A 54,828-nucleotide genomic window follows, 5' to 3' on the forward strand; every position below is an offset into this window, starting at 1 on the left:
GCGCCGGCTCGCCCCCGGCGACCCGTTCCGCCTCGACACCCCGCGCTGGTTCGGGGCACCGTAACCCCGTTACCGGTCTCAGGAGTTGGGCAGACCGCCGGTCGCCAGGGTCTGGTTCTTGTACGCCTTCACGCCGGTGATCTCGGCGCCGAACCACTCCGGCGCCGAGAACGCCGCCGCCTCGGCCTCCGAGCCGAACTCGACCTCGACGGTGCGCAGTCCGGCCAACTCCCCCTGGTAGACGTCCGCGTAGACCGTGACGCCGGACGCGTCGAAGGTGTAGCGCTCCTTGACCAGCCGCGCGCCCTCGGTGGCCGGCCAGAGTTCGGTGAACTCCTGTTCCCCCAGCTCGCGTTCCACCTCGATCCGCACCGGGGAACCGGCGCCGGACGCCTTGCGCTTGACGCCGAGGACGCAGCTGCCGCCGATCCGCCGCAGCCGCACCTCCGTCCCGTCGTCCTTGATCGCGATGTACCCCTGCTCGATGTGCTGCCGCACCGCCGTCTCCGGCGGCTCGAAGGCCTCCAGCAGGAACTTGCGCTCGATCTCGAGCGGCACGCCGCACCACCCCTTCCCCGGTCACGCCCCACGGGCAGACGGACGAACGGACGGTCAGAACGACCGCCCCTCCCCACGGTACGGCCCCTGCGGCCCCGACGGGTCCGGACGGTCGCGCCGGTCCGCGCAGAGCGAGGAGCTGAGCCGGTTCAGGACCCCGGCGAGCTCGGCGTACCGCTGCTCGTCCCAGTCCCCCAGCAGTTCGGCGAGCTGGGTGCGCCGGGCGGCGACCAGCCGCAGCGCCGCCTCCTCCCCCGGTTCGGTGAGCCGCAGCGGCAGCCCGCCGGCCCTCGCCGCCAGCCCCCGGCCCTCCACCTCCCGGACGGCCTCCTCGATCACCGAGACCGGGACGATCCGCCGCTCGGCCAGTTCGGCCGGCTCGACCGAGCCGTGCTGGTGCATCTGGAGGAGCAGCCAGCTGGAGGCGGGCCGCAGGTCCAGCCCGGCGGTCTCGGTGATCCGCCGGAAGAGGTCGCGCCGGGCCTCGCGGCTGTTCAGCACCGAGAGGGCGCGGGCGATCTCGTCCAGCGAGGTGCGCTCGACCGGGTTGAACCCGATGGACTCGCTGAGGTCCGGAGCGGTGACGGTGGAGCGCAGCTTCTGTTCGCGCAGGAACAGCGACAGCACGAAGGCGACCACCGCGACCGGCACCGCGTACAGGAACACCCGGGTGATCGACTCGGCGTACGCGTGGTAGACGCCCGGCTGGACGGCGGCCGGCAGCCGGGGGATGACCCGCGGGTCGGAGGTGATGACCTCCGGTCGGAAGCCGGGCGGCAGCGGCACCCCCGCCAGGGCGTCGGCGAGCCGGCTGCGCAGTCCGCTCGCGAAGACCGTCCCGAAGATGGAGACGCCGAAGGAGGCCCCGATGGAGCGGAAGAAGGTGGCGCCCGCGGTGGCCACGCCGAGGTCCTCGTAGCCGACCGAGTTCTGCACGATCAGCACCAGCACCTGCATCACCAGTCCCAGCCCGAGGCCGAAGACCAGGAAGTAGAAGCTCATCTCGGCGGTGCTGCTGTGCTCGTCCAGCCGGGAGAGCAGCAGCAGCCCGATGGTCGTCACGGCCGTCCCGGCGATCGGGAAGATCCGGTAGTGGCCGGTGCGGGCGACGATCTGGCCGGAGCCGATCGAGGTGAGCAGCATGCCGAGCACCATCGGCAGCATGTGGATGCCGGACATGGTGGGCGAGACCTGCTGGACCACCTGGAGGAAGGTCGGCAGGTAGGTCAGCGCGCCGAACATCGCGAAGCCGACCACGAAGGAGATCACCGCGACCAGGCTGAACGTCCGCGAGCGGAACAGCCGCAGCGGCAGCACCGGCTCCACGGCCGTCCGCTCGACCTGGACGAAGGCGAGCAGCAGCACCAGCCCGAGCACGCCGAGGCCGACGACCTGCCAGGACGTCCAGGCCCAGGTGGTCCCGCCGAGCGAGGTCATCAGCACCAGGCAGGTGGCGACGGCGGCGATCAGGACGGTGCCCAGGTAGTCGATCCGGTGCTCGCGCCGGACCTCCATCCCGTGCAGCACCGCGGCGATCACCACCAGGGCGACGATGCCGATCGGGAGGTTGATGTAGAACACCCAGCGCCAGCTGAGGTGGTCGACGAACACCCCGCCGAGCAGCGGGCCGAGCACGCTGGTGACGCCGAAGACGGCGCCGAAGAGGCCCTGGTAGCGGCCGCGGTCCCGGGGCGCGACGAGGTCGCCGACGATCGCCTGGGAGAGCACCATCAGCCCGCCGCCGCCCAGGCCCTGGAGGGCGCGGAAGGCGATCAGCTCGCCCATGTTCTGGGCGATCCCGCACAGCACCGAGCCGAGCAGGAAGATCACGATGGAGGCCTGGAAGAAGCGCTTCCGGCCGTACATGTCGCCGAGCTTGCCCCACAGCGGGGTCGCGGCGGTGGAGGCCAGCAGGTAGGCGGTGACCACCCAGGAGAGGTGGTCGAGGCCGCCGAGGTCGCTGACGATGGTCGGCAGCGCGGTGGAGACGATGGTCTGGTCGAGGGCCGCGAGCAGCATCGCCAGCAGCAGGGCGCCGATCGGCACCCAGAGGTTGGGGACGGTGACCGCCGGCGGGCCGGGCTCACCCGCCGGGCTCCGGCCGGACGCGGTGCGCGGCTCCGTCATCGGGTCCCCGCGGGCGTCACGGCGTCCGCGCGGGGCGTCACGGCGTCTCCCCGGGCATCACGGCGTCTCCGTGGGCATGGCGTCTCCATGGGGTCCCGGGCCCGTCGGCCGGGCCGTGCGGATGATCACTCCCAGCTCACCGCGCTGGTCGGTTTCGTCCCGGTATGTTCCACCAGGTTGAGCCGAGCGTAAGCGCCGGGGACAACCGCCGCGCTCCGGGCGTTCTCGGAGGAGCCAACCCGCACCAACCGGCACAACACCCCCGCCGGGGGACGGACGCCCCTGTCCCCCCTTCGGACGGTCCTGCATAATCAGGCCCGATCGTGCGCCCGGATCCGCCGGGAACACGCGCCGAACGCGCACCGGACGATCGACCGACTGAACGAACGACGACTGACCGACGACCGACCGACCGCGAAGTCGACGCGAAACCGAGGAGGACCGGCCGATGCCGGACCAGCACTGCCCGACGTGCGGCACCGCACGCTCCACCGGGTGCGGCTGCGTCCCGGACCCGAGCCTCACCGAGACCGCCGTCCTGCCGCACGTCGAGGGCCCGCCGCTGGTCCGCCCGTACGTTCCGCAGACCGCCGACCAGGTAGCCGACGAGAGTCACCCGAACGCGCCGGTGGTGGACCCGTTCGCGACCACGGTGCTGCCACCGGTCCCCCCGGGGCAGTCCGCCCCCGGGCAGCCGGCCGCTCCCCCGCTCGGACCGGACGCGGACGCGTACGCCACCACGGTGCTGCCGCCCGTCGCCCCGGGACAGGACCCCTTCGGGTCGGCGCAGGCCCCCTTCGGGTCGGGACAGGCCCCGGCCGGCCCCGGGCAGGACCCGTTCGGCCCCGCCGCCGACGGCTACCCCGGCGCCTACCCCGAGGCCCACCCCGGCGGCCACGGGGACGCGTACGCCACCACCGTGCTGCCGCCGGTCCCGCCCGCCGGGCCGGGCGGGAACGAGATCGGCCTCTTCGCCTTCGGGCAGGCACCCGGCGCCGGGCAGGGCCCGGACGTCGCCCGGGCCCCGGACGTGCCCGGGCCCGAGGGCGGCGGCCGGGCCGCCAGACGGGCGGCCGAGCAGGCCGAGCGGCGCCCGCTCGCCCAGCGCAAAGGGCTGCTCGCCGGGATCGGCGCCGCCCTGGTCGCGCTCACCATCGGCGTCGCGTACGCGGTGACGCCCTCCGCCGAACCGCCGGCCAAGCAGGCGCAGCCGCTGCCGACGAGCACCCTGGCGCCCGCCCCGGTCGACCCGCCCACCCTGGCGACACCCGTTCCGACCACGGCGGCGCCGACCAGCGAGGCGCCCAGCCCGACGCCCACCGCCACCCGCAAGCCGAGCCCGACGAAGACGGTCACCCCGCCGCCGACGGCCGCACCGACCACCGAGGCCCCGGCCGCTCCCCCCGCCCCGGCCCCCACGCCGACCGTTCCCCCGGCCCCCTCCCCGACCCCGACGCCCACCACCGCCCCGACCCCGCGCGTGCTGCAGTCCGGGATGAGCGGGCCCGACGTGACCGCCCTCCAGCAGAAGCTCGCCGTCGTCGTCTGCTGGGCGAGCGTGCCGGTGACCGGGGTGTACGACGACACCACCGTGAACACCGTCGGCTACGTCCAGTGGATGTGGGCCGTCAAGGGGGACAAGCGGGGCGTCTTCGGCCCCAACACCCGTGCCGCCCTGGACGCCCACAACAGCTGCTGAGGCCGACAGGCGACACGCGGCGGACGGCGGACGACGGACGGATCAGCCGGTGATCGCCCCGAAGATGCTGATGCCCGCCAGCACCACCATGATCGCCGCCGCCACCCGGATGATCAGCTTCATCGGCACGTACTTGAGCAGCTTCTGGCCGCCCACGATGGCGATCCCGCCGACCGCGCACAGCGCCAGCCAGGAGCCGAGGCCGACGGCCAGCGGGTCGGCGTACTTGGCGGCCAGGTTGGCGGTCATGATCTGGGTCAGGTCGCCGAACTCGGCGATCGCGACCACCACGAAGCTGGCCCCGGCCACCTTCCAGAAGCTGTTCGAGGACGGCTCCTTGGCCGCGTGCTCGTCCTCGTCCTCGCCGCCGTGGAACAGCAGCATCGCCGCGCCGACCAGGAACAGCAGGCCGGTGACGCCCTCCACCCAGCGGTGCGGCAGCAGCGAGAGCAGGTGCCCGGCGGCGAGCGCGAGGCCCACCTGGAGGGCGAAGGCGGCGGCGATGCCCGCGAAGACGTAGCTCGCGCGGTACTTGGTGCCGAGCACCAGGCTGGCCAGCGCGGTCTTGTCCGGCAGTTCGGCCAGGAAGATGATGCCGAAGGTCAACGCGGCAACGGTGAGACTCATCAGGGGTTTTCCTCGGTCGGAGGCTGCCCGGCCGCCGCGGCTCCGTCAGGGGACGCTTCGGCCCGACAGCACTGGTTCATGGTCACAGCACTGCGGCCGAAGGTCTCGCCGGCACCGTTCATCGAGCGGTACCCCGGGCGCCGGGCCCCTGGGGGCCAGTATGTCGACGGTCCGGTGGAGGGCTACTCCCCTTCAACGGCCCCAAGCGTACCCGACGGCGTCAACCGACCCCTCTCGGAAGACCGACGAGGGCCACGACGACCCACGGTGACCTACGACGGGCCGACGGGGACCGCCCCGCCTACCGGCCGCCCCCGTCCGGCTCGACCGCGACCAGCCCGCGCCCGACCAGTTCCAGCACCACCACGATCGCCACCGATTCCACCGCCAGCAACCCGATCAGCACGAACAGCTGCACCGCCCCCGCCTGGACCGGCGAGGACCCGCCCAGCAGCATCCCGACGAACGCCCCGGGCAGGGTGACCAGGCCGACCGTCCGGGTCTGGTCCAGCGCCGGGACGAGCGAGGTCGCCGCCGCCGTCCGGCAGATCTCCAGCCGGGCGTCGCGCTCCTCGAAGCCGAGCGCCAGCGCGGCCTCCACCTCGCCGCGCCGCAGCCGCAGCTCGTCCAGGGCCCGCCGCCCGGCCAGCGAGGTCGCGCTGAGCGCGCCGCCGATCAGGATGCCCGCGACCGGGATGACGGACAGGCCCTCGGCCGGCAGCAGTCCGACGCCCAGCAGCAGGGCGAGCACCGGCAGCACCCCGGCACCGATCGGGGCGGCCGCCCAGACCCAGCCCGGGCCCGGGGTCATCCGCCGACCGGCGGTGCGCACCGCGACCGAGAACATCACCAGCACGAACAGCGCCGACCACCAGAGCGAACCGACCACCCAGCTGATCACCGCGGCGACGGCCGCCAGCTGCACCACCGCGCGCAGCCCGGCCCGCAGGACGGCGTGCCCGTGGCCGAGCAGGCCCCGCCCGGCCACCGCGACGGCGGCCAGCAGCAGCACGGCGGTGACCACCCCGAGCACCGGGGTGACCGGCAGCAGCTGGCCGCCCGACGCCGCCAGCGGAACCGGCACCGGCATCAGATCCAGCTGGTGAACCACATCCGGTCCTGCCAGGACGACATCGGGATCACCTCCGCCGTGTACAGCGGGTAGAAGAAGGCGAAGCAGCCGACGATCGCGAGCACGACCGCCCCGGCCCCGATCGCCCCGATCCGGCGGCGCTCGGGGCTGCACCCGGCCGGGCCGAGGATCGCCCCGAGCATCTGGGCGACGGCCAGGCAGAGGAACGGCACCAGCACGACCATGTAGAAGGAGAAGATCGTCCGCTCCTGGTAGCGGAACCAGGGCAGGTAGATCGCGGCGACCGCGCACAGCACCGCGCCCGAGCGCCAGTCCCGCCGGAAGAACCAGCGCCACAGCAGGTAGACCAGCGCGAAGCAGGCCGCCCACCACAGGAACGGCGTCCCGAGGCCCAGGATCTGCGCCGCGCAGCCGCCCGAGGAGGTGCAGCCGTGCTGCCCGTACGGGATCTGCTCCCAGTACATCGAGACCGGACGGCCGTCGACCAGCCAGGCGAAGGGGTTGGACTGGTAGGTGTGCGGGGTGCTCAGGCCGGTGTTGAAGTCGTACATCTGCGCGTGGTAGTGCCACAGGCTGCGCAGCGGCGCGGGCACCCAGCCCATCGGGACCTGCGGCAGCGGGATGCCGAGGACGCTGTCCGGGGAGAGCCCGGCGCGCCCGTCGGCCCAGTGCCGGTCGTAGCCGCCCCCGCCGTTGGCGCCGCTGCCTCCGGTGGCCAGCCAGCCGCTCCAGGCTCCGACGTACACCACCACGGCGGAGCCGACCATGGCGAGGAAGGCGGGGACGGCGTCCAGGCGCAGCATGGAGCGCCAAGGGCGGCGGGCGCCGGCCCCGCGGCGGCCGGACTGGTCCCACAGGACGGTCAGGATGCCGAAGGCGGCGAGGATCGGGGCGCCGTTCCACTTGACCGCGCAGGCGGCGCCGACGAACACCCCGGCGGCGATCCGCCAGGGGCGCCAGCCGAGCCGGACGGCGTCGGCGTCGGCCACCCCGGCGAGCCTGGCGCGGACGTGGTCGCGGTCGACCAGCAGGCTGCCGAAGGACGCGAGCACGAAGAACATCTGGATGCCGTCGAGCAGGCCGACCCGGCTCATCACCAGCTGGAGGCCGTCCACCGCCATCAGCAGCGCGGCGGTGCAGCCGACCAGGGTGGAGCCGAAGAGGCGGCGGCCGATCCGGGCGAGCATCAGCACGGCGAGGGTGCCGAGCAGGGCGGTCATGAACCGCCAGCCGAAGGGGTTGAGCCCGAACAGCTGCTCGCCGGTCGCCATCACCCACTTGCCGAGCGGCGGGTGCGCGACGAACTCGGGCGCGGAGCCCAGCGGGATCGACTGCGGGACGGAGAGGATGTCGGCGTTGGCGTGGTCCGGCCAGGTGCCCTCGTAGCCCTGCTGGAGCAGCGACCAGGCGTCCTTGGGGTAGTACGTCTCGTCGAAGACGAAGGCGTTGGGGTGGCCGAGGTTCCAGAACCGCAGCAGGCCGGCGAAGAGCGCGACGGCGATCGGTCCGAGCCAGCCGGAGCGGTCGGCCGCCCAGCGGACCAGGCCCCCGCGCGGGGCCGGGGCCGGGGCGGCGGAGGTCGGGGCCGCCGGTGGGTGCGTGAGCGCCGCTTGCGTCATAGCCTCGCCGATTTCGCCTGTCTGCTCTGCCCGGGGCCTGGCTCCGCCCGGGTCGCGCCGCGCCCGCCGGGGCCGGGCGGTCAACAGCCACTGACACTATGTGGCGGTGCCCGCGAAGCCAAGCGCGACGGGCGCCGACCAGGTGACCTGGTCGGCGCCCGTGACGAACACCCGTGCGGGCCGTTCCGCTACGCGGCGGTCTGCAGTTCCCGGACCGGGACGGCGTGGACCACGGCCGGGGCCGCGTTGTCCTGCTCCGGCGTGAGGTACGGGCGCAGCCTCAGCGCCAGGACGACGATCAGCACCGTGGAGCCCGCCATGGCCGCCAGGTAGAGCGGCCAGGCGCCGGAGCCGACCAGCAGCACGCCGACGGCGGGGCCGACCGCGATCGCGATCTGCTTCACCAGGGAGTACCCGGCGTTGTAGGTGCCGAGCAGCCGGGCCGGGGCGAGGTCCGCGACGATCGGGCCCATGGTGGGCGCGAGCAGCGACTCGCCGACGCCGAAGAGGGCGTAGATCGAGACGATGGCGACCGTGGCGGCCATGGTCTCCGTCCGGATCAGGCCGGCCACCAGGGCCATCGCCCAGGCACCGAGCCAGACCACGCCGGCCGCGGCCATCGCGGTGGTGCGGCGGCGGCGCGCGGTGATCCGCACCATGAACATCTGCAGCACCACGATGGTCAGCGCGTTGGCGCCGATCGCGAAGCCCAGGGTGGAGGGCGCGGTGCCGACGGTGGAGGTCGCGAAGGCCGCGACACCGGACTCGAACTGACCGTAGCAGGTGAAGAAGATCAGCCCGGCGAGCAGGCAGAGCCGCAGCATCGCCTTGTCGGCGACCAGCGCGCGCAGGCCGGTCGGGCCGTCGGCCTTCTCGTGGACGGCGGTCAGCTGGACCTTGGATATCCGAGCGGTGCCGGTGACCAGGGCGAGGCCGAGGAACGTCGCCGCCTCGATGGTGAACAGCCGGGTGAGGCTGGCCGGGTCGGACACGTTCACGATCTGCCCGCCGACCAGCGCACCGATGCCCATGCCCAGGTTGACCAGGGTGAACTGGAGCGCGAAGGCACGCGAGCGGGTGGCGGCCGTGGAGCAGCGGACGATCATGGTGGCGAGCGCCGGCTGGCAGGTGGTGACACCCGCGCCGAACAGGAAGGCGGAGACCAGCAGGGCCGGGGTGCCGGTGGCGTGGCCGAAGGCGAACGCGCCGGTGGCGGCGAGCGCCGTACCGGCCAGCAGCACCGGGCGGGGGCCGTACTTGTCGATGCCGCGGCCGATGAACGGGAGGACGGCGAGGGCCGCCAGCGCGAAGAGGGTGAACACCATCCAGGCGACCATCGATCCCAGCCCGCGCACCTGGTCCACGTACACGAACATGTACGGCATCGTGAACCCGCTGCCGAACGCACTGAGCGCGTTGCCGATCTGGACGCGGCGCAGCGGGCCGCCCGCTCCACGCCGCTGCCTCTGCTGCTTCACCGTGCCGGTCACCGTGCACATCCCTTCCTGGTTTCAACTGGATACTCTTAAGTCCAGAAGATTTCAGAGCTAAAGTTTGACGAGATAAAGTCTTAGCACCAGAAGAGTGCGGAGTCAAAGGCTTAAGGAGTGCACGCTCGTGCGACACTGGTCCGCATGACTACGGACAAGCCGCGGCCGGCCGCTGACAAGCCCGCCCCGGCCACCCCCCTGGAGTTCGGCATCGCCGAGCAAGTGGCCCTCTACCAGCGGGAGTTCCCCACGGTCGACCCCCAGGTGGAGACCATCGTGCAGACCCTCAACCGGGTCTCCCGGCGGATGGGCGTGGCGTACGACCGCCAGCTGACTGTGCTCGGAATCACCTCCGCCGAGTGGGAGGTGCTCAAGGCCCTGGTGGTCGCCGGCAGCCCGTACCAGCTGGGGCCGGGCGAGCTGGCCAAGCGGCTCGGGCTCACCCCAGCGGCGATGACGCACCGGATCGACCGGATGGTGGCCGACGGCCTGGTCACCCGGGAGCGGGACGAGAACAACCGGGTGCGGGTGATCATCGAGCTGACCGAGACCGGTCGGGACAAGTGGCTGGAGTCGATGCGGATGGCGGCGGTGTTCGAGGAGGAGCTGCTCCAGGACGTCGCGGGCGAGGACCGCGCCGCGCTCTCCGCGATGCTGGGCCGGATGCTGCGGCGGATCGAGGAGAGCCGGCCGGACGCCCCCGGCCGCACCCCCGGCCAGGCGTAGCCCGGCACTGGGAACACAAAGGAGCCCGGGGCCGGGAACGCGGAGGATCCCGGCCCGCCGGATAGTCGTTAGCTTCCAACCCTTCGATATGAGAATCTGCCTGGCTCTGGAACGATCCTGATGCTCCGTTACCGATTGGGCTCCACCATGCAGATCAAGCGCACCTCCGCCCTGCTCGCCGCCGTCGTCGCGGCCGGACTGGGGCTCACCGCCTGCAACAGCGACGGTTCGCCCACCGCCGCCCCGAGCACCGCCGCGAGCACCCCCGCGGCGGCCGCTCCGACGACCCCGGCCGCCGCCTCCTCCGCCCCGGTGTCCGCGCCCTCCGCCCCGGCGACCGGTGCCCCGACCGCCGCTCCGTCCGCTCCGGCGGCGGGCGGGACCGCGCCCGCCACCGCGGTCCAGAACGGCAAGACCAGGCCCGCCGACCTTCCCGCCGACATCCCGCTCCCCACCGGGAAGATCACCACGGTCAACGGCGCGACCGGCGGCTACCTCATCACCTGCGAGGCCGCCGACGGCGACCTCGCCGCGTACCAGGCGGCGCTCAAGGCCGCCGGCTTCGAGGTGTCCCCGGTGGGCGACGGTTCGGTCCTCGCCGAGAAGGGCGAGAGCAACCTGCTGATCACCAGCTCGTCGACCACGATCACGGTCACCTACGCCAAGATCTGAGCGGCCCGACACAGCGGGCGGCCCCGGACGAGGTCATTCCTCGTCCGGGGCCGCCCGCGTTCGGTGCGAGGGTCCGTCAGGCCCCTCGGTCAGTCGGTGGTGCGGGTCTCAGCAGGGGCCGTTGTCGGTCCAGACGCCCCACTGGCCGCTCTGGCTCGGGTCGTCGCCCTTGGTCCACCACTTGTTGGTGTAGTAGTGGCCCTTCCACGAGACCTTGGTGCCGCCGGCCGCGTAGGTGGTGTTCGCGTCCCAGCTCGGGGCGGCCGGGCAGGAGGCCGGCGTGGTCGGGGTGCCGGTCGGGGTCCCGGTCGGCGTGCCCGTGGGGGTCCCGGTCGGGGTGCCGGTCGGCGTGCCGGTGGGGGTGCCGGTCGAGGTCGGGGTCGGCGTGCCGGTCGGCGGGGCCGGGCAGGCGGACGCGGAGCCGTTGGTGGCGCTCACCATCTTGTCGAACAGGGCGGTCTTGGTGCCCAGGTCGTACAGCGAGAAGGCGAAGGCGCCGCCGAGGCCGTTGCAGTGCGCGTAGTCGAGCTTGGCCTGGATCGACTTGGCGTCCTCACCGCTCCAGAAGGTGTTGCCGTCGTAGAAGTACGTGGCCTGGGCCGCGTCGTCCCAGAAGGTCTTGGACGGGTTGTCGACGAAGCCCGCGAGCTCCTTGAACATCTGGATGCCGGGGACGTTGCCGGACATCGCCGCGCCGGCCGCCGGCTGGGTGGCGGGCTGGTACAGGCCGTGCTTGCCGTTGTCCTTCACGCCGGTCCAGCCGCGGTAGTAGAACGGCACACCCATGTTGATCTTGTTGGCGGGGAAGCCGCCGGGGATGCCGTACTCCTTGTCGCCGACCGTCCACGCCTTGATGGCGTTGTCGATGGAGTACTTGCCGTTGCCCGGCTTGGCCGGGGTCGACGGGTCGTCCGGGGTCGAGTAGAGCGCGGCCTGGTGGTTGGTCGGCCCCTGGGCGTCCCAGCCGCCGTGCATGTCGTAGGTCATGACGTCGAGGAAGGTCAGGTACTGAGCGATCTTGTCGGTCTCGACGTTCATGATCTTGTCCTGGCCGGCGCCGACCGCCGCCGCCAGGGCGTAGGTCTTCTTGTCGGCCGCGCCCTGCGCGTCCAGCTGGGTGCGGAACTCCTTCAGCAGCGCGGTGAAGTTCTGCTTGTCCGCAGGGCTGGAGATGTTGCCGGTGTGGCCGCCGCCGCCCGGGTACTCCCAGTCGATGTCGATGCCGTCGAAGACGCCGGCCGCCGAGCCCGGGCCGCCGAAGCCGGCGTCGGCGGGCAGGTTGCCCTTGATGAACATGTCGATGCAGGACGACACCAGGTGCTTGCGCGAGGCGTCCGTGGCGGAGGCCGGCGAGAAGTACTTGGAGTAGGTCCAACCGCCCAGCGAGAGCAGGACCTTGAGGTTCGGGTTCTTCGCCTTCAGCTTCTTCAGCTGGTTGAAGTTGCCCGCGATCGGCTGGTTCCAGACGTCGCCGACGCCGTCGACCGAGATGTCCGCGCCGAAGCTCTTCTGGTAGTCGGCGAACGCGTCGGCGGCGCCGTCACCCGCGTTGGGGTTGTTGTCGTTCGTGTCCGCGGCCTTGGTGGCCTCGAAACACCCCAGGTCGGTCGGGTGGATGTTGGCGAAGTCGTAGATCAGGTAGTCCAGCTTCCCGGCGACGCCGGTGTCCTGGATCGTCTTGGGGTAGTACGCGTTCGCGTAGACCGACCACTGGTCGTAGTAGGCGACCTTGATGCCGCCGCTGGTGGCGGGCGCGCCGGTGGAGTTGGTGGTGGCGGCGTTGGCCGCGGCACCGCCGGTCAGCGCGAGACCGGCGCCGAGCAGCAGGGAGGCGGTGGTGCCGGCCGCGATGGCGGCCAGGCTCTTGGGACGGCGTCGGCGGCCGCCCTGCGGAGCCGGGGTCCCGGCCCTTTCAATGCGTGAGCGCAGCATGGGTGCGTGACTCCTGGTTGTGGGGGTACCCGCCGTCCCGGGGGCGCGCGTCCGGGGTGGGGCCGGACGACCGGGACATGACAGGCATGGGTGGGGAATCGAGCGGATCAGACCATGACGGACTACCGGGATGTGCCGAACCGGCGCCGGCAGCACGAGGCCGCCGACGCCGGTTCAGGGGCTCCCTGCACCTGGGCAATAAAAATGGACTAGACCAACTCGCCCGTCAAGGGGTGCTGTTGGGCCTTGAGCCCCGCTTAAGGTTCCGCACCCGCGCTGAGCTGGGCGGCCGGGTCCAGACTCAATAGCGGACGGCGTTGGCCACCTCGGCCTTGACCGTGCCGGACAGGTCCCGGTTGGCGTGCCCGGTGGCCTGGGCGCTCTGCCCGGCGGCCACGTCCTGGACGGTCACCGCGGTCGCGTCCAGCACCTTGCCGGACTCGTCGGTGAAGTCCAGCTGGATCACGTACCGGTACGACTGCTGCCCGTGGTTGGTGACGGTCAGCGACACCTGCGGCTTGCCGTCCGAACCGGTGCTCACCGCCCCGACCGCGACGTCCCCCTTGGCGTCCAGCCCGCCCTTGATCCCGGCGACGGCCGAGGAGGCCGCCGACACCGCCGCCGAGGCCTGCGCCTCCGCCGAGGCGATCGCCGCACCCGCCCCGCCGGCCACCGAGGCCAGCGCCGAGGCGGCGGAGGCGGCGGCGCTCGCACCCCGCTCCACCGCGGCCGCCGCCCCGGAGGCCACACTGCTCGCACTCTGGCCGGAGGAGCAGCCCGCGAGCACCGCCGCTCCGACCACCGCGGCGACCAACACCCCTGCCACCGCCCGCCGTTGGCGGCGCAGCGGCGGTGCGTCCAGGTCCTGGGCGGTGGCCCTCGGCGGGGTACAGGCCCTCGCGCGGGTGAGCGGCTGGCGGTCCATGCGGTCCCTCGTTTCCGGTCGGCGCCGGGCTGCCCGGCACACCTCCCGGCCCACCCTCCGAGGGCGGGCGGGCCTCCGCCAGCAGGGCTGCTGCCTCCGGGTGAACCGGCCTGCGGGACCCGCCTCCGCGAGGGGCCCTACGAGAGCCCCGAGCCCTCCTGCTCGTCCGCCTCCACCGCGGCCCGCTCCTCGCGCAGCCGCACCTGGTGCCGGCGCCGGGCGACCGCGCCGTACGCCCCGGCGGCGCTCGCCACGAAGGCCACCAGCCCGACCCACGGCCGGTCGAAGACGTGGCCGGTCAGGTGGTCCAGCGAGTACCGGCCGGCACCGGCCAGGCCGATCGCCAGCCCGGTCGCGCCGAGGAAGGCCGGGTACTCGTAGCCGCCGGACATCGCGAAGAAGCCGGCCGGGGCGTGCACCGACACCGCTCCCGCCATCGTCCCGGCCACCACCGCGCCGGCCGCCGGGGTGGCCAGCCCGGCCACCAGCAGCGCCCCGCCGCCCGCCTCGCCGAGGCCGGCCGCGAGCGCGCTCTCCCGGGCCGGGTGGAAGCCCATGTGCTCCATGGCCTGGGTGGTGCCCTCCAGGCCGCCGCCCCCGAACCAGCCGAACAGCTTCTGGGTGCCGTGCGCGATCAGCACCCCGCCGACCGCGCCGCGCAGGGCCAGCAGGCCCAGGTCCTTACGGTTCAGGCACATGTCGCATCCTCGCTTCCGCGGCGGGCTGGTCCCGCTCGCTGGCAGTCCTGCCTCCATAGCAACCGAGAGCGCCCGTCCCTTCGAGCCGGGACCGCCATCCGGGCGAATTCGCCCCTGACCAGGAATGGAACGGCCGCCGGGGAGATTCACGCCACGCCCGGCCGCGGGGCGTGGCGCCCCGGCCGCCCGGGGCCGCGCGGTCATGCTGGGCCCATGTTCGTCTTCAACCTGGGCAGCGCCTTCATCACCTTCTTCGCCGTGGTCGGTCCGCCGAAGACCCTGCTGGCCTTCGCCCGGCTGGCCGGGACCAGGAGCAACCTGGAGCTGCGGCGGCTGGCGGCGCTGAGCACGGCCATCTCGGCGGTGATCGGCCTGGTGCTCGGCTTCGGGGCCGACGAGCTGACCACCCTGTTCCACATCAGCGACCAGTCGCTGCAGCTCGCGGGCGGGGCGATCTTCTTCGTCTACGCCGTCGCGCTGGTCTTCGGCGTCCACCTCGGCTCGGACGGCGAGGAGGACGAGCACCTCGCGAACCCGCTGGTGGACGGAATCCGCGAACTGCTGCTGCCGTACATCGCCAGCCCGCTCGCCATCACGGCCGTCCTGGTCGCCTCGCTCAACCAGGACAACTGGGGCTGGAAGGCCGCCGTCTCCGGGGCGTACGTGGCCGTCGCGGTGATCAACTACCTCTGCGTGGCGGTGCTCGCCCCGCTGATGCGGCGCACCCACCGCACCTCGCTGGAGGTGCTGTCCCGGCTGCTCGGGCTGCTGCTTGCGGCGGTCGGCGTCGAGCTGTTCCTGGAGGGCCTGGCCGGGCTCGGGGTGCACCTGCCGACGGGGCACTGAACCCGGCCAGACCCTCAGCCCCCTCCCCCGGCTGAGCCCCGGCTCAGCCCGCCGCGAGCCGGGCCAGCACCCCACCGATCCGCTCGCGCACCAGCGGGTCGGCGACCAGCCCGTCCGGGCCCACCGCGCCGCGCTCCAGCGGCAGCCGGACGCAGGCCTCGTCCAGCACCGCCGCACCGGTGTAGCCGAGGACGGTGCGCAGGGTGGCCTCGGCCCCCAGGCCGCGGCCCGGGCCGGCGGCGTTGATCCAGCCGGTGGGCTTGTCCGAGATCTCGACCCCGCCGACCGTCCAGTCCAGCAGGTTCTTGAACGCGCCCGGCAGCGTCCCGGCGTACTCGGGGGTGCAGACCAGCAGCGCGTCGGCCGCCCCGATCGCGGCCCGCAGCCCGGCCACCGGCTCCGGCAGCGGGTCGGTGTCGTGGTCCGGGTTGAAGTGCGGCAGCCCGGCCAGGCCCTCGTAGTAGGCGGCCCGCAGGCCCGGGGTGGCGGCCGCCACCGCGGCCGCGGTGCGCAGCACGGTCTCGTTGGTGGAACCGGCCCGCAGGCTCCCGGGCAGCAGCAGGATGTGGCGCTCGTTCGGCATGCCGGGCAACCTACCCCTTGACGTCCGCGTCAGGGCCAGCCGGCCGCGGTGCCGCGGCCCGACCGCGACCCGGCGGCGCTCAGTGCGGCACCACCGGCCGCCAGGGCACCGGGCTGGAGAGGATCATCGAGCTGGACGGCTGGCCGTAGCCGCCGAGCCGGTCGCACACCGCCTCGAACTCGGCCATCGTCGACACCGCGACCAGCAGCACGCAGCACGCCCCGCCGGTGACCCGGTGCAGCTGGACCACCTCCGGCCAGGTCGGCACCTCCGGGTCGCGCAGCACGCAGCGCGGGCCGTAGCACTGGATCTGGACCAGCGCGGTGATCGGCAGCCCGGCCCGGGTGAGGTCCACGTGGGCGTGGTAGCCGCTGATCACCCCCTCGGACTCCAGCCGGCGGACCCGTTCGGCCACCGCGGGTGCGGACAGGCTCACCCGGCGGGAGAGTTCGTTGTACGAGAGCCGGGCGTCGGCCTGGAGCTCGGCGAGCAGACGGCGGTCGACGGCGTCCAAGGCGGCCTCCCGGGTGGTCGGGATCAAGGGATTTCCATTCGTAAAGCGAATCGGCGGAACGCCTCGCGAACGACAGCTCCGAAGGCGGTTGTGATGCCCGTCGACCATTCAAGCGGGGGGCACCGCCGCCGCACAATGGGCACCCGGTGGAACCCGGCAGTCCGGCCGGTCCACCGGACCGGGTGACGCGGCCCGGAGGATCTGGAGGGATCGGGATGGGGCACGACACGGTGGAGACGCCCAACCTGTCGTTCGGCCGGGGCGGAGCGCCCGGCCGGGGCACCCCGTACGCCGAGTACGTACGCCTGGAGGAGCTGCACGGCCTGCAGCACCCGCGCAGCAAGGAGCCGGCCGAGCTGTCGTTCATCGTCACCACCCAGGTGATGGAGCTGCTGTTCGACCTGCTGCGGCACGAGTGGACGCTCGCCCGGCAGGCGCTGCGCGAGGACGACCTGGCCGCCGCCCTGGCCGCGCTGCGCCGGGGCACCCACGTCCAGGACGTGCTGGTGGAGTCCTGGGACCTGCTGGCCACCATGACCCCGCACGAGTTCAACTCCTTCCGCTCGCTGTTCGGCGAGGCCTCCGGCTTCCAGTCCGCCGCCTTCCTGCGGCTGGAGTTCCTGCTCGGCAACAAGAACGCCGCGCTGCTGGCGATGTACGACGGGATGCCCGACACCCGGGCCGAGCTGACCGAGGCGCTGCGCTCCCCCGGCCTGTACGACGAGGCGCTGGCGCTGCTGGCGCGCCGCGGCCTGGCCCCGCACCCGGCCCCCTCCGAGCAGCGCTACCAGCCGTCCGCGGAGGTCGAGGCGGCCTGGCGGCGGGTGTACACCGAGCCGGAGCTCGCCGCGCTCCGGCCGCTCGGCGAGGCCCTGCTGGACGTGGCCGAGCGGGTCACCCGGTGGCGCCAGCGCCACCTCTCGGCGGTCAAGCGGACCATGGGCGGCAAGCCCGGCTCGGGCGGCTCCAGCGGGCTGACCTGGCTGCGCAAGTCGGCCGAGCAGGACGTCTTCCCGGAGCTGTGGACGATCCGGGACGGGCTGTGACGGGCACAACGGGTACGGAACGGGACGGGCAGAGTATGACAAGGGAGGGACGGGCAATGACCACGCGCGAGGACTGCGCGGCGCTGGACGCCGCCGACCCGCTGGCGGCGTTCCGCAAGGAGTTCGCCCTGCCGGACGGGGTGGTCTACCTGGACGGCAACTCGCTGGGCGCGCTGCCGGTGCGCACGCCCGAGCGGGTGCGCCGGGTGGTCGAGGAGGAGTGGGGCCGGGAGCTGATCCGCAGCTGGAACGACGCCGGCTGGTTCGAGCAGCCGTACCGGCTGGGGCGGCGGATCGCGCCGCTGGTCGGCGCCGCTCCGGCGGAGGTGGTCGTCTGCGACACCACCTCGGTCAACCTGTTCAAGGTGCTGTCGGCCGCGCTGCGGCTGCGCCCGGGCCGGCGCACGGTGCTCGGCGACGCCGAGGCCTTCCCGACCGACCTGTACATCGCCGAGGGCGTGACCGGCCTGGTCGAGGGCGCGCGCAGCGCGCTGATCCGCCCCGAGGAGCTGGACCGGCACCTGGACGGGGACGTCGCCGCGGTCGTCCTCTCGCACGTCGACTACCGCACCGGCGAGCTGCTGGACATGCCCGGGATCACCGCCCGGGTGCACGCCGCGGGCGCCCTGATGATCTGGGACGTGTGCCACTCCGTGGGCGCGCTGCCGGTCGGACTCGACGCCGCCGGCGCCGACTTCGCGATCGGCTGCACCTACAAGTACCTGAACGGCGGCCCCGGCTCGCCGGCCTTCCTGTACGTCGCCGAGCGGCACCTGGCGGCCGGCCCGCTCCAACCGCTCAGCGGCTGGTTCGGCCACGCCCGGCCGTTCGCCTTCGAGCCCGGGTACGAGCCGAAGCCGGGCATCGGCCGGTTCCTGACTAGCTCGCCCTCGCTGCTCGGCCAGGCCGCCCTCGGCGCCTCGCTGGACATCTGGGAGCGGGTCGACCTGGCGGAGGTGCGGACGAAGAGCCTGGCGCTGACCGACCTGTTCGTCTCGCTGACCGAGGGCCTGGACGGCGTCGAGGTGGCGACCCCGCGCGAGCACGCCCGGCGCGGCAGCCAGGTCGCGCTGCGGCACGCCGACGGCTACCCGGTGGTGCAGGCGCTGATCGAGCGCGGGGTGATCGGCGACTTCCGCGCGCCGGACCTGATGCGCTTCGGCTTCACGCCGCTCTACCTGTCGTACACCGAGGTCTGGGACGCGGCCCGGCAGTTGGCCGAGGTGCTGGAGAGCGGCGAGTGGCGGGCGGAGCGCTTCTCCCGCCGGGGCGAGGTGACGTAGCCGGCCGGGAGGGCCGGCCCCCCGGAGCGGCGGCACGACCCGGGGGCCGCCGTGACGCAGCTCATGCCCGGGCCGAGTTCGACCTCCGTCGTCCTTGGGGATGCTCAAGGCTGACGGAACGTCACACCCTGGGGAGGCGTGCGTGAACCTCGAACTCGGCCCGCTCAAGCCCGAACCGGCCCCGCTGCTGCTGGGCCTGGCACTGCTCTTCCTGCTGATGTGGGCGCTCGGCCGCCGTCTGCTCCCGCGGATCGAACGGGTGCAGTCCGAACGCTGGGAGGCCACCGAGGGCCGCGCCGAACGCGCCGAGGCCCTGCTCGCCGAGGCCGAAGCCACCCGGGAGGCCCGGCTGCTGGAGCTGGCCGAGGCACGGCACGAGGCGGCCAGGATCCGGGAGGAGTACGCCGAGCGCGGCGCGGCGGCGATGGTCGCGGCCCGCGCGGAGGGCATCCGCGCCCGGGACGAACTGCTCACCACCGGCCGCGCCCGGATCGCCGCCGACCGGGCCGAGGCGGCCCGCGTGCTGCGGCAGGACGTCGGCGAGCTGGCCGTCGCCCTGGCCGGCCGGGTGATCGGCGAACCGGTGCACGCCGTCGCCGCGCGACGTCGCACGGTGGAGCGCTTCTTCGAGGCGAACTAGCCTCGCCGGAACGTCAGTTCGTCAGCTCATGGACCAGCCCGCGGTAGACCGCGAAGGCCGGCTTGGGCGTGTAGTCGTCGCGCAGCAGGCCGAAGCGCGGGAACAGTCCGGCACCCGCGCTGTCCGCGTCGCGCAGCGCGAAGAACGCGTAACCGGTGACGTGGAGTTCGGCGGCGAGCCCGGCGACCGTCCGGACCACCTCCGCCACCACCTCGGCCTGCCGCGCCTCGCTCCGCCCGGGGCCGGTGGGCCAGCCGTTCTCGCAGATCCGCAGCGGGACGTCCGGCCCGATCCCGGCCCGGGGCAGCGCGTCCCGGCGGAAGCCGGTGAGCACCGCCCGTACCGCGTCGGCGAGTTGGGACGGCGGGACGGGACGGAAGACGTCCGGGAAGAAGTCCAGGCCGACGTAGTCCAGGGCGCGGTGGAAGCGCTCGTCGGCGAGCGTCCCGAGCTCGGCCCAGAAGGTGTCCGCGGGGTCGAAGGAGGGCACCGCGTTGAAGCCGACGGCCAGCCGGTCGAATCCGTGGGCCAGCGCCTCCTCCTTGGCCGCGACCACGCCCTCGACCAGCGCCCGGCGGACGTTCGGGATGCTGCCGTCCACGGGCGGGAGGTCCAGGTTGGGCTCCTCGCAGATCTGGAGCAGGGCGAGGCGGTGCCCCTCGGTCCGGACCGTCCGCCGGACGAAGTCCAGCCAGCCCGCCAACTCCCCGCTCCGCTCCCGGTACTGGACCACCAGGTCGAGCCGGCGGCCCTCGACGGCGTACCGTTCGGGCCGCTCGGGGGTGTGCTCGCCGCCCGGGTACGAGCGGTAGGCGCGGACCAGGAACTCCCCTGCACCGCCCTGGAGTTCGCGCAGGGCGGCGGTGATCCGGGCCGGGTCGTCGGGGCGGGTGGGGGTGATCACACCGGTGTCGTCGCCCGCCAGCCCGCCGGGATAGATGCCGAAGGTGAAGGTCATGCCGCCACCGTAGCGGATATTTTTGGTGTCACTGCAAGTTTTCAGTGACACCATGATTGGCGGATAGGATCCGGCCATGGGACTTCGCGAACTCAAGAAGCAGCAGACCCGGGAGCTGCTCTCCGACACCGCCATGGGCCTGTTCGCCGAGCGCGGCTTCGACCGGGTCACGGTGGTCGAGGTGGCCCGGGCCGCCGGGGTCTCGCCGAACACGGTCTTCAACTACTTCCCGACCAAGGAGGACCTGTTCTTCGACCGCCAGGAGGAGGTGGTCGCGCACCTGGCCGAGGTGGTCCGGCACCGCCCCCCGGGCAGCTCAGCCGTGGACGCCGTCCGGGCCGACCTGCTGGCGGCCTTCGCGAGCGGCGAGCCGACGGTCGGGCTGAACCCGGGGATCGCGGCGTTCTGGCGGATCGTCGAGGACAGCGCCGCCCTGCGGGCCCGACTGCTGGAGCTCGGCGAACGGGCCGAGGCGGCGCTGGCGGCCGCCCTGGCCGAGGAGTCGGGCGCCGCACCGGAGGACCCGCTCCCCCGGGTCGTGGCCGGAGCCGTCGCGGGGGCCCACCGGGCGGTGCTCGGCGAGATCCGGCGGGCCATGGTGGCCGGGGAGCCGGCCGAGGCGGTACGGACCCGGGTCGAGGCGGCAGTGCGGCACGCCTTCGGCCTGCTCGCCTCGGGCCTCGCCCGCTACCCGGCCGAGCAGTAGGCGGGCGGACCGGGGGAACGCCTGCGGCGCCGGGGACGGGAACGGCGCAGGCCGCCCGGTCGGGGTCGACTCGGGCGGCCTGCGCCGCTGTCCGGCTGGTCAGTTCGTCAGTTCGTCAGCTGTGGCGGCCGCGGCGGCGGGCGGCCAGTACGGCCAGACCGCCGAGGCCGAGCAGGCCGACGCCCGCCAGGCCGAAGACCACCGGGGCGTTGCCCGCACCGGTGGAGGGCAGCTCACCGCCACCGGGGTGCTGGCTGGTCGGCGCCTTGGTCGGGTGGTGGCTGGTCGGGCCCGGCCCGGCGCTCGACGTCGTCGCACTGGCCGACGGCGAGGTCGGCACCGGAGAGGTCGGCGCGGGGGACGTCGGGCTCGGCGAGGTCGGGGACGGGGACGTCGGCGACGGGGACGTGGGAGACGGCGAGGTCGGGGACGGAGACGTCGGACTCGGCGAGGTCGGCGAGGGGGACGGCGTCGGCGAGGTCGGCGACGGGCTGGGCGTCACGGCGCAGTCCGGCAGGTCGCCGTCGAACGGGTAGCTGTGGATCTCGTAGCCGCCGGTACCGGTGTGGACCAGGTTGCCCGCCAGGTACACCCGGCCGTTCATGCCCGGCTGGGCGATGGTCGTGGTGCCGCCCGGGTTGCCGGCCATGACCGAGCCCTGGAACTGGGCGCTGCCGAGGATCTGCGCCGAGGTCGCGGTCGGGAAGTTGTACATCAGCTTCGAGCGCATGTCGGTGGTCTGGTCCCCGGCCAGGCCGGTGCCGGTGTAGGTGTTGATGATCGGACTGTCCCCGAGCATGTTCACCACGACGGTGGCGCCGGCCGGGATGTTGTTGAAGACCAGGCCGATCTGCCCGCCGGACGGCGAGGCGAGGTTCTGGGTGACGTTGAAGACCTGCTTCATGCTGGTCCCGTCGCCGGTGAAGGTCGCCTGGCTCGGGGAGATGTCGACGGTGCCGGTCGCGGTGGCCCGGCCGACGCAGTCGGAGACCTCCTCGATCTGGGTCAGCACCGACTGGTAGGGCGCGGCCGCGTTCGGGTCCTGGATCGACTCGCCGGTGGGGTCGATGTTCACGGTGCCGGTGACGGAGCCCGCGTGGCGCAGGTTGCCGAAGGCCGGGCCGTGCGAGTCGCTGCCGCCGATCAGGATCGCGTTGCCGGTCAGCACGTCGACGTTGCCGCCGGTGGTCACGAAGTCGCTGCCGTTCGGCGGCACCACGCGCGAGCCGACGCCGACGACGCCCATGTTGTAGATGCCGCCGCCGTTCTTGTCGACGGTCAGGTTCCCCAGCGTGACGATCTTGCCCTCGGCCTCCGCGGCGCGGCCGGTCACCGTGTAGTCGCCGCCGGTGAAGACGTTGATGGTGGCGTCGCGGCCGGGGAAGTCGCCGTTGTTGGGCGGCGGCCAGGTGGCGGGGCAGTCGGGCCCCGAGCAGGCGCCCAGCGGCGGGGCCAGCGGAGCGGCGGAACCGACCGTCAGCACCGCGGCCAGCGGCAGCGCGGTGAGGGCGGTCGCCACCGCCACCCGGACGGCCCGGCGCCGCCGTGTGGCCGGTGTTCTCACGGCGGTCGTTCTGTGATCCGGCGAACCGGTGGCCTGACCCATCGACAATTCCTCCGTGCATGAGAAAAGGACAGGCCGGGACGACCTGCCATGTTCCGTGCCATCTGCTGGCGATCTCACAGATCCGGGACATCCAACCCCAAAACGGACCATCCGCACTTTACAGACCCTCAGATCGGATCCGAAATTCATCCGTACGGAGCAGCGCTTCCTCGGGCGGGCGCCGACGGACGGCAAGGCCCTAGGTTGGAGGCATGACCACCGAGGCCCAGGAACAGAGCGCGCCGCTCGTCGCCGTCGCGTCCGCCGACGCCGTACTGCGGCACCCCGAGGCGGGCGAGCACCTGCTGACCGCCATGGAGCGGGAGCGCGCCGCGCGCTTCCGGCACGAGTCCGGGCGGACCGACTTCACCGCCGGCCACGTCCTGGTCCGGCTCTGCGCCGCCCGGCTGCTCGGCGTGCCGGTGGCCGGCCTCGTCCTCGCCCAGCAGTGCCCGGACTGCGGGCTCGCCGACCACGGCAAGCCCTACCTGCCGGACCACCCCGGGGTGCACGTGAGCCTGTCGCACACCCGGGGCGTGGTCGCGGCCGGCGCCGGGTTCCAGCCGGTCGGGGTCGACGTCGAGCTGTCCACCCGGGGCGGCTCGCTGCGCTCGGTCGCCCGCCGGGTGCTCGCCCCGGCCGAGCTCGCCCTGGTCGAGGCCGACCCGGAGCCGGAGCGGGCGTTCCTGCGGCTCTGGGTGCGCAAGGAGTCGCTGATCAAGATCGGGCGGGCCACCCTGGACACCCTCGGCCGGGTCGACCTCTCCGCCCTGCCGCTGACCGTCCCGCCGGGCGCCCCGCTGCGCAGCCGGTACGAGGACCTGCACCTGCTCGACTGGACCGACCCGGAGCACGCCGCCGCCGTCGCGGCCGTCAGCACCGCCCCGCCCCGGATCGTGGAGCTCACGGCGGCCGGCTGAGCGAAGGGAGGCTGGACGCCGGGGCGGGCTCCGGCGCCCACCCGCGCGGTGGGCCGGTGAATAAGCGGTGTTAGCGTGCCTGGTCGTGGGCCCGCCGATCGCGTGCGCCCCGCCCCCAGCCGACCAGCTGCCCACCGGAATTCAAGAGGGTGCCCCGCCATGGCCAAGTTCCTGCTGAGCCTGCACGTCCTCGTGTCGGTCCTGTTCATAGGCCCGGTCGCGGTGGCCGTCAGCATGTTCCCGCGCCGGGCGAAGGCCGCGCTGGCGGGCGGACCGGACCGGGCCTCCGACGCCGGCGTGCTGCGGGTGCTGCACCGGATCACCCAGGTCTACGCGCTGCTCGGGGTCGCGGTGCCGGTGCTGGGCATCGGCCTGGCCCAGGTGATGGACGTGCTCGGGCAGTCCTGGGTGATCGTCTCGATGGTGCTGACCGCGATCGCCGCGCTCTCCCTCCTGCTCTTCGTGCTGCCCGGCCAGCAGGCCGCCGTGGACGCGCTCGAACTCGACCCGTCGGACGAGCGGCACGCCAAGGCCGTCGGCGGCCTGAAGCTGCTGCCGATGACCGCCGGGGTGTTCAACCTGCTGTGGGCCGTGGTCGTGGTGCTCATGGTCATCCGCCCGGGGTCGAGCACCGGCGTCTGAGCCCCTGATCCCCCGGGCCCCGGGCTCCTTGTCGCCTGGTCCCCCGCGCCCCCTCCCACCGACCGGGGTGGTTCGAGTACCGTCCTGGGCCATGACGATCATGGCGGGCATGGGCAGCCCGACGGGAACCGGCGTCGGTCCGCTGCTGCGCGGCTGGCGGGTACGACGGCAGCTCAGCCAGCTGCAACTGGCGCTGCGGGCGGACTCCTCGGCCCGCCACCTCAGCTTCGTCGAGAACGGCCGCTCCCGCCCCAGCCGGGAGCTGGTGCTGCGGCTGGCCGAGGAGCTGGACGTCCCGGTGCGCGAGCGCAACGCCCTGCTGCTGGCGGCCGGGTACGCCCCGCACTACCCCGAGACACCGCTGGACGACCCGTCGATGGCCGCGCTGCGCGGCGGGCTGGAGCGGCTGCTGGCCGCCCACGACCCGTACCCGGCGGTCGTGGTCGACGGGTCCTTCCGGGTGCTGGCGGCCAACCGCTCGCTCGGACTGCTCCTGGACGGCGTCGCCCCGCACCTGCTGGAGCCGCCGTTCAACGCGATCCGGATCACCCTGCACCCGGACGGGCTCGCGCCGCGCATCGTCAACCTGCGGCAGTGGCGGCGGCACCTGCTGGAGCGGATGGAGCGGCAGCTGGAGCTGGTCCGCGCCGAGCCGCTGCGCCGGCTGTACGAGGAGGTCCGCGGCTACCCCGAACCGGCCGGCGACCCGGCGGACGAGCCGGCCGACGGCCGGGCGGACGGGCCGGCCGCGTACGGGTCCCCGTTCGCGCTGCCGCTGCGGATCCGGTACGAGGAGCGGGTGCTCTCCTTCCTCTCCACCATCGCGACCTTCAACACGCCGCTGGACGTCACCGTCTCCGAGCTGGCCATGGAGACCTTCCTGCCGGCCGACGCGGAGACGGTGCGGTTCCTGCAGTCCGTGGTCGGCCCCGAGCGTCAGGTCGTGCCCGACACGCCTTAGCCCTGCTGCCGGGCCCGGCGCCGCAGGGCGGTGAACTGGAGGACGGCGAACAGGGCCACCGCCGCGGCCTGCACCGGGATCCAGACGAACCCGGCGGTGGTCGGCTCCAGCCACGCCTCCATCGCGACCAGGCTGAGCACCACCCAGGCCAGGTTGACGCCGATCACCGCCCGCACCCCCGGCCCCGGCGGCTGCCGCCGGGCGGCCAGCGCGCCGACCGCGAGGGCGTACCCGAGGAGGAGCAGCCCGACCTCGACCAGGGTGGTGCGGCCCGCGCCGAGCAGCTCGCCGAGCGGACCGGAGAAGGCCAGGTAGGCCAGGCCGTTGCCGCCGGTCACCAGGGCGTCCAGGGTCAGGGCGCCGCGCACCGTCCACGGTGAGAAGAAGGAACCGGGCCGGGCGGGGCTGAGGGTGTTCGCGTGGGCGGACATGGCGGATCGCCTCCTGTCGGGGGTGGGCCCCGGGACCGTGGCGGCCGCACCGGGTGCCCCCACCCTGCCCGGCCCGGCGGCGGGCGTCGATTACCCCGCAGGTAAGGGCGGGCGCCCGCACGGGCACGGGCGTCGGGCTACAACCGCCGGACCACGGGCAACGCGGGCTACGGCCGCCGGGCCACGGGCACCCGGGCTAGGGCCGCCCGGGCGGCTGCCGGAGCAGGACGCCCGCCCGCTTCACCGCGCGGGCGGTGATGGTGGTCTCCGCCCGGGTGACGCCGAGCGGGCCGAGGGTGTCGGTGAGGAAGCGGTACAGCTCGCCGTGGTCCGGGCAGAACACCGTGGCCAGCAGGTTGGCCGGGCCGCTGGTGGCGAACACCCCGTGCACCCGCGGGTGGCGGGCCAGCACCGTGCCGACCTCGGCGATCCGGCCGGGCGGCACGTCCAGCCAGAGGTTGGCGTCCACGGCCAGGCCGAGCAGCCGCGGGTCCACGGTGGCGTGGGTGCGCAGCAGCCCGGCCCCGTCCAGCCGGTGCAGCCGGCGGCGCACCGTGGACTCGGGCGCACCCACCGCCGCGGCCAGTACGGCGTGGGACTGCCGGGCGTCCTCGCCGAGCCGCTCCAGCAGCGCGCGGTCGAGATCGTCCAGCGGCGGGGGCTCGGCGGGGCGCGGGACGGCGGGCCGGGCGAGCGCGGCGGCCTCCTCCCCGGTCAGGTACCCGGCCCGCCACTGCCCGGCGTCCGCGAAGGCGTGCAGCACCGCGTGGGTGGTGGTCTCGGTGACGGCGCCGGTCGCGGGCAGCTGCCCGTACAGCAGCCGGTCGCGGGAGTCGGCGTCGGTGAGCACCACGGCCCCGACCTCGTGGCCGCCGAGCATCACGTCGACGAACGGCACGTCGGGGCGGTCGGCGAGGGCCCGCGCGATGGCGTCCACCCGGCCGCTCAGCACCCGGACCCGCAGCAGCAGCGCGCCCACGGCGGCGTCCTCGACGTCCGGCAGCCGGACCACCCGCAGCACCCCGGCCTGCCGCATCCGGCCCAGCCGGCGGGTGACCGTCCGGGCGGAGACGCCCAGCACCTCGGCGATCCGGCCGGGCTCGGCCCGTCCGTCCACCTGGAGGGCGCACACCAGGCGGCGGTCGAGGGTGTCCAGCACGCTGTCCGGATCGGCGGTGGAGAGGTCCATGGTGTCCGATCCCCGCCACTTCCGGCGGCTGCTGCGTCCTCTTCGGCAGCCCCGACGGTACTCCTTGTCCCGGGCGGCCGGAGCGGACACCGGCCCGGAGCGAGGAGGAGTCACCGTGACGGACGGGCTGTGGAGGCTGGCGAAGGACGTGGAGGCCGCGGTGCGCGAGGTCGGTGCGGGGCTGGTGGCACGCCGGTCCGCCGAGCCGGTCACGGCGCGGACCGTCGAAGAGGCGGCGGCCCGCTTCGCCGAGCTGGACGGCCCGGCGGCCGCCGCCCTGCGGGAGCGGCTGACGGCGCTGCGCCCCCGGGCCGGCTGGGTGTCCGAGGAACTGGACGGCCCAGTGCCCACCGAGGGCGAGTGGTGGCTGTGCGACGCGACCGACGGCGCGGTGCAGTACCTGCTCGGGCAGCCGCACTGGGCGGTGACCGCCACGCTGGTGCGGGACGGCGCGGCGGTGCTGGCCGTGGTGCACGCCCCGGAGCAGGACGGCCGTACCTACCGGGCGGTGCTCGGCGGCGGGGCCGAGCTGGACGGGCGGCCGATCGCGCCCCTGGAACGGGAGTTGGCCGTCACCGTCGCCGCCACCAGCCAGCCGCCCCGGGTGGCCGCCGACCCGGTGGCGCTGCGCCGGGCCGGCGAGTCGCTGTCCGCGATGGCGGGCGCGGTCCTGGCGGTGCGCAACCTCGGCCCGACCGCGCTCCAGGTGGCCCAGGTCGGCTCCGGGCACCTGGCGCTGTTCTGGGAGTACGGCCTGGACGCGGGCAACCTGCTGCCCGGCGCGCTGATCGCCCGCGAGGCGGGCGCCACGGTGACGGACGCCGCCGGGGCGGCCTGGACGGCCGGCTCCGACGGCTTCCTCGCCGCCGCGCCCGGGCTGCACGCCCGGGCGCTGGAGGTGCTGCGGACGGTGCGGTGATCAGCCCCTCGGTTCAGGCCCCGGTTCGGGCCCCGCTTCGGGTCGCGGTTCCGGTCGCGGTTCGGGTCGCGGTTCGGGTCGCGGTTCGGGGCCCGGTCCGAGTCCGAAGAGGGCGGCCGCGTTGTCGTGGCAGACCGCCCGCAGCCACTCCTCCCCCAGCCCCAGCCCGGCCAGCGCCTCCAGCTGGTGGACGTACCGGTAGGGGATGTTGGGGAAGTCGCTGCCGAGCAGGACGCGCTCCCGCAGCCCGCGCAGGCGCGGCAGTTCCGCGCGCGGGAACGGGACGTCGGCCTCGGCGAAGTCGGTGAACGCGATGGTGGTGTCCAGCCGGACGGCCGGGTGGCGCTCGGCCAGGTCGAGGAAGTCGCGGTACTCGGGCATCCCGAGGTGGGCGACCACCAGGACCAGGCCGGGGTGCCGCTCCAGCACCGCGCCGATCGGGCCGGGGCCGGTGAACTTGCCCGGCACCGGCCCGGACCCGCAGTGGGTGACCACCGGGGTGCCGGTCTCGGCGAGCAGCCCCCAGACCCCGTCCAGCAGCGGGTCCGCCGGGTCGTAGCCGCCGACCTGGAGGTGCGCCTTGAACACCCGGGCGCCGTCCTCGATCGCCCGGGCCACGTAGCCGGGCGCCCCGGGCTCGGGGAAGAAGGTCGCGGTGTGCAGGCACTCCGGGGTGCGGGCGGCGAAGTCGGCGGCCCAGCCGTTCAGCCAGCCGGCCATGCCGGGCTTGTGCGGGTAGAGCATGGACGTGAACGCCCGGACGCCGAAGTCCCGCAGCCGCCGGACCCGTTGCTCCTCGGCCTCGCGGTAGGTGATCGGCCACGGGCGGTTCACCAGCGGGCCGGCCGCGTCGAAGTACGCCCACACCTTGTCGAGGACGTTCTTCGGCATGAAGTGGGTGTGCACGTCGATCAGCCCCGGCAGGCCGAGGCCCTGCCAGAACGCCCGGACGCCCTCCGCCTCCCCGACGCCGTCCGCCTCCCGGTCGCTCACGCGATCACCGGGCGGGCGCGGTCGATGATCGCCCCGGTGTCGACGCCGGACGGCAGGGTGCCGAAGGCCGCGCCGTGGTCGCCGCCGAGCCGGCTCGCGCAGAACGCGTCGGCGACCGCCGGGCTGCCGTACCGGACCAGCAGCGAGCCCTGGAGGGCCAGCGCCATCGACTCGACCAGCCGACGGGTGCGGTACTCCAGGTCCCCCGGGTCGGTCAGCTCCTTGCGCAGCGCGGCGACGGCCGCGTCCAGCCGGCGGTCCGCGCCGGCGGCGGCGTCGAGTTCGCCGAGGAAGGCCTCGACGGTCTCCGGGCGCTTGGCCATGGCACGCAGCGCGTCCAGGGCGGCGACGTTGCCGGAGCCCTCCCAGATCGACACCAGCGGCGCCTCCCGGTAGAGCCGGGGCATCCCGGACTCCTCCACGTAGCCGTTGCCGCCCAGGCACTCCAGCGCCTCGGCGGCGTGCGCCGGACCGCGCTTGCACACCCAGTACTTGGCCACCGCGAGGCCCAACCGCCGGACCAGCGCGTCGGTTTCGTCGCCGGCCAGGGCGCGGTCGGTGGCCCGGGCGAGCCGCATCGCGACGATCGTGGCCGCCTCGGACTCCACCACCAGGTCGGCGAGCACGTTGCGCATCAGCGGCTGGTCGACCAGCGCCTTGCCGAACGCCCGCCGGTGCAGGGCGTGGTGCACCGCCCGGGTGGCGCCGTAGCGCATGCCGGAGGCCGCGCCGACGGTGCAGTCGAGCCGGGTCATGTTGACCATCTCGATGATGGTCGGGACGCCCCGGCCCTCCTCGCCGACCAGCCAGCCGACCGCGCCGTCGTACTCCAGCTCGGCGGAGGCGTTGGACTTGTTGCCGAGCTTGTCCTTGAGCCGCATCAGCTGCAGGCGGTTGCGGCCGCCGTCCGGCAGGACGCGCGGCAGCGCGAAGCAGCTGAGGCCGCCCGGGGCCTGGGCGAGGGTCAGGAAGAGGTCGGACATCGGCGCCGAGGTGAACCACTTGTGGCCGGTGAGCCGGTAGGTGCCGTCGGCGTGCGGGGTGGCGGTGGTGGTGTTGGTGCGGACGTCCGAGCCACCCTGCTTCTCGGTCATCGACATGCCGGCGATCAGCCCGCGCTTGGTACGCGGCTCGCGCAGCCCGTAGTCGTACTCCCGGGCGGCCAGCAGCGGCTCCAACTCGGCGGCCAGGGCCGGGTTGGCGCGCAGGGCCGGGACGGCGGCGTAGGTCATCGAGATCGGGCAGGTGTGGCCGGCCTCGACCTGGCCCCAGACGAAGAATCGGGCGGCGCGGGCGGAGTGGGCGCCGGGGCGCTCGTCGCGCCAGGGGGCGGCGTGCAGGCCGTACCCGACGGCGGTGCGCATCAGCTCGTGCCAGGCCGGGTGGAACTCGACCTCGTCGATCCGGTGGCCGAAGCGGTCGTGGGTGCGCAGCACCGGCGGGTTCTCGTTGGCCAGCCGGGCCCACTCGGCGGCCTGCTCGGAGCCAGCCAGCCGGCCCAGCTCGCGCAGCTCGGGCTCGGCCCAGCCGGCGTCGGCCCGCTGGAGGGCGGCGAGCAGGGTGGGGTCGGCGGCGGTGTCGTGTCCGTACGGCAGGGGCACCTGGTTGGTGACCTCATGCGTCGCTGTCATCGCGTCCTCCCAGGGCACGCAGGGTGAAGGAGACCAGGGCGGGGACCACCGCGGTCTTGTCGCTCTGTTCGGGCTCGGCGGCTCCGGTCCCGGCCGCTCCGGTCCCGGCCGCTCCGGGTGTGACAGCTGCCCCGGACGCGGCTGTTCCGGGTACGGCTGTTCCGGGTGCGGCGGCGAGCGGGCCGGCCAGGGCCTCGCCGACCGCGCCGACCAGGGCGGCGGCGGTCAGCACCGGGTCCTGCTCGGGGAGTTCGCCGCTCGCCACGGCGGCGGCGATCTCGGTGGCGATCACGTCCCGGAACGCCCGCCGGAACACCAGTCGCTCCTCGTCCACGACCGCGTCGGCCGGCTCGACCAGCAGCGCGTACGCCAGCCGGGGCGCGCGCAGGGCGCGAGCGGCGAAGGTCTCGACCACGGCGGCGATCCGCCGCCTCGGCGTGTCCTGGCGGGCGACGGCGGCGTTGACCGCGTCGATCTCGTGCGTGACCACCCGGCGGAACAGCTGCACCGACAGCTCGGCCTTGCCACTGAAGTGCTGGTAGAGGCTGCCGGTGGCGATCCCGGCGCGGTCCGCCACGGCGGCCATCGTGCAGCCGCCGTAGCCGCGCTCGGCGAGCAGGCCGACCGCCGACTGGAGCACCGCTTCGCGCTGGGCGTCCAGGCGGGCTTGTACGGCGGGCGTGCGTCGGTAGGCCATGCAAGCATTGAAGCACCGATTCACTACTTCGGGGAGGGGCTGGGGCGGCCCGACCTTCCCGCCGGCGGGGCGCGGGGGACGTGCGGGCGCGGGGGACATGCGGGCGCGGGGGCGCGGGACGACGCGAGGAGGCCGCCCCGGGTTCCGGGACGGCCTCCTCCTCATGCGTGGTGGTGCGCTGCCTAGCGCGAGCGCGAGCGCTACAGCGGGCGGCGCTCCTGCTCCAGCCGCTGGCCCTCGACGTCCAGCGGGCCGAAGTCCGAACCCGGCTGCGGCGTCTTGGCGAGCGAGCGGGCGGCGTTCGCGTCGCCCAGACCGGCCCACTCCAGCACCTTGGCGGTGGCCTCCGCCGACTGCGCGGCGGGCAGTTGCTCGATCTTCGAGCCGTGGTTGCCGCCGGGCACGGTGTAGACGTAGCTGTCCTCGCTGCCCCGGCCGAGGTGGAACGGCTTGGCACCCCACGGGTCGTTGCCGCCGTAGACGTACATGATCCGCTCACCCTCGCGCTTCACCCAGCGGTCGATGTCGGGCATCGCGTTCGGGTTGAAGACGGTCGGGATCTCCTTCGGCACGTAGCTGCGGACCGAGTAGAGCTCCTTGTAGTCGTAGTGCAGCACGTCCTTCAGGTGCGAGACGTCGAAGAACGGCGCACCCAGCTCGGTCGCGGCCTGGTAGTAGTACGCGGTGTACTTCGCCAGCGACTGGTCGCTGTTGCCGGTGATGCCGGACTGCGAGTCGAACCAGGCGTACAGCTCGTCGTCGGTCGCGGTCGCGGCGACCGGGACCTTGGCGCAGTCGGCCTCCAGGCTGTACTGCCAGAAGCCCCAGACCACGTCCAGCACCCCGGCCTCGTACGCGCGGTCCGGGGAGCCGAGGGTGTTGAAGGTGGAGCCGGACGCCTTGTTGTCGGCGACGTAGCGGGGCACCAGGCGGTCACGGCGCACCAGCAGCTCGCGCTGGGCCGCGTTCAGCCTCGCCCGGCACTCGGGGGTGCCGACGGTCCGGAAGAAGTCGCTGTACGCCTGGTAGTCGTTGACGTTCGTGTTGTTCGGCGCGACGTAGGCGATCGTGCCGGCCACGTCGTCAGGGTAGAAGCGGCGGAAGTAGGTGGAGGACATGCCGCCCTTGCTGGCGCCGGTGGACAGCCACTCCTCCTGATAGATCCGCTTGAGCGCGGTCACCAGCCGGTGCGAGTCCGCGGCGCCCTGGCGGATGCCGGCCTTCGACCAGTCCGCCGGCTCCGGGCGGGAGGGGGTGAAGAACCGGTACTCGATGGACACCTGGTTGCCGTCCACCAGCCGGGTCGGCTCGGTGCGGGACGGGTTGGTGCCCAGCGTGTAGCCGTTGGTGTAGAAGACGGTCGGGCGGTCGTAGCCGCGGTGCAGCAGGCTGAAGCGCTGCTGGAAGGTGCCCAGCCAGGGCCGGAAGTGGTCGATCGGCTGGGTGTACGTGGCGACGAAGTAGCGGTGACCGGTGGTGGTCGGCTTCTCCTCGGTGATCGTCACGCCGGGGATCGCCGCCAGGCGGTCCTTGATGTCGGCGGTCGGGTCGTCGGCGGGGCTCCGGCCGTGGCGGGACCCCTTGCCCTGGTCACCCTGCGCCCCCTGGGCACCCTGCGCGCCCTGGCCGTCGGCGGCGGACGCCGGGCTCGCCAGGCCGCCGAGCGCGAGCAGCGGTATCAGCAGGGCGGAAGCCAGCAGCCTTCTCACGGTGGTGGTCATCAACTCTCCATCTGTTCAGCTGACATGATCGCCGCCCGCCGGTACGGCCGCGCGGCGCGGGTGGAGCGGATGGTGCGGGTGGAGCGCGGTGGAACTGGTGGGGCGGGGTGGAGCGGTGGCCGACTGGTGGACGGCCGGGTGGAGCGGGGTGGAGCGGTGGCCGACCGACGGACGGCCGAATGGGCCACCCGCCGTTCGCGGATGGCCCATCGGGGGAAAAGTGCTGGTCAGCGCGGTTGCCCTGGTGGCTTACGGGCGGGGCAGGGTGCAGCCGGCGAGGGTGAGGTCGAAGCGGTTGCCGGCGGCGAAGCAGGCCGGGATCCCGTAGGTCTCCTGGGCGTAGCCGATGCCCGGACGGACCGTCACCGCGCCGTTCTGGTCCACCTCACAGGGGTTGTCCAGGGTGCAGGTCTCGCCGCTCTCGTTGATCGTGTTGTTGACGGCGACCACCTGGCCGGTCGAGGCGTCGACCACCGGCGAGCCGGAGGTGCCGCCGATCACGTTGCAGGTGGAGGTGTAGCGGACCGAGTCCTTGAAGGTCCAGTCGGCTTCCTTCAGCCGGTAGGCGAAGCCGTCCACCGAGCAGGAGTAGATCTTCTTCCAGTAGCCGGAGACGACCTTGATCGAGGTGCCCTGGACCGGGTGGATGGCGGCGATCGTCAACGGGGCTATGCCGTACCGGGACTGGATCGAGGCGTAGGTGGTGTTCAGCTGGTAGATCGACACGTCGGTGTCGGTCATCGCGCCGTAGACGATCTTGTTCGCGCGCAGCGTGGCGACACCGCTGCCGCTCCCGTTGAGCAGGGTGAAGGTCCGGCTGGAGGACCGGTTGAGGACCACCTCGCCCGGACCGGGCATGCCGGTCTCCAGGCAGTGGCCGTTGGAGAGTATGAGGGCCGGGTCGTTCGCGGTCGAGCCGGGCATCCGCACCAGCGAGCCGGAGCAGTTGCTGAGGGCGACCGTCCCGGCGAAGTTGACGGCGGTGACGGGCTTGGCTGCGGACTTGTCGGCGGAGGCCGCGGCCTGGGCCGGAGCGGCTCCGCCGAGGGCGGTGGCCCCGGCGACCAGGAACGCGGCGACCGTGCCTATGAGCGGCTTGAGCGGCTTCTTCATGAGAGACCTCTCGGTGTGGGGGGATCCACTGGTGGGGGTGCACCAAAGCTGTCGCGGACATGACCCACTGTCAAGAGTCAAAGCAACACCAAGAACCGCCCAAGCCGCAATGACCGGTTATCGTCGCCACCCGGCCAACCCCCGGACGGTCAACCCGCCTGCCAGTGCTCCCGACCGAGACTGATCAGGCGCAGTTGGAGGCGCGCGGTGGCGGCGATCCGCCGCTCCCGGGCCGGGTCCGTCTCCAGCGCCTCCAGGAAGGCGGCGGCCGTGGAGACCATGTGGTCGACGTACAGCTCGGCGAGCATCCGCAGGTCCTGCTCGCTCCACCCCCGCGACTGCGGCTGCAGCGCCAGGGCGGCTCCCACCTCGGCGGCGAAGCGGCCGAGTTCGGCGTCGATCGCCTCGCGCACCCGCCGCACCCCGCCGTGCCGCTCGCGCGCCAGGAAGCGGACGTGCGGCCGGTGTTCGCGGACGTGCCGCTCGATCACGTCCACCGCGCGGTCGATCAGCTCCTCGGCGTCGCCGGCCTCGGCGAGCACCGAACGGATCATGACGTGCAGGCTGGCCAGCGACTCCTCGACCAGCGCCACCCCGAGGGCGGCGAGGTCCGGGAAGTGCCGATAGAAGGCGGCCGGGGAGAGCCCCGCCTCGCGGGTGACCTCGCGGACGCCCAGGCTCGCCAGGTTCTGATCGGCCAACAGGTGCAGCCCGGCGTCCAGCAAGGCCCGCCGACTCTGCTGCTTCTGGGCCTGTCTGGCCCCAACGGTGTGACTCACGCCATTCAGTAAACATTCGTTTGCCGAACTTGGCCAGCCGAGCGTAGAGTGGGACCGAAGTCAGTGAACACTTGTCAACCGAAATCGGCGCAGTCCCAGCCGCAGCCGAAGGAGTCAGCCGTGATCCTGCTCTCCGCTCTGGTCGCCATGGGCATCCTGATCGGCACCGCCGCCCACACCTCGCTCCCGGTCTTCCTCGCCGCTTCCGCCGGCATCACCACCTGGTTGCTCGCCTTCGGCGCCCGCGAGGGCATCGCCCGCCTCCGGCACCGCTGACCCGGCCGCTCCGCGGACCGCACCCGCGGCCACTCTTCAGAGAGGACCCGCACCACCATGAGCACCGTCACCGACCGCATCGCCACCGGCCGCCTCGCCATCGGCCGCCAGAACATTGACCGCCCGGAGCGCCAGGCCCAGCAGACTGCCCGTCAGGCGACCGGCCGTCAGGGCACCGCCGAGGCCGACGGCCTCGCTGTCGCCTCCTTCCTCCTCGGCCTGCCCGGCCTGCTGCTGTTCAACATCGTCCTCGGGCCGATCGCCATCACCCTGGCCACCCTGGCCCTGGTCCGCGGCACCAACCGGCGCGGCCGCGCCGTCCTCGGCCTGACCTTCGGCATCGCCTCGCTGGCGATCCTCGCCGTCACCACCGCCACCTCCCACGGGGTGCTCATCGACATCAGCTCCTGAACCGGCTCGACCCCAACTCCCCTTCTGCTCGCGGCCCCTGATCCCGCCTCCTGTCCTCAGCCCGCCTTCCGCTCGGCTCCCGATCCACCGTCCCGGCCCTGACCCGCCGGTGAACCACCGGTGAATCGCCGGGCTGACCTCGGCTCCTGAACCGACGGTTCGAACGACTGATCCCGTCAACCCGCCCCACTCCCCCCGCCCGCCACGTAGGGTGGGCCCCATTGGCCGGGCGACCTCAGGGGGCAGGAGTGACTACGGAGAACCGCAGCGAGGCACAGCCGGAACGGACCACCCCGACGGGTGGACGGCTGCTCGCCGTGAGCGATCTGCACATCTCCTACCAGGAGAACCGCGACCTGGTGGAGAAGCTCCAACCCTCCCACCCCGGGGACTGGCTGCTCGTCGCCGGTGACGTCGCCGAGATCACCACCAGCATCGAATGGGCCCTCGGCCTGCTCGCCGAACGCTTCGCCCGCGTGGTGTGGGTGCCCGGCAACCACGAGCTGTGGACCCACCCCGAGGACCCGGTCCAGCTGCGCGGAGTGGCCCGCTACGAGCACCTGGTGGAACGCTGCCGCCGGCTCGGCGTGGTGACCCCCGAGGACCCGTACCCGGTCTGGGAGGGCCCCGGCGGCCCCGTCCGCATCGCCCCGCTCTTCCTCCTCTACGACTACACCTTCCGCGCGCCGGGCACGACCACCAAGGAGGCCTCCCTGGCGGCCGCCTACGAGAGCGGCATCGTCTGCGCGGACGAGCGGATGCTCTACCCGGACCCGTTCCCGGACCGCGACTCCTGGTGCCGCGAGCGCGTCCGGCTGACCGAGAAGCGGCTGGCGGCCTGCGACCCGGACATCCCGCTCGTCCTGGTCAACCACTACCCGTTGGTCCGCCAGCCCACCGAGATCCTCTGGTACCCCGAGTTCGCCCAGTGGTGCGGGACCGAGCTGACCGCCGACTGGCACACCCGGTTCAACACCGCGGCGATGATCTACGGCCACCTCCACATCCCGCGCCGGACCACCTACGACGGCGTCCCGTTCACGGAGGTCTCGCTCGGCTACCCGCGCGAGTGGCGCAAGCGCGGACTGCCGGACCCGCTGCTGCGGGAGGTCTTCCCGCAGCAGGCGGGCTGAGCCTCCGGCCCACCGTCATGCGGCCGGGTCGCCGGCCCCCGGCGCCGCCGACACCGTGGACCTCCACGGCGTCGGCGACCCGGTCGTCGGCCACCCGGGCGGCGGCGCCCCGTACGACGCCCGGGGCGGTCACTTGGCGCCACCTCCTCCAGGGTCGCCCCGCGGCGGTTCGCTGAGCACGGCCCGCTTGGCGCGGTACTCCTCGGCGTCGATGTCGCCCTCGGCGTAGCGGCGGCCCAGGACGGCCAGCGGATGCTCCGCGACGGCCCCGGCTCCCGATCCGGGCCCGAACCCGGCCCTGGCGCCGTACCCGCAACCGTGCCGCCGCCAGACCGTGCGGCGCAGGACCGCGATCACCAGGACCACCACGGCGATCCAGACCAGGGGGATCAGCAGGATCCACGGGCCCGGGCCGTGCCAGTCGGCCAGCTGGGTGTACATGGTGGTTCAACTCCTCGGTGGTGGGCTTCCAGCGCCTCGGGCGGTTCCCGAGGCACCTGAAGCGTCCCGCCGAAGAGCCTCATCGCGCGTCCTACCAGCAGCGGCAGTTGGGATACTCCCGGGAGAGTACGAACCACCCGCGACGCTCCGGCCCGGGAGCAGCCCGCGCCCCGACCGCCTCCGCGCTCAGCCCAGCCAGCCCGGCCGCACCAGCCCCGACTCGTAGGCCAGCACCACCAGTTGCGCCCGGTCCCGCACCCCGAGCTTCACCATCGCCCGGCTGACGTGCGTCTTCGCCGTCAGCGGGCTGACCACCAGCCGCCGGGCGATCTCCTCGTTGGACAGCCCCATCCCGACCAGCGCCAGCACCTCGCGCTCCCGCTCGGTCAGCGTCGAGATGTCCGAGAGCCCCTGCGGCACGGTCTCGGGCCGCTTCGACCGGGCGGCGAACTCGCCGATCAGCCGCCGGGTGACCCCCGGCGAGAGCAGCGCGTCCCCCGCGACGGCGACCCGGACCGCCCGCAGCAGGTCGGCCGGCTCGGTGTCCTTGACCAGGAAGCCCGCCGCCCCGGAGCGCAGCGCCTCGAAGACGTACTCGTCCAGCTCGAAGGTGGTCAGCACGACCACCCGCACGGAGGACAGCGCCGGATCCTCGGCGATCCTCCTGGTCGCCTCCAGCCCGTCCATCCGCGGCATCCGGACGTCCATCAGCACGACGTCCGGCACGAGTTCGCGGGCGAGCCGGACCGCGGCCTCGCCGTCGTCCGCCTCGCCGACCACCGTGAGGTCGTCCTGGAGGTCCAGCAGGGCCCGGAAGCCCGCCCTGACCAGCAGTTGGTCATCCGCCAGCAGTACCCGAATCAATCGCTCTCCGCCTTCGGTGTCGGCAGCTCCGCCCGGACCCGGAAGCCGCCGTCGGGCAGCGGCCCCGCCGTGATGGTGCCACCGAACGCCGCCGCGCGTTCCCGCATCCCGACCAGCCCGCTGCCCGACCCGCCCGCGTCACCGGGCACCGCGGGCCCCGGGTCCTCCACCCGGACCACCAGCACGGCCCGGTCCGTCCAGTCCAGCACCACGACCGCCTGCCGGGCCGCCGAGTGCCGGACCACGTTGGTGAGCGCCTCCTGGACGATCCGGAAGGCGGTGAGGTCGACGGCGGCGGACAGCGCGCGCCGCTCGCCGCGCTCCTGCACCTCCGCCTCCAGGCCCACCCGGTCCGCCTGCTCGGTGAGTTCGTCCAGCCGGTCCAGCCCCGGGGCCGGCCCGCGCGGCGGCGCGCCGGGCCCGCGCAGCGTCGCGAGCACCTGGCGGACCTCGCCGAGCGCCTCCTTGCTGGTCGACTTGATGGTGACCAACGCCCCGCGCGCCTCCTCCGGCCGCCGGTCGAGCAGCGCGAGCGCGACCCCGGCCTGGATGTTGATCAGCGACAGGCTGTGCGCCAGGATGTCGTGCAACTCCCGGGCCATCTTGAGCCGTTCCTCGTTGGCCCGGCGCTCCTCCAGCTGCTGCCGGTAGGCCCGGTGGGCGGCGATCCGCTCGCGCCGGAACCGGACCAGCTCGCCGCCCGCCATCACCAGCAGCAGCCAGGCCAGCAGCCCGAGCTCCTGCGGCCAGACGCTGCCGGAGGGCGGGGCGGCGCGCTGCCAGCTCGCCGGCAGCACGAAGGCGCCCAGCAGGTGCACCAGGTAGACCCCGGCCGCGCCCGTCCAGGCCGCCCGGCGGTGCCCGGAGCCGATCGCCGCGCAGCAGGCGATCAGCCAGCTCACGAAGACCGGCCCGTACGGGTACCCGGCGGCCAGGTACCCGGCGGTGACCACCGAGGTGCCGGCCGCCACCGCGACCGGCCGGCGGCCGCGCAGCACCAGCAGGGCCGGCCCGAGCAGCAGCAGGAGGTAGCCGAGGGCGTCCAGCGGGACCCGCCCGTGCTGGCCGTGCGCGGCGACGGTCGAGCCGACCACCTGGATCGCCGCGACCGCCACCGCCGGCCCCAGCGCGTGGCCCGCCGCGGCCGCGCGCGCCCACGGCGGGCGCGGCGGCTCGGGCGACTCCCCCGGCGGCTGCTCCGCCACGGGCGGCTCGGTCGGCGGGGAGGTGGGCGGCATCATGCCCACAAGCTAGACCCGCGCCGCGCCCCCACGCGTCCTCCAGCAGTGGCGTTCGGGCGTACTCCCCCTGGAGTACGCCCGAACCAAGCCCGCCGCGACCGGATCAGCCCTCGGCGGCAGCGGCCTTCGCCTCCGCCTCCTCGAAGGTGGCCGAGGCCTCCGGCCGCGCCAGCGTGACCACCAGCTCCCCGTCGCTGACCTCCGCGATCAGGGTGTCCCCCTCCCGCACCGAACCGTCCAGCAGCAGGTTGGAGATCCGGTTGTCCAGCTCCGACTGGATCGTCCGGCGCAGCGGCCGGGCCCCGAACTCCGGCTGGTAGCCCCGGTTGACCAGGTACTCCTTGGCCGCCTCGGTGACCTCCAGCCGGACGTCCTGGGCCCGCAGCCGCCGCCGGCTGCGCTCCAGCAGCAGGTCCACCACCGACAGCAGGTCCTTCCGGGTGAGCGCGTGGAAGACGATCACCTCGTCGATCCGGTTGAGGAACTCCGGCCGGAAGTGCTGCCGCAGATCCCGCATCAGGTCGTCCCTGATCTCGTCCACGTTGCCCGCGTGGTCGAGGATCCGCTGCGAGCCGATGTTGCTGGTCATGATCACCACGGTGTTGCGGAAGTCGACCGTACGCCCCTGGGAGTCGGTCAGCCGCCCGTCATCCAGCACCTGGAGCAGCAGGTTGAAGACGTCCGGGTGGGCCTTCTCCACCTCGTCGAAGAGCAGCACGCTGTACGGCTTGCGGCGCACCGCCTCGGTCAGCTGCCCGGCCTCCTCGTAGCCGACGTACCCGGGCGGGGAGCCGACCAGCCGGGAGACGGTGTGCTTCTCCTGGAACTCGCTCATGTCGAAGCGGATCATCCGGTCCGGGTCGCCGAACAGCAGTGCCGCCAGCGCCTTCGCCAGCTCGGTCTTGCCGACGCCGGTCGGCCCGAGGAAGAGGAAGGAGCCGGTCGGGCGCTCCGGGTCGCCCATCCCGGCCCGGCCGCGGCGCACCGCCTGGGAGACGGCGGTGACCGCCTCGTCCTGGCCGATCACCTTCTGGTGCAGGTGGTCCTCCAGCTTGAGCAGCCGCTCCTTCTCCGTCGCGTTCAGCTCCGCGACCGGGATGCCGGTCCGGGAGGAGAGCACCTGCGCGATGTCGTCGGCCGTCACGTCGACGACCTCCTCGCGGGACTCGGCGACCGCCGCCAGCTCGTCCTCGGTCTGCCGCAGCTCGGTCTTCAGGTTGGCGGCCCGGACGAACTCCTCGTCCGCGACGGCCTCGTCCAGCTCCCGCTTCAGCTTGGTGATCCGGTCCCGTACCCCGGTCGCCTCGGTGGAGCCGCTCAGGCTGCGCAGCCGGACCCGCGCACCGGCCTGGTCCAGCAGGTCGATCGCCTTGTCGGGCAGGAAGCGGTCGCTGACGTACCGGTCGGAGAGCGTCGCCGCGGCGTCCAGCGCCTCGTCGGTGAACCGCACCTGGTGGTGCGCCTCGTACGCGTCGCGCAGCCCCTGGAGGATCTCGATCGTCTCCTCGACGCTCGGCTCGGGCACCAGCACCGGCTGGAAGCGGCGCTCCAGCGCGGCGTCCTTCTCCACGTGCTTGCGGTACTCGTCCAGGGTGGTCGCGCCGACCACGCTCAACTCACCGCGCGCGAGCGCCGGTTTGAGGATGTTGCCGGCGTCCATCGAACCCTCGCCGCCACCGCCCGCGCCGACCACGGTGTGCAGCTCGTCCAGGAACAGGATCACGCTCTTCTCGGCCGCGGTGACCTCGTCGATCACGTTCTTCAGCCGCTCCTCGAACTCGCCCCGGTACTTGGAGCCGGCCACCAGCGCGGTCAGGTCGAGGGTGACCACCCGCTTCTCCCTGAGGCTCTGCGGCACGTCCCCGGAGACGATCCGCTGGGCCAGGCCCTCGACGATCGCGGTCTTGCCGACGCCCGGCTCACCGATCAGCACCGGGTTGTTCTTGGTCCGCCGGGAGAGGATCTCGACGGTCTGCTCGATCTCCTCGGCCCGGCCCACCACCGGGTCCAGCCGGCCCGAGCGCGCCTCCTCGGTGAGGTCGCGCCCGTACTCGTCCAGCGTCGGCGTCTCGCTCGGGTGGGCGCCCGTACTGCTGCGCTCGCCGCCGGTGCCGCGGCCCTCCAGCACCGACTTCAGCGCCTCCTGCGAGGGCGCCGCGTTGCGCAGCGCCACCCCGGCGCCCGAGCGCTCCTGGTCGAGCAGCGCGCCGAGGATGTGCTCCGGGCCGATGTACGAGGCCCCGGCCTCCTGCGAGCGGGCGTGCGCGGCGAGCAGCGCGCGCTTGGCCGAGGGGGTGAGCGCCGGCCGGCCGTCCACCGTCTCGGGGTTGCCGGACGGCAGGGCGTGCTCCAGGTCGCCGGAGAGCCGGTCCGGGTCGATCCCGGCCCGTTCCAGCATCCGGCGCGAGGGGTCCACCCGGGTGGCCGCCCAGGCCAGGTGCGCGGTGTCGAGGTCGCTGGAGCCGTCCTCGGCCGCCCGCTGCGCGGCCAGCGCGAGCAGCTCCTGCGAGGACTCGCTGAGCAGCCGCCCGATCGGCACCCGCTGCACGGCGGGCGGGGAGGCCAGCGGGCTCATCCCGAAGAACCGGCTGAGCAGGTCGGAGAACGGATCGTTCGATCCGAACGGGGGCATGGTCACGGCAAGTCACCTCTCCCAAGCGGTTTGCAGCCACACAAACACAGGCCGGACCGGCCCGCCCGTCGAGCCGACCGGGGCCGTCACCCGGCGTGCCCGGGCCCCGCCGCCACGGTCCGCCCGTACGGCCGGGGGCGCGATCACCCGGTGACCTGGTCCAGCAGCACGCCACCGCTGTACGTCACCGCCATCGCCAGCAACCCGCCCACGACGTTGCGCAGGACCGCCCGGGCCGGACCGGCACCCCCCAGCCGGGCGCTCGCCCAGCCCGACAGGGTCAGCGCGGCCACCACCGCCACCACCGTCACCACCAGCCGCCACGACTCCGGCGGCAGCAGCACCGCCAGCAGCGGCACCAGCGCGCCCAGCGTGAACGCCGCCGCGCTGGCCAGTGCCGCCTCCCAGGGGTTGGTCAACACGTCGGGGTCGATGCCGAGTTCGGTCTGCGCGTGGGCGGCCAGCGCGTCCCGCTCGGTCAGCGCCGTCGCCACCTCCCGGGCCAGGCCGTCCGCCAGCCCGCTGCCCCGGTAGTAGTCGGTCAGCTCGTCGAGCTCCCCCTCCGGGTCCTCCGCGAGCTCCCGCCGCTCCCGCGCCAACGCGGCCCGCTCGGTGTCCCGTTGGGTGCTGACCGAGACGTACTCGCCGGCCGCCATCGACATCGCCCCGGCCAGCAGCCCGGCCACCCCGGCCGCGAGCAGCGCCGTCCGGGAGCCCGCCGCACCCGCCACGCCGGTCAGGATGCCCGCCGTCGACACCACGCCGTCGTTGGCCCCCAGCACGGCCGCGCGCAGCCAGTTCAGGCGCGAGGACAGCTCCGCCCGCGACCCCCCGGCCTGCGCCCCGACCTGCTCCCCGACCTGCTCAGCCATCCGCCCACCGCTCCCAGGGGTCCGACCGGTCCCCCCGATCCTCGCCCGGCGCCCCCGGCCCCGCCACCCGCCGCCGAGCACGGCCCGCCGACCCGAGCCCCCTCAGCCCGAGCACCGCCCGCCGACCCGAGCCCCCTCAGCCCAGCACCCCCTCAGCCCAGCACCCCGTCAGCCCAACACCCCCCGCCCGTCCAGCACCGCCGCCAGCGCCCGCCGCAGGTCCTCCGGCCCCCGGTAGCGCACCCCGGTCATACCCAGCGCCACCGCCGCGTCCACGTTCTCCTGGCGGTCGTCGACGAACAGGCACCGCTCGGGCGCCGCCCCGGCCCGCTCGGCGGCGATCTCGTAGATCCGCCGGTCCGGCTTGGCACTGCCCACCCGGGAGCTGTTCACCACCTCGTCCGCCAGGTCCGTCAGCCCCAGCAGCGCCAGGTCCTCGTCCAGCCACGCCGTCGCGTTGGTCACCAGCACCACCCGGCAGTGCTCCCGGGCCCGCCGCAGCAGCCCCACCACCGCCTCGTCCGCCCGGAACGGCGAGTCCGCGAACGCCTGCGCCAGGGCGCGCGCCTGCGCGTCCGTCACCCGGCCGGCCAGCCCCCGCGCGATCGAGTCCACCCACTGCGCCTTCCCGATCCGCCCGAGCAGCAGCGGGAGGTCGTTCTCCGGCGCGAACCCGACCTCCGCCGTGCTCCCCTCCGCCAGTCCCGCCGCCCGCTCCAGCGCGGCCACCCGGCTCCCGTCGAAGAACCGGATCACGCCGTCCACATCGCACAGCACCGCGTCGAACGCCACCTCAGCCACCTCAGCCATCCCACCTCCCTATCACCCGGGATCGCCGGCCCCCGTAGCGGGTGCGGCACGAGGACCGGGCGGCGGTCCTGGTCCGTTACCGGCCAGAAGGGGCGGAATCGGCCCGTCGGGCGGACCCGGGGGCCAAAACGGCACATTCCCGGCTGGCGTTCGAATAACAACCTCAGCGTTCGATTGCAATGTTCGAAATGTGACAAGCCGCCCTACCACCCTGGCCAGCAGCGATGCCGGATGTCACGCACCGGAGTCGTTCAGCGACGGGCCGCAATCGAACGCCGATAAAAAACGAAGATTCACCCGTTGGAGTGACCCAGCTGGACATGCACCGTTCCGGAAAGGGAAAGTCTCGATGTCCTCAACAAGGGCCATTGGGGGGCTCCTATGGTGGAATCTCGCTCGAATCAGAAGACGATCGAGCAAAAAAGCGGAGTCGGATCGCTGCTCGGCGCTCAGAAGCCGAGTCGCTCCGCAACTCCCGGGGTCGGAAAACCGTGCGACGGCGGAATGCCGGCGGACACGTTCGACCCCGAGCTGTTCCGGGAGAATTCCGAGACGGTACTGAACCGGCTCGAAAGCCATCTGGCCGATTCCTCGATCAGAGGGCTCGAACTCATCGACCCCGAAACGCTGACGCTGGCCGCCAGGGCCCTGATGACCTCCGAGCGCGAGAAGATCGCGGCCTTCGACGAGAAGCGGCTGGACGCGATCACCGACCTGTACATCAGGACGGGGATCCAGGTCCACTCGCCGGGGTACATGGGCCGGCAGTTCTCGGGCGTGGTGCCGCTGGGCGGGGTCGTCGACTTCGTCAGCTCGGTGGTCAACCAGCCGTCCTCGTTCTACGAGGCGGGCCAGCTGCCCAGCGTGGCGGAGCGCATCATGGCCGAGGAGCTGAACCGTTTCATCGGGTGGGAACCGGACTCCTTCGCCATGGTGACCACCTCGGGCGGGTCGCTGGCCAATCTGACCGCGCTGCTGGCGGCCAGGAACAAGATGTTCCCCGGCTTCTGGTCGGACGGCAGTCCGTCGGGGGACGGCCTGCCCCGCCCGGCCATCGCGGTCGGCGCGGACGTGCACTACAGCGTCTCGCGGGCGGCCGGGATCCTGGGGATCGGCGAGTCGCAGATCGTCCGCCTGCCGATCAACGCGGAGCAGCAGATCTGCCTGGAGCAGGTGCGGCCCGCCCTGGCGGCGGCCGAGCAGCGGGGGCTGAAGGTGTTCGCCCTGGTCGCCTCGGCCGGCACCACCTCGGTCGGCGCCTTCGACCCGCTCGACGGACTCGCCGACATCGCCCGGGAAGCCGGCATCTGGCTGCACGTGGACGGCGCCCACGGCGCCAGCCTGCTGGTCTCCGACCGGCTCCGGCACAAACTGCGGGGCATCGAGAAGGTCGACTCGGTGGCCTGGGACGCGCACAAGATGATGTTCGTCCCGGCGCCCTGCACGCTGCTGTTCTACCGGAACAAGGAGGACAGCCTCGGGGCCTTCCAGCAGCGCGCCAGCTACGTCTTCGACGAGGAGCCGGACCGCTACACCGAGCTCGACAGCGGAGCCCGGAACTTCGAGTGCACCAAGCGGCCCATGATCATGCCGCTGTGGGCCCTCTGGTCCGTCTACGGCCCGGCCCTGTTCGCCGAGAAGATCGAGTACCTCTGCGACCTGACCGGGGAAATCCACCGGATTCTCCTGGACGAACCGGATTTCGAGACGCTGCACCGCCCGGAGGCCAACATCCTGTGCTTCCGCTACCGACCGGCAGAACTTCCGGACGACGGCGTGCACCGCCTCCAGGTGGCGATCAGGAACCGGATCAAAATCCGGGGGAATTTCTTCATCTCCAAGGTGAACATCGACGGGGTAGCCGCCCTGCGCGTGGTGATGATGAACCACCAGATCACCGCCGAACACTTCCGGATGCTGCTCGGCGAGATCAGGCGGGTCGGTACCGACCTCCTGGCCGACGCCCGCTGAGGGCCGCCAAAGAACCGTGCCCGAACAATCCCTGCCGAACGAACGACGGCACATGAACACGTGAACAACAGAAGGACGGGGAATTGACGATGAGTGCAGTGAGTGTCGCGCCCGACCGGCCGGCGGCACCCGGCGGCATCGACGAACTGGCGAGCTGGCTGATCCCCGAGTGGGAGCTGAATCCGGAGTCGGTCGACGCGGTGGAGAAGCTCCCCTCGTTCGCGAGCAAGCTCCGCGAGTGCGAGCGGGTCTGCCAGGCGCCGTACAGCGAGGTGTCGCACGAGCTCCAGGACGCCCTGGTGCTGCGCCGCCTGCAGCAGATGGTCAACACGGTGCGGCTCAACCCGCTCTGGCGCAGCCGCCTGTCGGGCGCCGGCGTCGACGCCGCCCCGCAGACGTACGAGGACTGGCAGCGGATCCCGCTGTCGGACAAGGAGACCCAGCGCGAGTTCTTCATGGGTTCGCGCCCGGGCATGGTGGTGCCGCTGGCGCGCGGCGGCTTCGAGATCGTGGCCAGCGGCGGCACCAGCGGCGGGAAGCCCCTGGAGTCGGTGTACTCGCTGCGGGAGCTGCGGGACACCTACGAGGTGGCCGGCCGCTTCATGGGCACCTACCAGCTCGCCAGGTACCTGCCCGGCACCGACCCCAAGTGGCTGTACACCACGCTGGCCGACTACCAGATGTGGAGCAGCGGCACCATGGTGGGCGGGGTGCTGGCCCAGGTGCCGGGGGTCAACTACATCGGCGCGGGGCCGGTCACCGCCCCGGTGCTGGAGCACATGTTCTCCTACCCCGGCCCGAAGGCGCTGATGGGGATCACCGCCGGCATCGCGATCCTCAGCGAGCTGGGCGCGGGCATGAGCCAGGAGGCCAAGGAGAGCTTCCGGGTGGCGCTGTACGGGAGCGGGGTGCTGCCGCAGCGCAAGCGGGCGGAGCTCAAGGCGATGTACCCGAACCTGTCGATCCTCAGCTACTTCGCCGCCACCCAGGCCGAGACCATCGGGCTGCAGCTGACGGAGGAGTCCCCCTGCCTGGCGGCCGTGCCCGGGCTGCACCTGGTGGAGATCGTCGACGAGAAGGGCCGCTGGGTCGCCGAGGGCGAGGAGGGCGAGCTGGTCGTCACCCGGCTGCACGGGCACGAGGCCCCGCTGCTGCGGCTGAAGCTGGGCGACCGGATGATCCGCCGCCCCCGGCTGGACGGGCCCGGGCTGAAGACCGGCCAGTTCGAGTTCGCCGGCCGCACCGGGGACATCCTGCACCTGAACGACAGCCAGTACTCGGCCCCGCGCGCGTACGAGGCACTGCGGGACGACCTGCTCAAGGCCACCGCGATGGACCTGGACGTGGTGGCCCACGAGATCCAGTTCGTGAACCACCGCGAGGGCAAGACGATCACGCTGCTGGCCTCGGTCGACGACGTCGCCGGTCTGACGTACCGGATGGACGCCGCGCTCGGCCCGTACGGGGTCCAGCACGTCTTCGTCAACGCGCTGCCCCGCTCGCTCTCGCTGTTCAACCAGGGCGAGGCGAACCCCGCCTCGATCGAGAAGACCGGTTACCGGTTCCTGGTCAAGTTCGTGCCCCGGGCGTCCACGGAGATCGAGCGGACGTCGGTCGGCAAGGTGCCGCTGGTGCGCGACCGGGGCTGACCGGGACTGACCAAGCCGGCGGGGCGGTACGACCGCCGCTCCGGAACGTTGGTTCGAGGAATGGAGTGAGGATGAAACCGCAAGTGAACATCGCCGTCGTGGTGGACGTGATCGGCGCGCTCTCGGACAAGTCGCTGCTCAACGGCAACCTCTGCCTGATCGACGACGGGTCGTTCGACAGCAAGAACCAGGGGACGCCCGACCTGGTCACCGTGGTGGTCCCCGGCCAGGTGGTCCAGTGGTCCGCCCTGGCGGTGGACCTGCAGACGCCCGTCGAGATCCGGAGCATCAGCTTCGTGCCGGCGGACGGGGCCGCGGGCGCGGACGCGTACGGCGTCGACCCCGCCGCTCCGGCCGGCTCCGCGGTCGAGGGCGTGGACGCCGGTGCGGCGGACGGCGCGGACGGCGCTGCGCCCGCCGACCACCGGGTGTCGGCCGGCCAGCTGGACCTCAACGTCTGGTCCGGCGTGGTCCCGCCGTACCTGGTGCCCGGGGTGCCGTACCGGTACCGGCTGGAGCTCCAGATGTACGAGGGCGAGCACAGCGTGCTGCACATCGACTCGCCCGCACTGATGTGCCTGTAGGCGGAACACCGACAAGGAGGGTGGGCGCATGGCCCAACAACTGGCGATCATCGTGCTCGTGGACGTCGGCAACGCGCTGGAGTCCCGGACGCTGACCGGCAACACCTATCTGTTCGACAACATGAAGCTCCACGGCTCCCTGAACCAGGGCACCGGCGAGCTGGTCACCGCGATCAACGGCAGCTACTGGAGCGACGGCTCGCAGGCCGGCGAGCAGGTGCTCAACTGGCTCCCGTACAGCCTCGGTTCGATCCCCCCGACGGTGCCCCGCGGCTACCACACCACCCGGGCGCGGGCGGCCGAGAAGGAGGCGCTGGCGGAGCTCGCGAACCTGAGCGAGAAGGCCGGGGTCGCGAACGGCGACACCGAGGCCGCGCTCACCCGGATCCGGCAGACCGTCGGCACCAGGGTCAACGGCGCCTCGCGCACCGCGGCCCTCTCCGGGCAGCGGGTCCTGGACGTCACCGGCCGGGTGGTCTCCGACCACGGCCAGGACACCCACAGCTACCCGGCGCCGGTGATCACCGACATCTTCGGCGAGGCGGTGGACGAGAAGATCATCTACCCGGCCGAGTACGGCTCCCCGGACCTGGTCACCGACGGCTGGTACTGGTCGGCGACGATCGACACCTCCCGGCCCGGCACGTACAGCTACAAGATGCGGATCCAGCTCCACGAGCTGATCCAGCGGGCGGGCGAGTGGACCTGGGAGCCGGTCAACCTCACCTGCGAGTCGAAGCTCCGGATCACCGCGGAGCCCAAGCGGAACGGCTTCACCGGGGCGGGCGTGGGCTACCTGCCGATCGCCCCGGCCGCCTTCGGCTGAACCGCTGTCCCAGGAAGTCCCCGTAAGGACGAGGAGGAGTAGATGACCACCAAGCCACGGCTGAAGACCACGCCGAAGCGCCCGATCTCGATCACCGCGGTGGTGGACTGCGTGGGCATGCTGGCGTCCCAGAGCACCCACGGCCACCTGTACCTGTACGACACCAACAAGGCCGGCGGGTCCGCCGACTTCGGCACCGAGGAGCTGCGGACCAAGGTCAAGGCCGGCGACCAGCTGCTCTGGAACGTGCTGGCGCTCGAGTGCGAGGCCTACGTGGCCATCGACGGGATCGAGATCGACCACGAGGTGTGCGAGCCGGTCCGGAAGGTGTACCCGGGCACCGACGTCGCCTACTGGACCGGGACGGTGAAGAAGGACGCCGCGTCCCCCGTGCCGTACCGGATCCGGTTCCGGCTGGGCACCCAGGCCGAGCCGATCACCACCACCGTGTCGCCCGTCCTGGTCGGCCGGGCCACCTGACCGCTCCGCGCAACGGACGGCTCCGGGCGGGTGGACCGCCCGGAGCGGCGCGCTCGAAGGAGGAACCTTGACAACCACGGCAAGCAGCGCCACCGAGGGGAAGCAGAACCCCGGGCAGCTGAACTCGGTCCAGCTCAACGTCGTCACGCTCGTGAACATGGAGCGGGCCACGGCCAACCGCTCGCTGGGCGACGCGATGTACATGATGGACAACAGCGTCGGCGGGTCCGGCCAGGGCACCCGGCAGCTGGAGACGGTCTGCAAGCAGGGCCAGGTGATCAACTGGATCATCCGCCCGCTCGACATGGAGCGGCGGCTGGACGGCACCTGGCCGCCCATGCCCAAGATCAACAACATCGTGGTCCTCGACACCGAACTGGGTGACGAGGAGGACGTGGCCGAGCGGAAGCTCTTCACCGAGCTCAAGATCTACGGCATGCCCGACCGCATGCGCTCCCCGCTGACCCCGGTCTACTACTACTGGGCCGGCACCGTGCTCAGCACCGCCAAGCCCGGCCTGTACCGCTACCGGCTGGTCGTCGAGCTGGAGCAGGAGGGCACCAAGGAGAAGCTCTACCTCAACACGGTCGACCACCCCGCCCTGCGGGTCCTCGAGGTCTGACCCGGCCCCGGCGCCGACACCACGAGAGCCCGGTGCCCCCGACCATCCCGGTCGGGGGCACCGGGCTCCCTGCTGTGGGCGCGGACGGTTTCGAACCGCCGACATCTGCTTTGTAAGAGCAGCGCTCTACCACTGAGCTACGCGCCCCCTGCCGTGGCCCGACCGGGCGCACGACGAGAGCCTAGGGTACCTGGTCCCGGGAGGTGGTGGGGGACGGGCGCCCGGTGAGGGGCGGGGCCGTGCGGCGGGCGGGGTGGGAGGGGGTGCCGGGCCGGCGGGGGGATCGGGGAGAATGGGGGCCGGATCAGCGGGTCGGAGCAGGGAGCGCGCAGTGACGGTGGCCGGCGGGAGCGGGCGGGGGCGGCGTCGGGCGGGGGCGGCACTGGCCGACGCGTTGGTGGTGCCGGTGGCGCTGGCGGGTGCGCTGGCCGCGGTCGGGCTGGCCTCCGCCGGAACCGGCGGCTGGTGGGGCCGGCGGGGCGGCGGCGAGGGCGGACGGGCGCAGGCCCGGGAGGCCCGGGCGGCGGCCCAGGAGGCGTTCTACGAGCTGGAGGAGACCCAGCGCGAGGTGCAGCTCGCGGTGGAGACCGTCCGCGCGGCCGAGGAGGGCCCGGCGGCGCAGCGTGCGCTGGCCGACCTGGCGGCGATCTCCGGCCGGGTCGAGCAGGTCACCGTGAACTACCTCGCCGCGCTCGACGCCCACAACCTGGACAGCGAGACCCTGGACGCCGGCACGGCCGCGCAGGCCAGGCGCCGGCTGGAGGACGTGAAGAGCCAGCTCGGCTCGGCCCGCGCGGAGCTGAACGACTTCCTGCGCCGCCTGCAGCCGACCGTCGAGCACGCCGAGCAGCAGCTGATGCGGGTCACCCCGGCGGTCGAGCAGGCCAAGCGCGCGCTGCTCGCGGCCACCACCGCGCTGGACGGGGCGCGCGGCGCCGGCCTGCGGGCGGACGACCTGGCGGCCCGGCTCGCCGAACTGGCGCCCGAGCTCGGCCGGCTGAACGAGGGCCCGGCCCGGCACGGGGTCGCGGACACCCTGCGGCGCGCGGAGGACGTGAAGCAGCGCGCCGAGGCGATCGCCGCCGACGCCGGACAACTGCCGGAGCGGGCGCGGGAGATCGACCGGCGGGTGGCGAGCCTGCGGACCCGCATCCAGGCGCTGGAGACCAAGGCCGAGACGGTCGAGCCCGCCCTGAGCGAGCTGCGCCGCCGGTTCAGCACCGCCTGCTGGCAGGACCTCCAGCGGGTGCCGGACCAGGTCGCGGAGGCCGGGCGGGCCGCCGAGCGCAAGCTCGCCGAGGCCGCCCGGGCCCGGGACGAGCAGCGCTGGGCCGACGCCACCGCCGCGATCGGGACGGTCCGCGCGCTGCTGGAGACCGCCGACGGCTCGGTGCTCGCGGCGAACGACCGGCTGCGGCAGCTGAACGAGGTGCAGCACGACCCCAACCGGGAGATCGAGCGCGCCCGCTTCGCCATCCGGGACGCGCAGCGGCTGGCGATGACCGGGCGCAGCGCGCCGGACCCGCGGCACGCCGCCCCGCTGGACGAGGCGGTGGCCCGGCTGGACCGCGCCGTGGCCACCCTGGAGGCGGCCGGCCGGCACCCCGACTACTGGCACTTCCTGACCGAGCTCGCGGCGGTGCGGGACACGGCGGCACGGGTGATCGAGCTGATCCGCGGGGACCTCGGCGGCCACCGGTAGCACCAAAGAGCACGGGACGCGCTGGTAGCACCGAAGCACCCGAAGCGGGCTGCCGGCGGGGACCCCGCTCGGTACCCTGCCGGTATGCCTCGCTACGACTTCCGCTGCCGCTCCTGCGGCGCCACCTTCGAGCTCCGCCGCCCGATGGCCCAGGCCAACGACCCCGCCGTCTGCCCGCAGGGCCACCAGGACACCGTGAAGCTGCTGTCCACCGTCGCCGTCACGGGCGGCGCGGCCGCCGCCCCGCAGGCCCCCGCCGGGGGCGGGGGCGGTTGCTGCGGCGGCGGCTGCTGCGGCTGACCCACCCGCAGCCGAACCCGGACCCGAACCCGGCCCCGGGGGTCAGCCTCCGACCGGCAGGGCCGACGCCCCCGCCAGGAACCGCCGGACGATCTCCTCCCCCGCCGTCACCCCCACCTCCGTCAGGGCGGTGACGCCGGGGGCCGTCCAGCCGCTGTCCGCGAGTTCGCCGTGCCCCGGGCGCCAGCCCGCGTCCGCCGCGAGCAGCAGGTCGGCGTCGAGCAGCGAGTCCCCGGCCGCCAGCACGGTGTCCGCGCCGCGGCGCCGGACGACCTCGGCCAGCGCGGCGCTCTTGGTGAGCGGCGCGGGCACCGCGTACACCTTGCGGCCCTGCAGGGAGACCGTCCAGCCGCGCTCGGCGCACCAGCCGGTCAGCTCCGCCAGCCAGCCCTCCGGCAGCGCGGCGCGCTCGACCACCAGGTAGGCGAACAGCTCGTCGGCGACCCGCCGCTTGTGCGTCCACTCCGGGTCGGCGCACAGGGCGAGCCGCCGGACGACCTCCTCCAGCGGGGCCGAGCCGGCGGCTATCCGCGCGGTGATCTCGGCCCGCCAGTCACCGTCCGGCACGCCGTCCACCAGCAGTTGCCCGCCGTTGGCGCAGATCGCGTACGCGGGGACCCAGTCCGGCGTCGGGCCGGGCAGGTTGACCCGCCCGTACTGCTCCGGCGTGCGGGTGGTGGCCGGGACGAAGCAGGCCTCCCGGGCGAGTTCGGCGAGCAGCCCGGCGGCCCGCTCGGTCATGAAGGACAGCGGCCGCCCCTGGTACACCTCGACGCAGAGCAGCCTCGGCGCCAGCCGGTCGGGCCCGGCCAGGGCCATGGCCCGCTCGGAGTAGATCAGCGTCCGGTCGAGGTCGCTGGCCACCAGGACACCCATCAGGATTCCCTCCTCGTCGTCTCGGTCACGGTGCCCCCGTCGGCCACCGCGCGCCCGTCTCCCCCGGTCGCCCCGCGGCTGTAGCGGGGGTGGATCAGGCCGACGCAGGTGTACGGCAGGCCGTCCACCTCCTCGACCTCGACGCCGCGCTGGGCGGCGAGCAGCCGGACGTGGTCGAGGTCCGCCCCGGCGCCGCGCCGGGCGAGGATCCGCCAGGGGACGCGGCGCAGCAGCACCCGGGTGGTCTCGCCGACCCCGGGCTTGACCAGGTTGACGTTGTCGATGCCGTACTCGGCGCTGATCCGCTCGACGGCGGCCCAGCCGGCCCGGTCGGGCTCCCGGTGCGGGTCGGCGGCGAGCCGGTCGGCGCCCTCGACCGCCGCGGCGCGGACCTCGCCGAAGCGGGCGGCCACCGCGTCCAGGAAGAGCGCCGAGACGTCGTTCCCGGCCAGCTCGGCGTAGTGCTTGGCCCCGTGGAAGTCGTCCGGCCCGATCAGCCCGGCGCGCAGCACGGTGCGCGAAACCAGCCCGGAGACCGTGGAGTTGAGGCAGGCGGACGGGATCAGGAAGTCGTCCCTGGTGCCGTACGTCCGCACGCAGCGGCCCGGGTCGGCGAGCACCGCGAGGTCCGGGTCGAAGCCGGTGCCGGCCAGCGCGTCGGCCAGTTCGCGGGTGATCGCGCCCTTGCCCGTCCAGCCGTCCACGAACACCACGTCCTGCGCCCGGTGGTGGGCCGCCAGGTAGCGCAGTGCGACCGGGTCGATGCCGCGGCCGCGCACGATCGAGACCGCGTAGTGCGGCACCGACAGGCCGTGGGCGAAGGCCAGCCAGCGGCGGACCAGGATGCCGACGGGCGTGCCGGCCCGGGCCAGCGAGGCCAGCACCAGCCCGGGGCCGCGCTCGCGCAGCAGCGTCTCGGCGACGGTGCCGACGGCGAGCGCGATCCGGCCGGCGGAGCCGCGCAGCGCCTGGTGGAACAGCTCCTGGTACTCGGGGCTGGGCTGGTACTCGACCGGCAGCGACTCGGCGTAGTGGGCGCCGCCGTTCTGGACGGCCTCCTCGCGCTCCTCGGTGGGGGCTTCGAGCGCGACCCCGGAGAGGTCCTTGAGCAGCCAGGCCACCTCCTCGGCGGGGTACGAGGAGAACGCCGGCCCGTACAGGGGCGCGGGCAACTCCGAAGAACCGGGCAGCTTCGAAGACCCGGGCGCCGACAGGGGCGCGGGCGGCGACGAGGGCGCGGCAAGCGGAGCGGGCACGACGGGCACCGGCCGGTGCGAGGGCAGCACGGCGAGCAGCACCCGGTCGGTCACCCGCCGCAGCTGGCCGAGCAGCGCGTGCTCACCCTCGTGCAGCGCCGGGGTGTCGGCCACGTCGTCCACCACCAGCACCACGGCGTCGAAGCGCCGCGCCGGGTCGCTGCCGGGGGCGACGTTGTACGCGTAGCGCTCGGGCGAGCCGCCGTCCCGCGGGTCGTCGTGGGCGGGGAAGGCGAGCCGGGTACGGATGGCGTAGCCGGGGTCGTCCACCGCCAGGACGGGCGAGCGGGTGGTGGTGGAGAACCGGACGCGGTCGCCGCCGAGCCGCTCGGCGAGGGCGTCGGCCAGGCGCAGCGGCGCGTACATCAGCTCCTCGAAGCCGAGCACCAGCACCCGCCGCGCGCCGGCGGGCAGGGCCTCGGCGAGCTGCCCGGCCAGCCGGGGCAGTGCGGCGTCCAGCCGGGCGCGGTCGCGGGCGGTGAAGCCGTGCCGACCGCCGTCCGGGAGCCCGGCGGGCCAGTCCAGTTCGACCCGGTCCAGCGGCGCGGGGCCGGCCGACGGCGGCTCCCCGGCCGGGGGCGCCGTGGTCGGCGCCGCCTCGGCGATCAGCCGCTCGGCCCGCGCCACGACGTCCTCCGGCAGCTCGACGCCGCCGCTCGCGGTGGCCACCAGGTCCAGCCGGACGCCGAGTTCGGCGGCGGCCTCATCGAGCCGGCGCCGGTCGGCCGCGGAGCGCAGGTCCACCAGGGCGACCACCACGTAGTGCCCGCGCGGGTGGCGGGCGTGCAGGTCGCGGATGGTGTTGAGCACCGTCCGTCCGGTCGAGAACTCGTCGTCCACCAGCACCAGCGGCCCGTCGCCGGCGAGGAGTCCGGGGTCGGCGGGGAGCAGCAGGTGCGAGGTGGCGTGCGAGTGCTCCTCCTCGAAGCCGCCGACCGGGTCCAGGCCGGGCACCGGCCGGCGGGTGGAGTGCAGGTAGGGGGCGTCCAGGCCGTCGGCGACGCTGTGGCCGAGGCCGGTGGCCGTCTCCGCGTAGCCGAGTACGACGGCCCGCCCGGCCGCCTCCGCGCCGAGCAGGTCGCGGACCCGGCGGCCGAGTTCGAGCCCGGCGCCGTGGACCACCGAGGGCCGCTGCGGCACGTGCTTGCCGAGCACGGTGGAGACCAGCAGGTGGGCGCGCTTGGGGTTCCCCGAGCGCAGCGCCAGGCCGACGAGTTCGGGGAGGCGCTCGGAGCCGGTCAGGGCGATCCCGGCCCGGTCGGCGACCCAACGGCCGGTCCACGTCTGCGGTGTTGCTGTCACTGCTGGTCCTGCCTTCGGTGGTGCGATGGTGCGTTCGTCGGTGCGTTCGTGGCCGGCGTTCACGGGTGCGTTCGTCATGTCCGTCGGTGTGTCCGTCGTGTCCGTCCGGGCGCCGTCAGCCGCACAGGCAGGCCGACAGCAGTTCGGCGAAGCTCACGTCCTCCCGGGCCACCCCGAACACCTCCGCCCGCAGCAGCACCCGCTCCGCCCAGGCCCGGTGCGGCCGGGCCTCGTTC

Annotated in this window: 54 protein-coding genes and 1 tRNA gene (2 of these 55 running past the window's edge); 24 read left to right on the plus strand and 31 right to left on the minus strand. The window is 73.5% G+C overall.

All coding sequences use genetic code 11. The features are described 5' to 3' along the window. Positions 1-64, plus strand: the final stretch of a protein-coding gene (locus ACFCY1_RS09390) for a MarR family winged helix-turn-helix transcriptional regulator (RefSeq protein ID WP_181970558.1). It extends 428 nt beyond the left edge of the window; the window shows 64 of its 492 coding nt (coding positions 429-492); its start codon lies off the left edge, out of view; it ends in the stop codon at positions 62-64. Between the two features lie 14 nt (positions 65-78). Here ACFCY1_RS09390 and ACFCY1_RS09395 read toward each other — a convergent pair whose 3' ends face one another. Both ACFCY1_RS09395 and ACFCY1_RS09400 read right to left on the minus strand, forming a co-directional pair. After that, positions 79-558, minus strand: coding sequence for a CYTH domain-containing protein (locus tag ACFCY1_RS09395; protein WP_049650521.1), 480 nt, complete (start codon positions 556-558; stop codon positions 79-81). A gap of 54 nt (positions 559-612) precedes the next feature. Beyond that, positions 613-2,685: an MFS transporter gene (locus ACFCY1_RS09400; protein ID WP_181970559.1), complete on the minus strand. Its 2,073-nt coding sequence runs from the start codon at positions 2,683-2,685 to the stop codon at positions 613-615. Positions 2,686-3,133: 448 nt separating this feature from the next. Between ACFCY1_RS09400 and ACFCY1_RS09405 the strand changes: the two genes are divergently transcribed. Next, the gene (locus ACFCY1_RS09405; protein WP_375874083.1) at positions 3,134-4,384 is read left to right on the plus strand and encodes a hypothetical protein; all 1,251 of its coding nucleotides are present in this window, start codon (positions 3,134-3,136) and stop codon (positions 4,382-4,384) included. A 42-nt stretch (positions 4,385-4,426) separates the two neighbouring features. Here ACFCY1_RS09405 and ACFCY1_RS09410 read toward each other — a convergent pair whose 3' ends face one another. The 4 genes from ACFCY1_RS09410 to ACFCY1_RS09425 form a co-directional block, all read right to left on the minus strand. Continuing rightward, positions 4,427-5,014, minus strand: a complete 588-nt coding sequence (locus tag ACFCY1_RS09410; RefSeq protein ID WP_049656026.1) for a TMEM165/GDT1 family protein — start codon at positions 5,012-5,014, stop codon at positions 4,427-4,429. A 298-nt stretch (positions 5,015-5,312) separates the two neighbouring features. Next, positions 5,313-6,101 (minus strand): ABC transporter permease, encoded by a 789-nt coding sequence (locus tag ACFCY1_RS09415; protein ID WP_049656025.1) that lies wholly within the window; start codon positions 6,099-6,101, stop codon positions 5,313-5,315. Beyond that, complete coding sequence (locus ACFCY1_RS09420; RefSeq protein WP_375874084.1) at positions 6,101-7,723, minus strand: dolichyl-phosphate-mannose--protein mannosyltransferase; 1,623 nt, start codon at positions 7,721-7,723, stop codon at positions 6,101-6,103. The genes ACFCY1_RS09415 and ACFCY1_RS09420 overlap by 1 nt, the downstream gene beginning before the upstream one ends. Positions 7,724-7,911: 188 nt before the next feature. Further along, the gene (locus ACFCY1_RS09425) at positions 7,912-9,213 is read right to left on the minus strand and encodes an MFS transporter (RefSeq protein WP_234348552.1); all 1,302 of its coding nucleotides are present in this window, start codon (positions 9,211-9,213) and stop codon (positions 7,912-7,914) included. A gap of 144 nt (positions 9,214-9,357) precedes the next feature. Here ACFCY1_RS09425 and ACFCY1_RS09430 point away from each other — a divergent pair, with 144 nt between their 5' ends. Further along, entirely contained in the window at positions 9,358-9,939 is a 582-nt protein-coding gene (locus ACFCY1_RS09430) for a MarR family winged helix-turn-helix transcriptional regulator (RefSeq protein ID WP_375874085.1), read from the plus strand. Positions 9,940-10,059: 120 nt separating this feature from the next. Continuing rightward, a complete protein-coding gene (locus tag ACFCY1_RS09435; RefSeq protein ID WP_375874086.1) occupies positions 10,060-10,611 on the plus strand; it encodes a hypothetical protein in 552 nt (183 codons plus the stop codon). Positions 10,612-10,719: 108 nt separating this feature from the next. Here the strand turns inward: ACFCY1_RS09435 and ACFCY1_RS09440 are convergent, their stop codons facing one another. From ACFCY1_RS09440 to ACFCY1_RS09450, 3 genes are all read right to left on the minus strand, one after another. Beyond that, positions 10,720-12,543: a glycosyl hydrolase family 18 protein gene (locus tag ACFCY1_RS09440; RefSeq protein ID WP_079271742.1), complete on the minus strand. Its 1,824-nt coding sequence runs from the start codon at positions 12,541-12,543 to the stop codon at positions 10,720-10,722. Between the two features lie 301 nt (positions 12,544-12,844). Beyond that, positions 12,845-13,468 (minus strand): FxLYD domain-containing protein, encoded by a 624-nt coding sequence (locus tag ACFCY1_RS09445; RefSeq protein ID WP_375874087.1) that lies wholly within the window; start codon positions 13,466-13,468, stop codon positions 12,845-12,847. Positions 13,469-13,605: 137 nt separating this feature from the next. Beyond that, entirely contained in the window at positions 13,606-14,166 is a 561-nt protein-coding gene (locus ACFCY1_RS09450) for a DoxX family protein (protein ID WP_049660922.1), read from the minus strand. A gap of 213 nt (positions 14,167-14,379) precedes the next feature. On the opposite strand from ACFCY1_RS09450, the gene ACFCY1_RS09455 reads away from it, so the two are divergent. Continuing rightward, positions 14,380-15,012 (plus strand): MarC family protein, encoded by a 633-nt coding sequence (locus ACFCY1_RS09455; RefSeq protein WP_049660921.1) that lies wholly within the window; start codon positions 14,380-14,382, stop codon positions 15,010-15,012. 43 nt (positions 15,013-15,055) lie between these two features. On the opposite strand, the gene ACFCY1_RS09460 is transcribed toward ACFCY1_RS09455, so the two are convergent. Continuing rightward, positions 15,056-15,595 (minus strand): NADPH-dependent FMN reductase, encoded by a 540-nt coding sequence (locus tag ACFCY1_RS09460; RefSeq protein WP_074000809.1) that lies wholly within the window; start codon positions 15,593-15,595, stop codon positions 15,056-15,058. A 79-nt stretch (positions 15,596-15,674) separates the two neighbouring features. Further along, on the minus strand, positions 15,675-16,136 hold the full coding sequence (locus tag ACFCY1_RS09465) for an Lrp/AsnC family transcriptional regulator (RefSeq protein ID WP_234348510.1): 462 nt from the start codon (positions 16,134-16,136) through the stop codon (positions 15,675-15,677). 188 nt (positions 16,137-16,324) lie between these two features. On the opposite strand from ACFCY1_RS09465, the gene ACFCY1_RS09470 reads away from it, so the two are divergent. The 3 genes from ACFCY1_RS09470 to ACFCY1_RS09480 all read left to right on the plus strand — a co-directional run bounded on the left by ACFCY1_RS09470 (position 16,325) and on the right by ACFCY1_RS09480 (position 19,078). After that, positions 16,325-17,155: a tryptophan 2,3-dioxygenase gene (locus ACFCY1_RS09470; protein ID WP_375874089.1), complete on the plus strand. Its 831-nt coding sequence runs from the start codon at positions 16,325-16,327 to the stop codon at positions 17,153-17,155. Between the two features lie 56 nt (positions 17,156-17,211). Then, positions 17,212-18,438 (plus strand): kynureninase, encoded by a 1,227-nt coding sequence (gene kynU, locus ACFCY1_RS09475; protein ID WP_375874090.1) that lies wholly within the window; start codon positions 17,212-17,214, stop codon positions 18,436-18,438. A 142-nt stretch (positions 18,439-18,580) separates the two neighbouring features. After that, positions 18,581-19,078: a F0F1 ATP synthase subunit B gene (locus ACFCY1_RS09480; protein ID WP_158077659.1), complete on the plus strand. Its 498-nt coding sequence runs from the start codon at positions 18,581-18,583 to the stop codon at positions 19,076-19,078. Between the two features lie 13 nt (positions 19,079-19,091). On the opposite strand, the gene ACFCY1_RS09485 is transcribed toward ACFCY1_RS09480, so the two are convergent. Next, the gene (locus tag ACFCY1_RS09485; RefSeq protein ID WP_375874091.1) at positions 19,092-20,036 is read right to left on the minus strand and encodes a hypothetical protein; all 945 of its coding nucleotides are present in this window, start codon (positions 20,034-20,036) and stop codon (positions 19,092-19,094) included. 76 nt (positions 20,037-20,112) lie between these two features. Between ACFCY1_RS09485 and ACFCY1_RS09490 the strand changes: the two genes are divergently transcribed. Next, positions 20,113-20,742 (plus strand): TetR/AcrR family transcriptional regulator, encoded by a 630-nt coding sequence (locus ACFCY1_RS09490; RefSeq protein ID WP_375874092.1) that lies wholly within the window; start codon positions 20,113-20,115, stop codon positions 20,740-20,742. Positions 20,743-20,857: 115 nt separating this feature from the next. Here the strand turns inward: ACFCY1_RS09490 and ACFCY1_RS09495 are convergent, their stop codons facing one another. Then, positions 20,858-22,306, minus strand: coding sequence for a choice-of-anchor A family protein (locus ACFCY1_RS09495; protein ID WP_375874093.1), 1,449 nt, complete (start codon positions 22,304-22,306; stop codon positions 20,858-20,860). 254 nt (positions 22,307-22,560) lie between these two features. On the opposite strand from ACFCY1_RS09495, the gene ACFCY1_RS09500 reads away from it, so the two are divergent. The 3 genes from ACFCY1_RS09500 (at position 22,561) to ACFCY1_RS09510 (ending at position 24,871) form a co-directional block, all read left to right on the plus strand. Next, the gene (locus ACFCY1_RS09500) at positions 22,561-23,268 is read left to right on the plus strand and encodes a 4'-phosphopantetheinyl transferase superfamily protein (RefSeq protein ID WP_049654833.1); all 708 of its coding nucleotides are present in this window, start codon (positions 22,561-22,563) and stop codon (positions 23,266-23,268) included. A gap of 159 nt (positions 23,269-23,427) precedes the next feature. Then, complete coding sequence (locus ACFCY1_RS09505; protein ID WP_049654835.1) at positions 23,428-23,910, plus strand: membrane protein; 483 nt, start codon at positions 23,428-23,430, stop codon at positions 23,908-23,910. A 91-nt stretch (positions 23,911-24,001) separates the two neighbouring features. Continuing rightward, on the plus strand, positions 24,002-24,871 hold the full coding sequence (locus tag ACFCY1_RS09510; RefSeq protein WP_375874094.1) for a helix-turn-helix domain-containing protein: 870 nt from the start codon (positions 24,002-24,004) through the stop codon (positions 24,869-24,871). On the opposite strand, the gene ACFCY1_RS09515 is transcribed toward ACFCY1_RS09510, so the two are convergent. Together ACFCY1_RS09515 and ACFCY1_RS09520 are read right to left on the minus strand one after the other, a co-directional pair. After that, positions 24,868-25,302: a hypothetical protein gene (locus tag ACFCY1_RS09515; RefSeq protein WP_375874095.1), complete on the minus strand. Its 435-nt coding sequence runs from the start codon at positions 25,300-25,302 to the stop codon at positions 24,868-24,870. The genes ACFCY1_RS09510 and ACFCY1_RS09515 overlap by 4 nt on opposite strands. Positions 25,303-25,498: 196 nt before the next feature. After that, positions 25,499-26,491, minus strand: a complete 993-nt coding sequence (locus ACFCY1_RS09520; RefSeq protein ID WP_375874096.1) for an Lrp/AsnC family transcriptional regulator — start codon at positions 26,489-26,491, stop codon at positions 25,499-25,501. Between the two features lie 115 nt (positions 26,492-26,606). Here ACFCY1_RS09520 and ACFCY1_RS09525 point away from each other — a divergent pair, with 115 nt between their 5' ends. Then, positions 26,607-27,410: an inositol monophosphatase family protein gene (locus ACFCY1_RS09525; protein ID WP_375874097.1), complete on the plus strand. Its 804-nt coding sequence runs from the start codon at positions 26,607-26,609 to the stop codon at positions 27,408-27,410. Here the strand turns inward: ACFCY1_RS09525 and ACFCY1_RS09530 are convergent, their stop codons facing one another. The 6 genes from ACFCY1_RS09530 to ACFCY1_RS09555 all read right to left on the minus strand — a co-directional run bounded on the left by ACFCY1_RS09530 (position 27,411) and on the right by ACFCY1_RS09555 (position 34,344). After that, positions 27,411-28,403, minus strand: a complete 993-nt coding sequence (locus tag ACFCY1_RS09530; RefSeq protein ID WP_375874098.1) for an amidohydrolase family protein — start codon at positions 28,401-28,403, stop codon at positions 27,411-27,413. Then, positions 28,400-30,034: an acyl-CoA dehydrogenase family protein gene (locus ACFCY1_RS09535; RefSeq protein WP_074000798.1), complete on the minus strand. Its 1,635-nt coding sequence runs from the start codon at positions 30,032-30,034 to the stop codon at positions 28,400-28,402. Before ACFCY1_RS09535 ends, ACFCY1_RS09530 begins: the two co-directional genes overlap by 4 nt. Beyond that, positions 30,018-30,731, minus strand: coding sequence for a TetR/AcrR family transcriptional regulator (locus ACFCY1_RS09540; RefSeq protein ID WP_375874099.1), 714 nt, complete (start codon positions 30,729-30,731; stop codon positions 30,018-30,020). Before ACFCY1_RS09540 ends, ACFCY1_RS09535 begins: the two co-directional genes overlap by 17 nt. Before the next feature lie 200 nt (positions 30,732-30,931). Continuing rightward, entirely contained in the window at positions 30,932-32,452 is a 1,521-nt protein-coding gene (locus tag ACFCY1_RS09545) for a S28 family serine protease (RefSeq protein WP_053112204.1), read from the minus strand. Between the two features lie 249 nt (positions 32,453-32,701). Continuing rightward, positions 32,702-33,565 carry a serine protease gene (locus ACFCY1_RS09550; protein WP_375874100.1) on the minus strand — a complete coding sequence of 288 codons (864 nt, stop codon included), beginning with the start codon at positions 33,563-33,565 and terminating at the stop codon, positions 32,702-32,704. A 149-nt stretch (positions 33,566-33,714) separates the two neighbouring features. Continuing rightward, the gene (locus ACFCY1_RS09555) at positions 33,715-34,344 is read right to left on the minus strand and encodes a TetR family transcriptional regulator (protein WP_049654505.1); all 630 of its coding nucleotides are present in this window, start codon (positions 34,342-34,344) and stop codon (positions 33,715-33,717) included. A 120-nt stretch (positions 34,345-34,464) separates the two neighbouring features. On the opposite strand from ACFCY1_RS09555, the gene ACFCY1_RS09560 reads away from it, so the two are divergent. From ACFCY1_RS09560 to ACFCY1_RS09570, 3 genes are all read left to right on the plus strand, one after another. Then, the gene (locus ACFCY1_RS09560; protein WP_159028531.1) at positions 34,465-34,620 is read left to right on the plus strand and encodes a hypothetical protein; all 156 of its coding nucleotides are present in this window, start codon (positions 34,465-34,467) and stop codon (positions 34,618-34,620) included. Positions 34,621-34,677: 57 nt separating this feature from the next. Continuing rightward, the gene (locus tag ACFCY1_RS09565; RefSeq protein WP_375874101.1) at positions 34,678-35,031 is read left to right on the plus strand and encodes a DUF4190 domain-containing protein; all 354 of its coding nucleotides are present in this window, start codon (positions 34,678-34,680) and stop codon (positions 35,029-35,031) included. A 248-nt stretch (positions 35,032-35,279) separates the two neighbouring features. Continuing rightward, positions 35,280-36,164, plus strand: a complete 885-nt coding sequence (locus ACFCY1_RS09570) for a metallophosphoesterase (protein ID WP_049654506.1) — start codon at positions 35,280-35,282, stop codon at positions 36,162-36,164. A gap of 129 nt (positions 36,165-36,293) precedes the next feature. Here ACFCY1_RS09570 and ACFCY1_RS09575 read toward each other — a convergent pair whose 3' ends face one another. The 6 genes from ACFCY1_RS09575 to ACFCY1_RS09600 form a co-directional block, all read right to left on the minus strand. After that, positions 36,294-36,605 carry an SHOCT domain-containing protein gene (locus ACFCY1_RS09575; protein ID WP_117487545.1) on the minus strand — a complete coding sequence of 104 codons (312 nt, stop codon included), beginning with the start codon at positions 36,603-36,605 and terminating at the stop codon, positions 36,294-36,296. A gap of 186 nt (positions 36,606-36,791) precedes the next feature. Continuing rightward, on the minus strand, positions 36,792-37,469 hold the full coding sequence (locus tag ACFCY1_RS09580) for a response regulator (protein ID WP_375874102.1): 678 nt from the start codon (positions 37,467-37,469) through the stop codon (positions 36,792-36,794). Then, positions 37,466-38,710: a sensor histidine kinase gene (locus tag ACFCY1_RS09585; RefSeq protein ID WP_375874103.1), complete on the minus strand. Its 1,245-nt coding sequence runs from the start codon at positions 38,708-38,710 to the stop codon at positions 37,466-37,468. Before ACFCY1_RS09585 ends, ACFCY1_RS09580 begins: the two co-directional genes overlap by 4 nt. Before the next feature lie 103 nt (positions 38,711-38,813). After that, a complete protein-coding gene (locus ACFCY1_RS09590) occupies positions 38,814-41,348 on the minus strand; it encodes an ATP-dependent Clp protease ATP-binding subunit (protein ID WP_375874104.1) in 2,535 nt (844 codons plus the stop codon). 137 nt (positions 41,349-41,485) lie between these two features. Beyond that, positions 41,486-42,214, minus strand: a complete 729-nt coding sequence (locus tag ACFCY1_RS09595; RefSeq protein WP_074000789.1) for a VIT family protein — start codon at positions 42,212-42,214, stop codon at positions 41,486-41,488. Positions 42,215-42,382: 168 nt separating this feature from the next. Beyond that, on the minus strand, positions 42,383-43,024 hold the full coding sequence (locus tag ACFCY1_RS09600; RefSeq protein ID WP_375874105.1) for an HAD family hydrolase: 642 nt from the start codon (positions 43,022-43,024) through the stop codon (positions 42,383-42,385). Positions 43,025-43,528: 504 nt separating this feature from the next. Between ACFCY1_RS09600 and ACFCY1_RS09605 the strand changes: the two genes are divergently transcribed. From ACFCY1_RS09605 to ACFCY1_RS09630, 6 genes are all read left to right on the plus strand, one after another. After that, positions 43,529-44,995: a pyridoxal phosphate-dependent decarboxylase family protein gene (locus tag ACFCY1_RS09605; protein WP_375874106.1), complete on the plus strand. Its 1,467-nt coding sequence runs from the start codon at positions 43,529-43,531 to the stop codon at positions 44,993-44,995. Between the two features lie 89 nt (positions 44,996-45,084). Further along, the gene (locus ACFCY1_RS09610; RefSeq protein ID WP_181970563.1) at positions 45,085-46,644 is read left to right on the plus strand and encodes a hypothetical protein; all 1,560 of its coding nucleotides are present in this window, start codon (positions 45,085-45,087) and stop codon (positions 46,642-46,644) included. Between the two features lie 71 nt (positions 46,645-46,715). Continuing rightward, on the plus strand, positions 46,716-47,228 hold the full coding sequence (locus tag ACFCY1_RS09615; protein ID WP_375874107.1) for a hypothetical protein: 513 nt from the start codon (positions 46,716-46,718) through the stop codon (positions 47,226-47,228). A gap of 28 nt (positions 47,229-47,256) precedes the next feature. Further along, positions 47,257-48,054: a hypothetical protein gene (locus ACFCY1_RS09620; protein WP_074000784.1), complete on the plus strand. Its 798-nt coding sequence runs from the start codon at positions 47,257-47,259 to the stop codon at positions 48,052-48,054. Between the two features lie 42 nt (positions 48,055-48,096). Beyond that, a complete protein-coding gene (locus tag ACFCY1_RS09625) occupies positions 48,097-48,534 on the plus strand; it encodes a hypothetical protein (protein ID WP_074000783.1) in 438 nt (145 codons plus the stop codon). Between the two features lie 67 nt (positions 48,535-48,601). Next, positions 48,602-49,156 (plus strand): hypothetical protein, encoded by a 555-nt coding sequence (locus tag ACFCY1_RS09630; protein ID WP_049654908.1) that lies wholly within the window; start codon positions 48,602-48,604, stop codon positions 49,154-49,156. Between the two features lie 75 nt (positions 49,157-49,231). Here the strand turns inward: ACFCY1_RS09630 and ACFCY1_RS09635 are convergent. Continuing rightward, positions 49,232-49,303: transfer RNA gene (locus ACFCY1_RS09635), tRNA-Val, on the minus strand. A 145-nt stretch (positions 49,304-49,448) separates the two neighbouring features. Between ACFCY1_RS09635 and ACFCY1_RS09640 the strand changes: the two genes are divergently transcribed. Both ACFCY1_RS09640 and ACFCY1_RS09645 read left to right on the plus strand, forming a co-directional pair. After that, entirely contained in the window at positions 49,449-50,858 is a 1,410-nt protein-coding gene (locus tag ACFCY1_RS09640) for a hypothetical protein (protein ID WP_375874108.1), read from the plus strand. 84 nt (positions 50,859-50,942) lie between these two features. Continuing rightward, positions 50,943-51,158 carry a zinc ribbon domain-containing protein gene (locus ACFCY1_RS09645; protein WP_049659427.1) on the plus strand — a complete coding sequence of 72 codons (216 nt, stop codon included), beginning with the start codon at positions 50,943-50,945 and terminating at the stop codon, positions 51,156-51,158. 42 nt (positions 51,159-51,200) lie between these two features. Here the strand turns inward: ACFCY1_RS09645 and ACFCY1_RS09650 are convergent, their stop codons facing one another. The 3 genes in view from ACFCY1_RS09650 to ACFCY1_RS09660 are tightly spaced (at most 37 nt apart) and all read right to left on the minus strand, a layout consistent with a single transcriptional unit that may run on beyond the window. Further along, on the minus strand, positions 51,201-52,034 hold the full coding sequence (locus tag ACFCY1_RS09650; RefSeq protein ID WP_074000779.1) for an HAD family hydrolase: 834 nt from the start codon (positions 52,032-52,034) through the stop codon (positions 51,201-51,203). Further along, positions 52,034-54,670, minus strand: coding sequence for a phosphoribosyltransferase (locus tag ACFCY1_RS09655; protein ID WP_375874109.1), 2,637 nt, complete (start codon positions 54,668-54,670; stop codon positions 52,034-52,036). The genes ACFCY1_RS09650 and ACFCY1_RS09655 overlap by 1 nt, the downstream gene beginning before the upstream one ends. Positions 54,671-54,707: 37 nt before the next feature. Continuing rightward, positions 54,708-54,828: the 3' portion of an HpcH/HpaI aldolase/citrate lyase family protein gene (locus ACFCY1_RS09660; protein WP_375874110.1), read on the minus strand. It continues 1,088 nt past the right edge of the window; only the last 121 of its 1,209 coding nucleotides appear in the window; the start codon falls outside the window, past its right edge; the stop codon is at positions 54,708-54,710.

Source organism: Kitasatospora sp. NPDC056273 (genome assembly GCF_042268845.1).
GTDB lineage: Bacteria > Actinomycetota > Actinomycetes > Streptomycetales > Streptomycetaceae > Kitasatospora.

What these genes read in the sequence shown, in the direction of transcription:
- ACFCY1_RS09400 (WP_181970559.1), bottom strand. Translation starts at nt 2,685, where the DNA reads ATGACGGAGCCGCGCACCGCGTCCGGCCGGAGCCCGGCGGGTGAGCCC.
- ACFCY1_RS09405 (WP_375874083.1), top strand. Translation starts at nt 3,134, where the DNA reads ATGCCGGACCAGCACTGCCCGACGTGCGGCACCGCACGCTCCACCGGG.
- ACFCY1_RS09415 (WP_049656025.1), bottom strand. Translation starts at nt 6,101, where the DNA reads ATGCCGGTGCCGGTTCCGCTGGCGGCGTCGGGCGGCCAGCTGCTGCCG.
- ACFCY1_RS09420 (WP_375874084.1), bottom strand. Translation starts at nt 7,723, where the DNA reads ATGACGCAAGCGGCGCTCACGCACCCACCGGCGGCCCCGACCTCCGCC.
- ACFCY1_RS09430 (WP_375874085.1), top strand. Translation starts at nt 9,358, where the DNA reads ATGACTACGGACAAGCCGCGGCCGGCCGCTGACAAGCCCGCCCCGGCC.
- ACFCY1_RS09435 (WP_375874086.1), top strand. Translation starts at nt 10,060, where the DNA reads ATGCTCCGTTACCGATTGGGCTCCACCATGCAGATCAAGCGCACCTCC.
- ACFCY1_RS09440 (WP_079271742.1), bottom strand. Translation starts at nt 12,543, where the DNA reads ATGCTGCGCTCACGCATTGAAAGGGCCGGGACCCCGGCTCCGCAGGGC.
- ACFCY1_RS09445 (WP_375874087.1), bottom strand. Translation starts at nt 13,468, where the DNA reads ATGGACCGCCAGCCGCTCACCCGCGCGAGGGCCTGTACCCCGCCGAGG.
- ACFCY1_RS09450 (WP_049660922.1), bottom strand. Translation starts at nt 14,166, where the DNA reads ATGTGCCTGAACCGTAAGGACCTGGGCCTGCTGGCCCTGCGCGGCGCG.
- ACFCY1_RS09455 (WP_049660921.1), top strand. Translation starts at nt 14,380, where the DNA reads ATGTTCGTCTTCAACCTGGGCAGCGCCTTCATCACCTTCTTCGCCGTG.
- ACFCY1_RS09460 (WP_074000809.1), bottom strand. Translation starts at nt 15,595, where the DNA reads ATGCCGAACGAGCGCCACATCCTGCTGCTGCCCGGGAGCCTGCGGGCC.
- ACFCY1_RS09470 (WP_375874089.1), top strand. Translation starts at nt 16,325, where the DNA reads ATGGGGCACGACACGGTGGAGACGCCCAACCTGTCGTTCGGCCGGGGC.
- kynU (WP_375874090.1), top strand. Translation starts at nt 17,212, where the DNA reads ATGACCACGCGCGAGGACTGCGCGGCGCTGGACGCCGCCGACCCGCTG.
- ACFCY1_RS09485 (WP_375874091.1), bottom strand. Translation starts at nt 20,036, where the DNA reads ATGACCTTCACCTTCGGCATCTATCCCGGCGGGCTGGCGGGCGACGAC.
- ACFCY1_RS09490 (WP_375874092.1), top strand. Translation starts at nt 20,113, where the DNA reads ATGGGACTTCGCGAACTCAAGAAGCAGCAGACCCGGGAGCTGCTCTCC.
- ACFCY1_RS09500 (WP_049654833.1), top strand. Translation starts at nt 22,561, where the DNA reads ATGACCACCGAGGCCCAGGAACAGAGCGCGCCGCTCGTCGCCGTCGCG.
- ACFCY1_RS09505 (WP_049654835.1), top strand. Translation starts at nt 23,428, where the DNA reads ATGGCCAAGTTCCTGCTGAGCCTGCACGTCCTCGTGTCGGTCCTGTTC.
- ACFCY1_RS09510 (WP_375874094.1), top strand. Translation starts at nt 24,002, where the DNA reads ATGACGATCATGGCGGGCATGGGCAGCCCGACGGGAACCGGCGTCGGT.
- ACFCY1_RS09515 (WP_375874095.1), bottom strand. Translation starts at nt 25,302, where the DNA reads ATGTCCGCCCACGCGAACACCCTCAGCCCCGCCCGGCCCGGTTCCTTC.
- ACFCY1_RS09520 (WP_375874096.1), bottom strand. Translation starts at nt 26,491, where the DNA reads ATGGACCTCTCCACCGCCGATCCGGACAGCGTGCTGGACACCCTCGAC.
- ACFCY1_RS09535 (WP_074000798.1), bottom strand. Translation starts at nt 30,034, where the DNA reads ATGACAGCGACGCATGAGGTCACCAACCAGGTGCCCCTGCCGTACGGA.
- ACFCY1_RS09540 (WP_375874099.1), bottom strand. Translation starts at nt 30,731, where the DNA reads ATGGCCTACCGACGCACGCCCGCCGTACAAGCCCGCCTGGACGCCCAG.
- ACFCY1_RS09545 (WP_053112204.1), bottom strand. Translation starts at nt 32,452, where the DNA reads ATGACCACCACCGTGAGAAGGCTGCTGGCTTCCGCCCTGCTGATACCG.
- ACFCY1_RS09550 (WP_375874100.1), bottom strand. Translation starts at nt 33,565, where the DNA reads ATGAAGAAGCCGCTCAAGCCGCTCATAGGCACGGTCGCCGCGTTCCTG.
- ACFCY1_RS09565 (WP_375874101.1), top strand. Translation starts at nt 34,678, where the DNA reads ATGAGCACCGTCACCGACCGCATCGCCACCGGCCGCCTCGCCATCGGC.
- ACFCY1_RS09575 (WP_117487545.1), bottom strand. Translation starts at nt 36,605, where the DNA reads ATGTACACCCAGCTGGCCGACTGGCACGGCCCGGGCCCGTGGATCCTG.
- ACFCY1_RS09585 (WP_375874103.1), bottom strand. Translation starts at nt 38,710, where the DNA reads ATGATGCCGCCCACCTCCCCGCCGACCGAGCCGCCCGTGGCGGAGCAG.
- ACFCY1_RS09595 (WP_074000789.1), bottom strand. Translation starts at nt 42,214, where the DNA reads ATGGCTGAGCAGGTCGGGGAGCAGGTCGGGGCGCAGGCCGGGGGGTCG.
- ACFCY1_RS09600 (WP_375874105.1), bottom strand. Translation starts at nt 43,024, where the DNA reads ATGGCTGAGGTGGCTGAGGTGGCGTTCGACGCGGTGCTGTGCGATGTG.
- ACFCY1_RS09605 (WP_375874106.1), top strand. Translation starts at nt 43,529, where the DNA reads ATGCCGGCGGACACGTTCGACCCCGAGCTGTTCCGGGAGAATTCCGAG.
- ACFCY1_RS09610 (WP_181970563.1), top strand. Translation starts at nt 45,085, where the DNA reads ATGAGTGCAGTGAGTGTCGCGCCCGACCGGCCGGCGGCACCCGGCGGC.
- ACFCY1_RS09615 (WP_375874107.1), top strand. Translation starts at nt 46,716, where the DNA reads ATGAAACCGCAAGTGAACATCGCCGTCGTGGTGGACGTGATCGGCGCG.
- ACFCY1_RS09620 (WP_074000784.1), top strand. Translation starts at nt 47,257, where the DNA reads ATGGCCCAACAACTGGCGATCATCGTGCTCGTGGACGTCGGCAACGCG.
- ACFCY1_RS09625 (WP_074000783.1), top strand. Translation starts at nt 48,097, where the DNA reads ATGACCACCAAGCCACGGCTGAAGACCACGCCGAAGCGCCCGATCTCG.
- ACFCY1_RS09640 (WP_375874108.1), top strand. Translation starts at nt 49,449, where the DNA reads ATGGGGGCCGGATCAGCGGGTCGGAGCAGGGAGCGCGCAGTGACGGTG.
- ACFCY1_RS09645 (WP_049659427.1), top strand. Translation starts at nt 50,943, where the DNA reads ATGCCTCGCTACGACTTCCGCTGCCGCTCCTGCGGCGCCACCTTCGAG.
- ACFCY1_RS09650 (WP_074000779.1), bottom strand. Translation starts at nt 52,034, where the DNA reads ATGGGTGTCCTGGTGGCCAGCGACCTCGACCGGACGCTGATCTACTCC.
- ACFCY1_RS09655 (WP_375874109.1), bottom strand. Translation starts at nt 54,670, where the DNA reads ATGACGAACGCACCCGTGAACGCCGGCCACGAACGCACCGACGAACGC.